Genomic DNA, 53,586 nt, shown 5'->3' on the forward strand with positions numbered 1-53,586 from the left:
CGCACACCAAGATCTTGTCAGAGTCGTGCCCGATGATTCGTCAGACACGCCCTAGCCCGTGTTCCGCATCCCCGCCGAGATCCCGTTGACCGTCAGCAGCAGGGCCCGCTGCAGGTCCGGGTCGGGCTCGTCGACCTTGCGTCGCTCCGCGAGCGTGTGCACCTGCAGGTGGTGCAGCGGCTCGAGGTACCCCTCGCGGATGTCCAGCGTGCGGCGCAGCAGCGGGTTGCCGCCCAGCAGCTCGTCACCGGGGGTGAGCTTGAGGACCTCGCGCTCGGTCGTCCGGTGCTCCTTCTTGATGATCTCGAAGACCTCCTGCAGCTCGGGGTCCACGAGTTCGGAGACGTAGAACCCGGCGATGCGCATGTCGGTCTTCGCCAGCGTCATCTCGACGTTGGAGATGAGGTTGGCGAAGAACGCCCAGTCGCGCATCTCGTCGATGACCTCGGAGTAGCCGGCGTCGTGCGCGGCCTTCAGCCCGCTGCCGAGCCCGAACCAGCCGGGGACGATCATCCGCGTCTGGGTCCAGCCGAACACCCACGGGATCGCGCGCAGGTCCTCCAGGGACGTCTGGCCCCCGGCGCCGGGGCGCTTGCCCGGCCGCGAGCCCACGTTGAGCATCGAGAGCTCGTCGACCGGCGTGGCCTGGGTGAAGAAGTCCGGCAGGCCCTCGTGCTCGATGAGCTTGGTGTAGGCGTCCTGGGCGGCGTCGGAGATGACGTCCATCGCCTCGTCCCAGCGCTTGAGCGTCGCCGCCTCCACCCGCGAGGTCTGGTGCAGCAGCGTCGCGTCCAGCACCGCCGAGAGCATGATCTCGAGGTTGTCCTTCGCCAGCGCGGGCAGCGAGTACTTGTCGGAGATGACCTCGCCCTGCTCGGTCACCTTCATCACCGCGTCGACGACGCCGTGCGGCTGGGCCGCGATCGCCTCGCCGGCCGGCCCGCCCCCGCGCCCAACCGAGCCCCCGCGGCCGTGGAAGAGGCGCAGCCGCACGCCGTGCTTGGCGGCGACGTCGCGCAGCTGGCGCTGAGCCTGGTGGATCGACCACTGCGACGTGGTCAGACCGGCGCCCTTGTTGGAGTCGGAGTAGCCCAGCATCATCTCCTGGACGTCGCCGCGGGCCGCCACGAGCGCCCGGTACGACGGGTCCGACAGCATCCCGTCGAGCAGGTCTCCGGAGATCTTCAGCTCGGTCGCCGTCTCGAACAGCGGGACGATGTCGATCGACGCGGCGGCCTCGACGGAATCGCCCGCCCCGCCGGTGATCTCGACGAGGCCCGCCTCCCGCGCGAGCACCGCGACGGCGAGGATGTCGTCGACGTTCTGCGCCATCGAGATGACGTAGGTGTGCAGGGCCTCCTCGCCGTAGGTCTCCTGCACCGTGCGGATGCAGTCGAAGACCTCGAGCGTCTCCTTGAAGCTGTCGTCCCCGATGCCCTCCCAGTTGCGCCGCGGGGTCAGCGCCCGGCGCCCGGCCAGCTCCTTCGACAGCACCTCGGTGCGTCCGGCGTGGTCGAGCTCGCCGTACGGGGTGTCCAGCTCGTCGAGGCGGTCGAACAGCGACTGCAGCGCCGTGTGGTGGAAGCTCGAGTGCTCGCGGACGTCGACGCTGGCCAGGTGCAGCCCGACGGCGTTCGCCGAGCGCATGACGTCGCGCAGGCCGCCGTCGGCGATCCGCTCGCCCTGGTGGGCGCGCAGCGAGCGGTCCATGACGACGAGGTCGCGCAGGTACTCGTCCGCCCCCAGGTAGTCGCGCCCCGGCTGGTGCGGGGTGCCCTCGACGTAGCGGCGCCGCGTGTTCTCCAGCCGCGCGTGGATGTAGGAGCACTTGAGCCGGTAGGGCTCCTCGGCGTTGAGCCGCACGAACCGGTCGTAGACCTCCGGCAGCGCGCGGCGGTCGCGGGCGAGGCTGCGCCGCAGGTCCTCGCTGACCCCGACCAGCCGCGTCGACACCGACAGCTCCTGGACGAGGTCCTCGAGCAGTTCGGACTGGATGCGCACGCCGCGCTCGCCGTAGATCCGCATGGTCTCGAGCGTCAGCTCGGCGGTGACGTTGGGGTTGCCGTCGCGGTCGCCACCGACCCAGCAGCCGAGGACGAGGGGCCGCGAGCCCTCCGGCAGGTGCAGGCCCACACGGGCGAGCTGCTCGTCGAGCTCCGCGAGCACCTCGGGCACCGAGCGGCGTCCGAGCTGGTCGAGGTAGTAGGACACCGAGCGGGCCTCGTCGAGCACCGTCGGGCGTTCGGGGCGGATCTCGTCGGTCTGCCAGATGAGGTCGACCAGACGGTGCAGCCGGACCTCGGCCTGCTCCTCGGGCAGGTCGCGGGCCAGGACGTCCGCGATCGCCCGGAGCTTGCCGAGCACCGACTGGCGCTGCGCCTCCGTCGGGTGCGCGGTGAACGTCGGCTTGAGCTCGAGGCGCGACAGCGCGGTGTCGAGCTCGTTCGGGTCGGCGTCGGCGACGAGCCGGTCCACGACCTCGTGCAGCGGACCGCGGCCCTCCGCGTGCACCGCCGCACGCTCCTCGGCGCGGTGCAGCTGCTCGGCCAGGTTGGCGAGGTGGAAGTACGTCGCGAACGCCCGCCCGAGGACCGCGGCCGTGCCCGGGTCGAGCTCGCCGAGCAGGTCGGGGATCTCGGTGTCGCCCCGCTCCGGGACCTCGCGCACCAGCCGGCGGACCTTCTCGACGAGCTCGAGCATGTCGTCGCCGTGCTGCGCGGCGAGCGTGCGCCCGAGCAGCGTCGAGAGCCGCCGGATGTCGGCTCGCAGCGCGGAGTGCTCGGTCTCGGAGGCGACGGTGCCCTCGGTGGAGACGCGGTCGGCTCGGGCGGAGCGCTGTCCGGTGTCGCTCATCGGTCGTCCTCCTGGTCGGCGTTCCCTCCTGGTGGGTCCGCGACGGTGGGGACGCCGACAGATTGTGCCCCCGATCGGCGGTCCCGACACCCCCGAGGGTCACCCCGCGCCTGCGACCTCCGGGAGGAGCCCGAGGCCGGTGAGGAGGCCGTGGTGGTCCCAGAGCGTCCGGTACTCGGTGATCCGCTCCTTGCGCACGGCGACCACCGAGATCGCGAGGACCTCGACGGACCGGCCGGTGGGGGCGACGCCGGGCAGCAGCCACGGCAGCTCGCGGTCGTGGGTGAACGCGACGCGCTCCTCGTCGACCACCCGGAACCGGTCGCCGGTGCGTGAGACGCGGGTGCTGGTGAGGTCGGCGGGGCGGTGGGGGAGGACGTCGTCGGCGAGGTGGCGGCGCAGGTCGTCCGCGCCGCGCGCCCCCGTGCCGGCCGGGAGCGTCGAGAACGCCACCTCCGGGGCGACCCGTGCCATCGCGGCCTCGAGGTCGCCGTCACCGAAGACCGCGGTGGCGAAGGCGTCGCGGGCCCGCTCGACCGCGACCATGAGGTCCTGAACGGCCTTGGTCACCTCCCGATCGTCGCACCTGCGCCGCCGGTTCGGCAGCGGATGCTCAGGCCAGGGCGTCGAGCCGCCGGGCGAGCAGGTCGCGCTCCACGTCGTTCGCCGTGAGCATCGCCGCCTCCTCGAGCGCGACCCGCGCCGCGTCGGGCCGCCCGGCACGGCGCAGCAGCTCCCCGCGGGCGGCGGCGAGGTAGCCGTAGCCGGCGAGCCGGGGCTCGTCGGCGAGGGCGTCCAGCGCGGCGAGGCCGGCGTCGGGACCGTCGGCGAACCCCAGGGCGACCGCCCGGTTGAGCGCCACGACGGGGGACGGCCAACGCGCGGCGAGCACGTCGTAGAGCCCGACGATCTCGACCCAGTCGGTGTCGTCGGCCTCCCGCGCGTCGGCGTGGACGGCGGCGATCGCGGCGAGCACCGCGTAGCGGCTCACGGGACGGGCCGGCAACGCCTCGAGGACCAGGGACCGGCCCTCGGCGATCATGGCGGCGTCCCAGCGGGACCGGTCCTGGTCGGCGAGCAGGACGAGCTCGCCGTCGGGGCCGGTGCGGGTTCCGCGACGCGCGTCGGTGAGCAGGACGAGCGCGAGCAGCCCGGCGACGTCGGGGTCGTCGGGGAACCGCGAGCGCAGCAGGCGCGCCAGGTCGTGGGCCCGGTCGAGCAGATCGTCGCGGACGAGCGTCGCCCCGGCCGGCGCCGTGTGACCGGTGGTGAGCACGAGGTGCACGACGCTGAGCACCCCGCCGAGACGGCGAGGCATCTCGTCCGCGCCCGGGACGCGGAACGGCACCCCGGCCGCGGCGATCTTCTTCTTCGCCCGGGTGAGCCGGGCGGCCATCGTCGGCTCGGTGACGAGGAACCCCCGCGCGATCTCGGGCGTCGAGAGCCCGCCGAGCAGGCGCAGGGTCAGCGCGACCCGGGCTTCCGCGGTGAGCGCGGGGTGGCAGCACGTGAACAGCAGCGCCAGCAGGTCGTCGGGTTCCCGCCCGCCCGGTGCTCCGAGGGGTTCCGGAGCCACCTCGTCGACCACCAGCAGCGGCAGCGCCCGTGCGGCCACGGCCGATCGGCGGTGGAGGTCGAGCGCGCGTCGGCGGGCCGCGGTGGTCAGCCAGGCACCCGGTCGCGCCGGGACACCGTCGCCCCACGCGACCAGCGCCTGGGCGTAGGCCTCCTGCACGCACTCCTCGGCGAGGTCGAGATCGCGCGTGACGCGCACCGTCGCGGCGAGCACGGAGGCCCACTCGCGACGGTGCGCGTCGGCGACGGCCCCGGCGGGGTCGGCGCTCATCGCGATCTCACATGTCCCGCAGCGGTCGCACCTCGACGCCGCCGAACGGCGCCGGCACCTCCCGCGCCAGCGCCAGCGCGGTGTCGAGGTCGGGCACCTCGACGAGGTAGAACCCGCCCAGCGCCTCCTTGGTCTCGACGAAGGGCCCGTCGGTGACCAGGGCGTCCTCGCCCGCGGCGAACCCGTCGCGGTCCTGGCTGCCGCCGCCGCCCGGGCTGCGCACCGTGGTGGCCGTCGCCGTCGGGTGGAGCCACCCGCCGCCGCGCAGCACGTCCCCGTGCACGGCGCCGAAGCGGCCGTGGGCGGCCAGGATCTCGCCGGCCTCGTGCTCACCGACCGCCGCCCAGGAGGCCTCGTCCTCGTACAGCAGGATCAGGTACTGGCCCATGTCGTCTCCTCGACTCCCGGGGCCCCGTGGCGGGGCCCTCATCATGACGTCGCGGAGCGGCCCCGGGAATCGACAGCTCGGATGTGTGCGGGTTGCCGGAGGCCGCGTGCGGGGCACCCGGCCCCCGATGAGCACCACCGTGGGCAACAGCCCGTACGCCGAGTCCAGCGGATCCTTCACGCGGCGCGGACCGCGGTTCACCGACCGGATCGTCGCCTCGCCGTCCTCGGAGCAGGAGTGGCAGGCCGAGCCCGGCCGGTACCGCCTGGTCGCGTCCCTGGCCTGCCCCTGGGCGCACCGCTCGGTCATCGTGCGGCGCCTGATGGGTCTCGAGGACGCGATCTCGCTGGCGATCGTCGACCCGTTGCAGGACGACCGGTCGTGGCGCTTCAGCCTCGACGAGGACGGCCGCGACCCGGTGCTCGGCTACCGGTACCTCTCGGAGGCCTACCTCGCGCGCGACCCGGAGAACGGCACCGAGAACGGGGTGTCCGTCCCGGCGATCGTGGAGGAGTCCACCGGGCGCCTCGTCACGAACGACTATCCGCAGATCACGGTCGACCTCGGGATCGAGTGGGCGAAGTACCAGCGCCCCGGCGCACCGATGCTGTACCCGGAGGAGCTGCGCGAGGAGATCGACGCGGTCAACGAGGGCGTCTTCCACGACGTCAACAACGGCGTCTACAAGGCGGGCTTCGCCACGAAGCAGGCGCGCTACGAGGAGGCGTACACGGCGCTGTTCGCCCGGCTCGACGAGCTCGACGAGCGCCTGGCCGACCGGCGCTACCTCGTCGGCGACCACATCACCGAGGCCGACATCCGGCTGTTCACCACGCTGGTGCGCTTCGACGCGGTGTATCACGGCCACTTCAAGTGCAACCGGCAGAAGCTCGCCGAGTTCGGGAACCTCTGGCCGTACGCCCGCGACCTGTACCAGACCCCCGGCTTCGGGGACACGGTCGACTTCGACCACGTCAAGCGGCACTACCACCAGGTGCACACGTCGATCAACCCGACGCAGATCGTGCCGCTGGGCCCGGAGCCCTCGGTGTGGCTCGAACCGCACCGGCGCGAGGGGCTCGGCGGGACCCCGTTCGGCCCGGACGGCACCCCGCCCGAGCCGCTCGACGCCCCGCTGCGCCCGCTGCCGCCCCTCGAGGGCTAGCGCCACGGGAGTGATCCGGGTCGTCGGGACGACCCGGATCACTCCCGTGGGCGTCAGCCCTTCGACGCCACCTCGTCGGCGTACTTCTTGGTCATGTGCTCGACGGCGGCCGTCTGCGAGGCCGAGTGACCCTCGCGTGCCGCGGCGGCGCGGGACTTCGCGGCGAGCGTCGACTCGGCGTGGGTGCGGCCGGAACCCTGGAAATGGGGGGCCACCTGCTCGGCGACGAGCTCCCAGGACCGCCTGGTCGCCTGCGGGTTGGCCCACTCGTGGCCCATGAGCAGCATGCAGCCGAAGCCGCCCGACTGGTCGGCGAGCCGCTGGACCTGCGCGCGGCCGTCCTCCGGCGTCCCGATCGCCCCGATCCCGGCCTCGTTGACGAAGTCGATCATCTCCTTGACGTCGCCGCCCTCGACGGCCATCTGCGGGAACGCCGCGGTCTTCTGGAAGTAGCGGAACCACTCCTCGATGCCGAACTCGACGTCGCGGTAGGCCTGCTCGCGGGTCTCGGCGATGTGCATGAGGCCGACGAGACGCCAGCCCGAACGGTCGGGGGTCGGCTGCCCGAAGTGCGCCGCGCGCTCCTCGACCACGCTCCAGTGGTGGGCGAGGGCGTCGAACCCGTCCTGGGTCAGCGTCGCGCCGATCGAGAGCAGCCCGGTGCCGTGACGGCCGGCGAGCCGCGGTCCGGTCGGCGAGGCCACGGCGGCGACGGCCATGTCGAAGCGCGGCTCGGTGTAGGGCCGCAGCTGCAGCTGGGCGTCGACGAGGTTGTGCGTCTTCGTCTGCTCGGTGACGCTCTCGCCGGCGAGCAGCCGCATGATGATGTCGAGGTTGACGTCGAGCAGTTCCCGTGTGTCGGTGGGGTTGAGGCCGATCATCGCGGAGTCCGACGGCAGCGAGCCGGGCCCGACCCCGAGCATCGTGCGGCCGCGGGTGAGGTGGTCGAGCAGCACCATCCGGTCGGCCACCCACAGCGGGTTGTGATAGCTGACCGACGTCACCCCGGTGCCGAGCTTGATGTTCTTCGTGCGCTCCGCCGCCGCCGCGATGAAGATCTCCGGCGAGGCGATGATCTCGGTGCCGGCCGAGTGGTGCTCGCCGATCCACGCCTCGTCGATCCCGAGCCGGTCGAGATGCTCGACCAGCTCCAGGTCGCGCTGCAGCGCGAGCGTGGGGTTGATGCCCGCGGGGTGGAACGGGGCCAGGAACGTGCCGAAGCGCAACCTGCTCACCGGTGCGTCTCCTCTGCGATCGGGATGTCGTGGGGGGCGACACCGTGACGCTACGCATGACTCGTGTCACACGTCGATGCCTGCGTCGCCCTCACATGGCGCCGTGCCCCACCGGGGAGCCTCGGGTGTGAGTGCACCCAGGAACGTCGCCCAGCACGTGCTCGACCGACTGGCGCAGTGGGGCGTCCATCGCTTCTACGGCTACCCCGGCGACGGCATCGGCGGGTTCTTCACCGCGCTGCCCGAGCGTGACGACGCGGAGTTCGTGCAGGTCCGGCACGAGGAGACCGCGGCGTTCGCCGCCTGCGCCGACGTGAAGTACGGGGGTTCGCCGATCGGCTGCTGCGCGGTCACCGGCGGGCCCGGCGCGATCCACGCGCTCAACGGCCTCTACGACGCGAAGCTCGACCACCAGCCCGTGGTGGCCCTGCTCGGGCACACCGCGCAGACCGCACAGGGTGGCGGTTACTACCAGGAGGTCGACCTCGGCGCGCTGTTCTCCGACGTCGCGGGCTACCTCGCCGAGGTGAAGGACCCGAGCCAGGTCCGGCACGTCGTCGACCGCGCGTGCCGCACCGCGCTCGCCGACCGGACGGTCTCGGTGATCATCCTGCCCTCCGACGTCCTCGAGCAGGCCGCCGTCCCCGATCCTCCGGACGCCCACGGCTACTACCACACCTCGGCGGTCCCCTCGTCCGCGATCACGACGCCGCCGGAGGCCGCGCTCGACGCCGCGGCGGACGTGCTGAACGCGGGGGAGAAGGTCGCGATCCTCGCCGGCGCCGGGGCCCTCGGCGCCTCCACCGAGCTCACCGAGATCGCCAACGCGCTCGGCGCCGGGATGGCCACGGCGCTGCTGGGCAAGGGCGTCGTCGACGAGCGCTCGCCCTGGAACACCGGCGCGATCGGGTTGCTCGGGACCACGGCGTCGTACCACCTGATGCGCGAGTGCGACACGCTGCTGATCGTCGGCTCGACGATGCCCTACACCGAGTACTACCCGGCGCCCGGCGAGGCGCGCGCGGTGCAGATCGACGTCGACGGCTCCCGCTGCGGCATCCGCTACGACACCGAGGTCAACCTCACCGGTGACGCCGCCCCGACGCTCGCCGCGCTGCTGCCGCGCCTCCGGGAGCGGACCGACCACACGTGGCGCGCCCGCGTCGAGCGCTGGACCGCCGCCTGGGACGGCTACTCGGTCCAGCGGGCCCACGCCCACACCAGCGCGCTCAACCCGGAGCTCGTCGTCCGCGAGCTCTCCGACCGCCTGCCCGACGACGCGCTGCTCGCCGTCGACTGCGGCACCGCGACCTCCTGGTACGCACGCGACGTCACGCTGCACGGGCGCCAGTACGGGTCGCTCTCGGGGACGTTGCTGTCCATGGGCGGCGGCATGCCGTACGCGATCGCCGCGAAGAACGCCCACCCCGACCGTCCCGTGGTCGCCATCATCGGCGACGGCGCGATGCAGATGAACGGGGTCAACGAGCTGATCACGGTGCAGCGCTACTGGGAGACCTGGGCCGACCCGCGGTTCGTCGTCCTCGTGCTGTCCAACGACGACCTGTCCTTCGTGTCCTGGGAGACCCGCGGGTTGCTCGGCGAGGCCCCCGACCCGCAGTCGCAGTCGCTGCCCGCCGTGCCCTACGCCGACTGGGCCCGCCTGCTGGGCCTCGCCGGCGAGACCCTCACCGACCGCGCCGCGATCGGCGCGACGTGGGACCGCGCGCTGGCCGCCGACCGGCCGTTCGTCGTCGACGCCAAGGTCGACAAGGACATCCCGCTGGTGCCGCCGCACGTGACGATCCAGCAGGCCCTCAACACGGCCCGCTCCCAGCTCCACGACGGCGACGCCCTCTCCATCATCGCGAACGGCGTGAAGGAGACGGTCGGTGCCAAGGCCCGCTCCGTGCTCGGTCTCGCGCCGAAGGAGTGATCTGGGCCCGGACCGGGCAAAGGAACCGGCATGGCTGCCAGGGGTAAGGCGTTCGTCGCATCCTTGTCGGGGACGTCGCTGGAGTACTACGACTTCGCGGTCTACGGCACCGCCTCGGCGCTCGTCTTCCCGCAGCTGTTCTTCCCCGGCTCGGATCCGCTGACCGGGACGCTGCTGGCCTTCACGACCTTCGCGGTCGGCTACATCTCGCGTCCGGTCGGCGGCTTCGTCTTCGGACGACTCGGCGACACGCTGGGCCGCAAGCGCGTGCTGGTCACCACGCTGCTGCTGATCGGGTTCGCGACGGTCCTCATCGGTCTCCTGCCGACCTACGAGACGATCGGGGTCACGGCGCCGATCGTGCTCGTGCTGCTCCGCTTCGCGCAGGGGGTCGGGGTCGGCGGCGAGTGGGGGAGCGCGGTCCTGCTCTCCGGGGAGTTCGGCGACCCCCGCCGGCGCGGCTTCTGGTCGTCGGCCGCCCAGATCGGCCCGCCCGCGGGCAACCTGCTGGCCAACGGCGTGTTCGCCGTCCTCGCCGCGACGCTCACGAGCGACCAGCTGCTCGACTGGGGCTGGCGGGTCGCGTTCCTGCTCTCGGCGCTGCTCGTCGCGTTCGGCCTCTGGATCCGCCTGACGCTCGAGGACACCCCGGTGTTCCGCGCGCTGCAGGCGTCGGGGGAGACCTCGGCGGCCCCGATCCGCGAGGTCGTCAGGACCCAGCCGCGCGGGCTGGTCGCGGCTATCCTCTCCCGCCTCGGGCCCGACGTCTCGTACTCGCTGCTGACCGTCTACGTGCTCACCTACGCGACCCGCACGGCAGGCTTCGAGCGTGCCCAGGTGCTCTCCGCGGTGCTCATGGGCTCGGCGCTCCAGCTCGGCCTCGTGCCGGCGTTCGGCGCGCTGTCCGACCGGATCAACCGGCGCCTGGTGTCGGCGTTCGCCGTCGTGGGCGCCGGGATCTGGGTGTTCGTGCTCTTCCCGGCGGTCGCCTCGGGGTCCTTCGGTCTGCTGGTGCTCGGCGTCGTCGTCGGCCTCGTCCTGCACGCGGCGGCGTACGGGCCACAGGCGGCGTTCATCACCGAGCAGTTCTCCCCGCGGCTGCGCTCCTCCGGCTCGTCGCTGGGCTACACCGTCGCCGGCGTCCTCGGCGGCGCCGTCGCCCCGCTGCTGCTCACCTCCCTGCAGGCGGATCTCGGCTGGGCCGCCGCCGCGGGCTACGTCGCGCTGGCGTGCGTGCTGTCGGTCGTCGGCCTCGCCCTCGGTCGCAACTACGACCCGCGTGAGGACGAGGAGCTGGCCGCGGCGGCCGCCCCTGCGGAAGCGGCGGCCGATCGCCCGTAGGGTCGCCACCATGGCGGTCACCGTGGACAACACCGACGACCTGACCCGCGCCCCCGGCGCGGCGGTCACCCCCGACACCCTGCCGAACGACCTCGACATCACCGATCTCGTCATCGGTGGCGGGGCCGAGGCCGGACCGCGCGACACCGTGCAGGTCCAGTACCAGGGCATCCGCGTCTCGGACTCCGGCGAGTTCGACTCCTCGTGGGGGCGCGGCGGGACGCCGGTCGAGTTCCCGCTGAACGGCGTGATCGACGGCTTCAAGCTCGGCATCTCCGGGATGCGCGAGGGCGGTCGGCGCGTGCTCGTCGTCCCGCCGCACCAGGGCTACGGCGCCCGTGGCGTGCCGCCGGTGATCCCGGCGAACGCGCACCTCGTCTTCGTCGTGGACCTCGTCAAGGTCAACTAGTCCCGAGGACGGACGCGAGGAGCGCCGCGGCGCGGGCGGCGCCGTCGCCCGCGATGGGTGCGGAGCGGACGGGCGTCGCGAGCGCCTCCGCGATCGCCGCGGCGATCGACTCCGGGGTCGCGGTGGCGTAGTCCATCCGCGTCCCCGCGCCGAGCCGGTCGAGCCGGTACGGCACGTGGATCTGCTGCTCGAAGTGGTGGGCCAGCGGGAAGTACAGGAACGGACGGCCCGCCTCGGCGAGCTCCATCGTCGTGGTGAGTCCGCCCTGGACGACGGCGACGTCGCAGGCCGCGAGCTCGCGCTCGAGGTCGGGGACGTGGCCGCGCACCTCGACGCCGTCGGGCACCGGCACGCTCGCCGGGTCGATGCGCGGCCCGGTCACGAGCACCATCCGCAGCCCGGGCACCCGGTCCCGGGCGTACGGATACGCGGCGGCGACGCGGCGCAGCAGGGCGCTCCCGACGCCCGAACCGCCCGCGGTCACCACGCACACCGGCTCGTCGCCCTCCCACCCGAGCTCGGCCCGCAGCCGCTCACGGTCCCGCGGTGGGCGGGCCGTCGACACCCACCCCGCGAACGCGAAGTGCTCGCACGTCCAGTCCCGCACCGTGGGCAGCCCGGGCCCGAGCGGACAGGTCACCAGGTCGTGGGGCTCGCCGACGAACACCGACAGGTCGCGCAGCCGCGGGTAGCGGGCGATGTGCTCGACCATCTCGGCGTTGTGGTCGGCGGTCAGTGCCGCCTCCGCAGGCCCGCCGTCGGGCATCGGGAGCCACCCGACGACGTCGGTCAGCCAGGCGTAGGGCGACCGCTTGAGCTCGGGGTTCTCGTGCAGGAAGTGGTCGATCTCCCAGCCCTCGTCGGCGATCACCAGGTCGTAGTGCTCGGCGTCGACGACGTCGTGGAAGACGTGGAAGTTCGCCAGCAGGACCTCGTCCATCCGCCGGATCGCCCGGAAGGCGTGCAGGTCGTGCTCGCCGGCCTCGGCCTCGATGTGGGCGCTCTCGGCGGCCAGCGACCCGCTCGCCGGGTGGAGCCGGTCACGGGGGCCCAGCACGGCGGTCACGGGGTGCTGGGCGAGCCAGTCGACGACGGTGTCCGGGCACCGTTCACGAAGGGCCTCCGCGACGGCGACGTCACGCCTCGCGTGCCCGAGGCCGATCGGCGAGCTGACCATCAGCACCCGGCGCGGCCGCGCGCGGGCCGGAACCCAGCTGACCCGCCCGGGACGGGGCCCGGCGAGGGACCGGACGAAGTCGCGGATCAGCAGGTTGACCCGCACCGGGTCGCGCACCGTCGGGGCGTGGCCGCCGCCGGGGATCGAGACGAGCGAGCCCCCGGTCCAGGAGGCGACGGCGACGCCGCCCTCGTAGGGGGCGACGGCGTCCGCGTCACCGTGGACGACGAGGACCGGACAGCGCACGCGACGGCAGAACGCCTCGGTGTCGGCGGCGGTCAGGTGTCCCACGTCGGTCACCGTGCGGATCAGCGTCTCCGGGTCCGTCTCGAGACCCCAGCCGACGAGGTCCTCCCACTGTTTCGTCGAGTGCGGTTCCGGCACGACCCGGCTCATGAAGAACTCGACCCAGCCTCGGAAGTCGGCCTTCCAGTAGTGCCGGTTGTACTTCTGCCAGCCCTCGTGGGAATCCCGCACCTCGTCGAAGTCGGAGGGACACGGCGACGGCAGTGCGGTACCGATCGCCACGACCCCCGCGACGCGGTCGGGATGCTCCGCGGCGAGCTGGAGCGCCCGCCGCGCGCCCCTCGACAGCCCGACCGCGACGGCCCGCTCGGTGCCGGAGGCGTCGAGGGCGGCCACGACGTCCCCGACGTACTCGCGGTCGCTGTAGGCGCCCGGGCCGCGCGGGCGGTCGGACGCCCCGTTGCCCCGGCCCTCCACGGTGATCACGCGGAACTCCCGGGCCAGGAACGGCACCTGCGCCTTCCACTGCCGCATGTGGACGATCGCCCACGAGGTCAGCAGCAACACCGTCGGGGCGTCGGCGGGCCCGTCGAACACCTCGTAGCCGACGCGCACGCCGTCGCGGACCACCTCGCCGACGTCGTCCGGTTCCCTCGCGCGCACGTCGTCCCCCGGTGCCTACGGGCGAATCTCGTAGACGTGGTTGAACGGGGTCTGCGCGGCGATGCGGAACCGCGTGAACCCCGCGTCGGTGACGACCTGGCGCAGCGCCGCCGGGCCCGCCTGGGCGCCCAGGCTGTAGCCGCCCGGCTGCGACCGGCCGGCGGCGACGCAGAGGAAGGTCGAGAACCCGTAGTAGACCCGGCCGACCGGGTTCAGGTTCTCGGCGAGGGTGTCGCCGGCGATCGGCTCGATCAACAGCCAGGTGCCGTCCGGGGCGAGGGTCTCCCGCACGTGGCGCGCGGCGGTCAGCGGGTCACCCATGTCGTGCAGGCAGTCGAAGAACGTCACGAGGTCGTAGCCGGAGCCCGAGAACGTCTGGGCCGGCGCGGTCTCGAAGGTCACGCGGTCGGCGACCCCGGCGTCGGCCGCGCGCTTGCGGGCTGTCTGGACCGAGGCGTCGTGGTAGTCCGAGCCGACGAACGTCGACGCCGGGTAGGCCTGCGCCATCAGCACCGTCGACGACCCGTGGCCGCAGCCGACGTCGGCGACGCGCGCCCCGGCCCGCAGCTTCGCCTCGACGCCGTCGAGAGCGGGGATCCACTCGCCGACGAGGTGGGCGTGGTAGCCGGGACGGAAGAACGTCTCGCAGCCGACGAACACGTCGTCGTCGTGCTCGTGCCACCCCATGCCCGCGCCGGAGCGGAAGATCTCGGTGATGCGCGGCTCGGCCCGCAGCGCGCCGAGGGCGAGGACGAACGCCCCGGGCAGGTAGACGGGCCCTTCCGGGTCGGTCAGGGCGAAGGCCTGCTCCTCGGTCATCGAGAAGGTCCCGGTCGTCGGCTCGTACTGGACGTAGCCACCCGCGGCCTGCCCGGCGAGCCACTCGCTGATGTAGCGGGGTGTCGTGCCGGTCCGTTCGGCGAGCTCCTCGGCCGTCGCCGGTCCCTCGGCGAGCGCGCGGTAGAGCCCGAGCCGGTGGCCCACGACGATCCCGCCCGCCGCCATCGTGGCGCCGAGGTCGCCGACCACCGTGCCGACGAACTCCATCGCCTTGTCCATGTCCACGACCATCGCTCGGCCCTCCCTCTCGCCCGGGGCCCCTCCCCGGATCGCAGCCACGATGACCGGGGCCGTTGCGTCGTCGTTGCGCCTACACCCGCGCCGGTGCCACGGTCCCGATCCGGTCCAGCCGCTCCGCCAGGTGGCGCCAGCCGTGCGCCCGCGCCGCGGCCAGCACGGGCGCGAGCGTGCGGAGCGCGCGAGCGGGCCGGTCCCGCGCGATCCAGGCCCGTGCGACCGACACGTAGGCGTCGGCGCCCAGCAGCCAGGCCGCGGCGGGGGGTGCCGTGACGCCCGCGAGCAGGCTGTCGGCCTCGACGAGGGCCGTGTCGTCGCCGTGCGCGGCCGCGATCTCGGCGAGCGGGGCGAGGCAGCGCACCCGGCAGGCCGCCGCGCCGTCGCGCCCGGCGAGCGCGAGGCCGCGTCCGGCCACGGTCCGGGCCTCGGCGACGTCCTCGGTGCTCCCGCGCTCCAGGAGCGTCGCGGCGAGCAGGGAGCAGGCGGTGGGCGTCCACCACCGGTGCCCGGCCTCGCCGCACCGGGCCACCGCGCGGCGCCCGATGTGCAGGGCCTCGTCGAGGTCGCCCTCCAGGCGCGCGACCCACCCGAGGTGGGCGTGGAACCAGACGTCGTGGCCGCCGTACCCCGAGTGCTCGGTCACCGCGACCGCCTCCGCGATGCGCGCACGGGCCTCGTCCCACCGCCCGGCGGCGACCGCCGGGAACGACCCCTCGAACACGACCCACTGCAGGAGCTCGCGGTCCTGGAGGCGTCGGGCGAGCGGCTCGAGCTCGTCGACCACCCCGGCGAGCTCGTCGACCATGCCCGTGTAGGCGTAGGCGGTCTTGAGGCCGTCGAGACCGACGAGCAGCGCCCGGTCGCCGCCGGTCTCGCGGGCGACGGCGACCGCTCGCCGCCCCTGGTCGAGGGCCTCGCCGAACCGCAGGTCGTTCGTCGCCAGCACCGCGAGGCGGCCGCGGAGGTCGGCCTCGGCCACGCGGTCCCCGAGCGTCGCGGCCCGCCGCAGGCCGCCGCGGAGGTACGTGACGCACTCGGCGGGCGGGATGCCCAGCGCGATCGGCACGTCGCCGCCGAGCTGGCGCAGCACCGCCATCTCGAGGCGCCGGTCGCCGGCCTCGCGGGCCGCCTGCGCCGCGCTGCGCAGGTCGGTCCACGCCGCCTCGTGGCGCTCGAGGCCCTCGCGGGCGCCGGCACGGGCCAGGAGCACCCGGCCGACGATCTCGAGGTCGGCGACCCGTTCGGCGGCGGCGAGGGCCCGGTCGTGCAGCGACTCGGCGTCGCCCATCGCGCCCCGGCGCGCGGCGGCCTCGCCCGCGAGGAGCAGGGCGCGCGCCGCCCGCGGCCAGTCCTGCGCCGCCGCGGCGTGGGCCCCGACGGCCTCCGGGGTCGCCGACAGCAGGTCGGCCGCGCGCCGGTGGTGCACCCGGCGCACCGGCGCGGGCGTGCTGGCGTGGAGCACCTCGTGCACCAGGTCGTTCGCGAACTCGTACGCCGCTGCGGTCGGGATCAGCAGGCGTGCGTGGGCGGCCCGCTCGCACCGGCGGGCGACCTCCGGCACCGGGAGCTCCAGCAGGCCCGCGGCCACCTCGGGGTCGAGCGTCGCCCCGAGGACGGCGCCGGCCCGCAGCAGCTCCTCCACCTCCGGCCCGAGGCGCCGGACGCGCGCGAGCACCGCGGCCTGCAGGGTCTCGGGCACGCCCACCTCGCCGGAGTCGAGCCCGCGCAGGGTCTCGACGACGAACAACGGGTGCCCGCGCGTGCGCCGGTGGATCGTCGGGGCCAGGTCGCGACGTCCGACCCGGTCGGCGAGCGCGGCGACCGCGGCGTGGTCGAGCGGGCCGAGGTCGAGGCGCTCGGCGACGTCGTCGAGGTGCGCCAGGGCGGTCGCACCCTCCTCGGCGCGGACCGTCGCGCACACGAGGAGCCGGGCGCCGCCCGGGCGCAGGGCGAGGAAGTGCAGCAGCTCGACGGTGGCCAGGCCGGCGTTGTGCAGGTCGTCGACCACGAGCAGCAGGGGCGCGGTCGCCGTGATGTCGACGAGCAGGGCGGCGAGCGCGGCGAACACCCGCCGCGGCTCGGGGCGCTCGACCGGAGACGACCCGTCGGGCACGAGGTCCGGGAACAGGGCCGCCAGCACCCGCGTGCGGGGGCCGTCCACCGTCCGCGGTCCCGGGAGCGCCGCGAGCACCGGGCCGAGCGCGTCGACCAGGGGCTGGAGGAACAGCGATCGCTCCGCGGCGTGGCAGCGCGCGGACGCGACCCGTCCGCCGGTGGCGGCGGCCAGCTCCGTCACCTCGGCGGCGAGCCGCGTCTTGCCGATCCCCGCCTCGCCGGCGAGCAGCACGAGCCCGGAACGCCCCCGGGTCGCGGCGTCCCAGCGCCGGGTCAGCCGGGCGATCTCGTCGGCACGGCCCACGCAGTGGCGCGCGCCCGGCGGACCGGCCCGGGGCTCGGGCCCGTCGCGATCGGGTCCCTGCTCCCGCAGGAGTGCGAGGTACTCCGTCCGCGTCCGCGGTGCGGGCTCGACGCCCAGCTCGTCGGCGAGCGCGGTCCGCAGCCGGTGGTAGTGCTCAACGGCGCGCGAGGGCTCGCCGGCGAGCTGGTGGGCGCGCATGAGCAGGCGGTGGGCCGTCTCGTCGAACCGGTCGGCGCCCACCGCCTCCGCGGCGGCCCGCCGAGCCCGGTCGGCGTCGCCCGTGCCCAGCGCGGCCCGGGCATCGGCGTGGCGGGCGCGCCGGACCAGCTCGCGCCACTGGGCGCGGGCCGCCACGACCCAGGGCTCGTCCGCCTCCTCGGGCAGGGGCTCCCCGGTGCCCAGGGACTCGAGGGCCCGGGCGGCGGCGCTCGCGGCGAGTCCGGTGGCGCCGGCGGCGAGCCGCCGGTCGGCCTCGTCGAGCAGCCGGGCCGCCTCGTCGAGGTCGACGGTGACGTCCGGGGCCGCGCCGAGGCGGTAGCCGGACCGGTCGCCCACCAGGATGTCGGGGTCCAGGCGGCTCCGGAGCCTGCTGACGAGGGTCGCCACGCCGGCGGCGGGGTGCCGCGGCGGCCGGCCGGCTCTGCCGTCCCAGAGCTCCTCGGCGAGCTGCTCCCCGGTGAGCACCGCCGGCCGCCGCGCGGCGAGCAGCGCGAGCAGCCGTCGCTCCTTCGGGCTCCCGATGCGCAGCGCCTCGGGCGGCGAGCCCCGCTCCACGCGCAACGGACCGGCGAGCCGGACCGTGACACCCATCACGACACTATGCGACCGTCAGCTCGCCGTAGCAACGGCTGCGTCGCCCGTTCAGCGCAGCACACGGGCGTCGTTCTGACGCGCAGTGACGGTCAGGCGCCGAACGTCGCGGGCTGGCCCGTCGCCTCGATCACCGACATCCACAGGTCGCCGTCCGGGTCGACCTGGTTGCGGTGCCCGGTGATCAGCGCCATCGGGATGTGCACGAACCGGCGGCGCCAGCGCACGACGACGGTCTCGGTGCGCCCGGCCATCCCGGCGTGCACGGCGGCGTGGGCGAGGCGGACGCAGTAGACGCTGTCGTAGGCGTTCGCGGCGACGCTGCGGATCGCGTAGCTCGGGTCGAGATAGCGCACCGTGGGCGGGAGGTCGACCTCGGTCAGGTGCTCGGTGATCTTCTCCTTGAGGTAGAGCCCGATGTCGCCGAGCTTCGTGTTGCCCGACGCGTCGGTGGTCTGTCCCTCCTGCTCGAGCAGCTCCTGCCCGGCGCCCTCCGCGACCACGAGGACGACCTGGCCGTGACGGCGGACGTGGTCCTCCACGCGGCGCAGCACCCCGTCCGGTCCGTCGAGCACGAAGGGCACCTCGGGGATGAGCACGAAGTCGGCGTCGTTGTTGGACAGCGCCGCGTAGCAGGCGATGAAGCCGGAGTGCCGGCCCATCAGCTTGACGATGCCGACGCCGTTCTCGGCGGCCTGCGACTCGACGAACACCGACGCGATGAACTCGGTGGCCTGGGCGAACGCCGTCTGGAACCCGAAGCTCTGGTCGGTGTAGGGCAGGTCGTTGTCGATGGTCTTGGGGATGCCGATGACCGCGATGTCGAGGCCGCGCTCGTCGATGACGCTCGTCAGCTTCATCGCGCCGCGCATGCTGCCGTCGCCGCCGATGACGAACAGGACGTCGATCCCGAGCTCGACGAGGGTGTCGACCATCTCCCCGGGGTCCTGGTCGCCGCGCGAGCTGCCCAGGATCGTGCCACCGTCGTTGTTGATGTCCCGGACGGCGTGCAGGTCGAGCTCGACGACGCGCTCCCGGTGCTTGCGCGTCAGGCCCGCGTAGCCGTTGCGGAAGCCGTAGATGTGCGCGACGTGGTAGTGCTCGGTGAGCTCCTGGACGATCCCGCGGATCACGTCGTTGAGCCCGGGACACAGGCCGCCGCAGGTCACGATGCCGACGCTGGTGGCGTCCGGGTCGAAGTAGACCTTCCGGCGCGGCCCGGCCGCCTCGAGGCTGGGCAGCTGGTCGATCGGCACCCCGCGCTCCAGCAGCACGGAGACGGTGTCGTCCACGAGCACGCGGTCGTCCTCGTGGACGTAGTGCGGCGACGTGCGCTTGGTGGCCAGCATCTCCGCGAACGGGGAGTCGTAGCGGCAGTCACCGAGGCTGCGGACGCGTAGGTCGTCGAGCTCGAGCGTCACGGCGGACCCCCCGGGGTCGTCGAGAAAGGCGGGACGGACTGCCCGCCACGCCGCGGGGCCGTCCTCACGCTAACTCAGGACCCGGAACGATTCCGGCGCTGGGGAACAACCTCACGAGATCGCTCCTCGACCGCATCCCGAGCTTGCGATAGACGCGGGTGAGGTGGTTCTCGACGGTCTTGCGGGAGACGAACAGGGCCGCCGCGGCCTCGTCGTTCGTCCGGCCCTCGGCGACGGCCCGCGCGACCTGGAACTCCTGGGGCGTCAGGGCCGACCAGACCGTCTCGCGCCCCGCCCGCCGCGGCGGGGGAGCCCCGGCGGCCGCGAGCTCGGCCTCGGCGCGGGCGGTCCAGGGTCGGGCTCCGAGGCCCACGAAGAGCGCGTGCGCCTCGCGGGCGGCGGCGCGGGCCACGGCGGGCCGTCGCAACCGTCGCAGCGACTCGGCCTCGGCGAGCAGGGTGCGGGCCCGTTCGAACGGCTGGTCGCTGCGGGCGTGCGCCGCGTGGGCGCCCGCGAAGGCGTCCACCGCGTCGTCGTCACAGGTCGCCAGGATCCCGCGGCAGCGCGCGGCGGTGGCGGCCGGGAAGGCCAGGCCGGTCCCGGCCTTGTCCTCCCACCACGCGAGCACCTCCCGGGCGCGACAGGGTGCGCCGCTGCGGACGAGCGCCTCCACGAGGTCCGGTCCGTAGGGCACGACGTTGCTCGCGCCGAGGCCGTCGGCCATCGCCCGTCGGTGGGCCCGCTCGAGGTGGCCGACAGCGTCCTCGGCCTCCCCGACCGCCAGCGCGGCGAGGCCCTCGACCGCGGGCACGGAGGTCAGGAGGCAGTCGACCCCGTGCGAGCCGATCTCGGCGAGGACCCGTCGGGTGCGGTCGCGACTGTGGTCGACGTCGCCGACCATCGCGTCGAGCCGGGCGAGGACCAGCAGCGCGAGCGCGGCGGTGCCTCGTTCCCCGCGCTCCTCGGCCCACTGCAGGGCCTCGACGGCGTCGGCGCGCGCGGCGGGCCAACGGCCCCGCCAGAGCTCGACGTCCGCGCGGACGACGTGGGCGAACGCGAGCATCGCGCCGGCGCCGTGGCGCCGGGCGGCGGCGAGGAGGGTGTCGATCCGCCGGTGGGCATCGGCGTAGCGCTCGACGTGGACCTCGATCCTGGCGCGCAGGGCCTCGTCCTGGAGATCCCACGGCAACGCGTCGGGGTCGTCGCCGAGGCCGTCGAGGATGTCCACGGCCGACGACGGATCCCCGCTCAGGACCAGGGCGTGCGCCTCGGGGGCCCGGCGGACCGGCGTCCCCGTCGGCGCGAGCGACGCGGCGGTGCGGACCAGTGCCAGGGTGTCGCGGACGCGGCCCGCCATGGCGGCGGGCGCCGCGGCCTCGGCGTAGAGGGCGGCGGCTGCGGCGGGGTCCTCGGACGCCACGCGCTCGGCGGTACGGACGAGGTCGTCGACGGCCCGCCCGGGGTCGCCGAGCCAGGTGGTCGCCCGGCTCCGCACGATCTCGGCGCGCGCGGCGAAGGCGTCGTCGTCGTCCAGGGCGACGGCTGCCTCCGCGTGACCGGCGGCGAGGTCGAGCGACCCCGCGAGCAGGAACTCCCGGGCGGCCGCGAGCAGCCGGTCGGCGCGGTCCCAGCGGTCGGTGCTCAGCTGCGCGGAGCGCGCCCACGCCTCGCCCGCGCTCCTGTGCCCGCCGCGCTCCGCCGCCGAGCGCGCCGCCGCCGCGAGCTGCTCGCCGACGACGTCGTCGGTGCCCTCGATGCGCGCCGCCTCGTGCCAGGCGCGCCGGATGCCGGTGGTGCGCGCGGCGAGGGCCTCGTGGGCGCGGCGCGTGAGGGCCGGGTCCGCGGCGAGGATGACCGGGCGGAGCAGGGGGTGGCGCAGGTCCGGGCCTCCCTCGTGCACCCGGAGCAGGCCGGCCTCCTCGCCGGGGTGCAGATCGTGGGCGGCGAGGCCGAGATCGGCGAGGGCGAGGTCGACCTCGTCGGCACCCGCCGAGCCGGCGGCGGCCAGCACCGTGACCGCGGTCCGCGAGGACTCCGGCAGCGCCTCGAGCGCGGTCCTCCAGAGCGCCTCGAGGGCCGGTCCGGCGCGTGGGGGGACCGCTGGGCCGAGGTGACGGGCGTTCTCCACCAGGGCGAGTGGATGGCCCGCGAGGCCGACGACGAGCCGGTCCACCGCCATCGGCGCCCGACCACCGGTGAGTCGGTGCAGGAGCTCGCGGCTCTCCGCGCCCGACAGGCGTCCGACGTCGACGACCAGCGCGCCCGGCACCACGCGGCGCTCGTCGCGGGTGGCGAACACCAGGGAGACCTGTGGCGATCGCAGCCGCCGCGCCACGAAGAGGAGGACCTCCGCCGACGGCGGGTCGACCCACTGCAGGTCGTCGACGACGACGAGCAGCCCCTCGCGCTCACCGCCGGCCTCGAGGAGACCGAGGACCGCCGCGCACACCGCCAAGGGCCCCGAGGGGCGTCCGGCGCGTCGCGCGACGCTCACCTCGAGGGCCTCGCGCTGGACCTCGGGCAACGCCGCCAGCCGGTCCTGCAGCGGATGGACGAGGTCGGCGAGGGTCGCGAACGGCAGGTGCGACTCCTCCTCGCTGCCGGCGACCCGCACCGTCCGGACCGCGGCCCGCGCGGCCACGCGCTCCAGCAGCTCGGTCTTCCCGATCCCCGGCTCGCCCCGCACGACCGCGACCCGTTCCGGCCCGCCCGCGACGAGCCCACCCGCGACGAGCCCACCCGCGACGAGCCCACACAGCGCGTCGAGCTCGGCGCTGCGCCCGACGAAGGGCGGTGCGTCGGTCGCTGTCATCGGTTCCCCTCGGTGGTGGTGACACCGGGGCGTGCGTGGTGGATGGGACACAGGATGACGGGCGCGGCGCGCGGAGCAGTGCCGCCTTTCGGGTCGAACCGGGGGTTTTCCCCTGTGTCGGGGAAAGGCTTTCTAGGCCGTTCGCAGGAATGCGCGAGGAACGGACGACCATGTGCGATCGATCGGTGACCCGGAGGTAGGAGTGGACGATCGGTCGGTGAGGGCGTGCAGCGCAGTGTGGTCGGCCCGGCACTCGTCGCAACCCCGTTCCCGCACCTCAGGGAGTTGTCCCCTCTGCCCCGAGGTGGCACGACGAGGAATCGTCGGGGTCACCGGAAAAGGGGGACCACCATGGCCATTCCCGGCAAGGGGACGCGCGTCCTGACCAACCTCAATCACGGCGGGCACGCCCTCTCGGAGGAACTGTTCCAGGCGACACCGAACGCGGAGGCCCGGGAGGACATCGGCCGATTGCGGGAGGTGACCCGCAATGCGGCGATCGACACCGCCTCCAAGGACGACACCACGCCCTTCCACTACCTGTTCGAGAACCTCGCCGACCGCTACCCGACGGCGCACCTGTCCACCACGACGCCGGAGGCGGTCGTCGTCGCCCTCAAGGCCCTCGGCTCGGCGATGATCGACCAGGACCCGGTGGACGGCCTCAATGTGAATGCGCCCATCCCGCCGGTGTTCACGTACTGGGGTCAGTTCATCGACCACGACCTGACGGCGAACACGGATCGGGACAAGGACCTGAGCATCGTCGATGCCGTGTTCGACCCCGAGCACCCCAACGACGTCATCGCCCAGCTGGGCAACCTGCGTCAGCCCGCTCTCAACCTCGACTCGCTGTACGGCGACGGGCCCGCCGCGAGCGGGCAGTCCGGTGCCGTGCCGTACGTGGACGGCAAGCGGTTCAAGCTCGGCACGCTGACGCCCACCACCCCGGGCGGTCCGGTGCGCACCGAGCCCGTCCCTCCGCTCCTCGGCACGCGGGACCTGCCCCGTGTCGAGGCCCCGGGAACCGCCGACCTGCCCACCGGGACCGCGCTGATCGGCGACGGGCGCAACGACGAGAACCTCGTCGTCGCCCAGCTGCACGTCGCGTTCCTGCACTTCCACAACAAGGTCGTCGACTGGGTCGAGGCCAACGACCCGCAGCCCGACGCGCCGGCGACCTTCGAGCGCGCCCGCCAGCTCGTCCGCTGGACCTACCAGTGGCTCGTCGTGAACCAGTTCCTGCCCCAGCTCGTCGTGCAGGAGGCGCTCGACGCGGTCGCCGCGAACCCGCTGTTCGCGGCGACGAGCACGGGAACGTACATGCCGCTCGAGTTCTCGGTGGCCGCGTTCCGGTTCGGGCACAGCATGGTCCGGGGCGCCTACGACTGGAACCGCAACTTCGGTCGGCTGGCCGGACAACCGGACACCCACGCGTCGTTCGACCTGCTCTTCGCGTTCACCGGGAAGGCGAGGCCGATCTTCCTCGGGACCGGCGACACCTTGCCCGACAACTGGCCGGTCGAATGGGACCGGCTCGTCGACGACCCGCCTCTCTTCCAGGACCGCCTGGCCCGGAAGATCGATACGCATCTCGCCTCCCCGTTGAACCGGATGGTGAACGAGGGGAACGATCCCCATCTCGCGGAGCGCGTACGGCGGCTGCTGAAGCGCCTGGCGGTCCGGAACCTCCTGCGGGGCTACAAGCTCGGCATCCCGACCGGCCAGGCCGTGGCCGCCGAGCTCGGGGTCCCTGCGCTCACGAGGGCCCAGCTCAACTCGGGCGCCGGGACGGTCCTCGGGGACGCCCTTGCCGACGGCGGCTTCCTCGACGCCACGCCCCTGTGGTTCTACATCCTCAAGGAGGCCGAGATCGGCGGCGGCGGCAAGCTCGGTGTGGTGGGCGGTCGCATCGTGGCCGAGACCCTCCGCGGTCAGATTCGCCTCGACCCGGACTCCTTCGAGACCGCCGGGAACGGCTGGACCCCGGATTCCGGGGTGAAGGACGCGAACGGGAACCCCGTCCGCACGATCGCTGATCTCCTCCGCTTCGCCGGGGTGCTCGTATGAGCAGCACCCTCCGGGAGCAGCAGGAGCTCGCCGCGTCCCGGTACAAGCGCCGGGCACCGAAGAGGGCGGAGACGGAACGCCAGCAGGAGGCGACGGGCACGCTCGTCGTCGACGATCCCGACCAGATCGAGGCCCGCGCGGAACGGCTCCTCGGCGACGCCGTCGGGTCGCGGGCGGTGCGGCAGGCCGCCCGGCACGAGGGCGTTCTCGAACGGATCATCGCCGAGAACGACCTGCAGCCGAGCCTCTTCCTCGGCCGCGGGACGGCGATCGCCGAGTCCGTCGGCCGGATATCGCTCGTGGACGGCGGCGCGGGGACCGGCTTCCTCGTCGGCCGGCGGCTCCTGCTGACGAACAACCACGTCCTGCCCGACGCCACGACCGCGGCCGGGGCGTTCGTGGAGTTCGACTTCGAGCTGGGGCCCGATGGCAGGCCGGAGGCGCCTGCCGCGTTCGACCTGGACCCCGACACGCTGTTCCTCACCGACGCCGGGATCGACGCGAGCCTCGTGGCGGTCGCACCGGCGGGCGGTGTGCTCGCCGGCGACAAGTACGGGTGGAACAAGCTGCTCAAGCAGCAAGGGAAGATCGTCATCGGCGAGGCCGCGAACGTCATCGGTCATCCCTCGGGGCGCCGGAAGGAGATCGCGGTCCGCCACAACCGGCTCCTCGACCAGCTCCCGGACTTCCTGCACTACGAGGCGGACACCGAGCCGGGCAACTCCGGGTCGCCGGTGTTCAACGACCAGTGGGAGGTCGTCGCGCTCCACCACTCCGGCGTCCCGCGGACGAACGACGCCGGCCAGTGGCTCACGACCGACGGCGCCGTGTGGGACCGCTCGATGGGCGACGCCGCGGTCGCCTGGGTGGCCAACGAGGGCGCGCGGATCTCGGTGGTGCTCACGCGGCTGCGGGCGCTGGCCCGCACGCCCGCGCAGACGGCGCTCGTCGACGAGCTCGGCGCCGAGGCGCTGGTCGGGGCGGGGCGGCCGACGGAGGGCGCGCTGCGCGTGACGAAGACGGCCCGCGAGACCACGGGCCGGGCGGGAGTCCGGGCTGTGCCGGAGACACCGCCGCACGTGGTGTTCGTGCACGGCCGGTCCCAGCAGGGCCGGGACCCGCTGGTGCTCCGGGCGGAGTGGGCGGGTGGCCTCGCCCGCGGGCTCGGTGCCGTCGGGCGCGCGCCGCTCGACCCGGCGCGCGTGTGGTTCCCCTTCTACGGCGACGTCCTCGCCGAGCTGGCCGGACCGTCCGCGGTCGAGCGCACGATCATCGAGGGGGACGGCGCGCCGGCGGCCGTGCGTGCGGCGCCGTCGGCCTCGTCGGCCCGCGCCACCTACGCCGCGCTGATCGAGGATGCCGCGAGCCTGGCCGGCTTCCGTCCCCCGTCCACGGACAGGGAGGGCTTCGGCGACCTGGTCGCCGGGCTGCAGCCGGCCCTCTCCTGGCTGGCCGACAAGAGTCGTCTCGACGACCTGTTCATCGCCGTGCGGTTCCGCGACGTGGCGCTCTATCTCGACGACGACGCGACGCGGAACCGCATCCTGAGCACGGTGCTCGAGACGATCCCGCCGTCGGGAGCGATGACGCTCGTGTCCCACAGCCTCGGCACGGTGGTGGCGATGGACCTGCTGACGCGCCTGCCGGCCGGTGTCGAGGTCCGGCTGCTCGTCACCGCGGGCAGCCCGCTGGGCATGGACTCGGTGAACAAGCGGCTCCTGCTCGGAGGACCGCGCCGTCCGGACGTCGGGCGCTGGATCAACGCCTGGTGCCCGGCGGACGCCGTCGCGATCGGCGCGCCCCTGGCCCCCGTCTGGGGCGGTGTCGAGGACGTCCAGACGGCGAAGACGGGCGAGAGTGCGCACTCGATCGTCGAGTACCTCGCCGACCTCCGCGTGGCGTCCGCGATCGGCGAGGAGGCGTAGGCCCGGGCAGAGGTCCCGGCGTCGAGCAGCGGGGCGATCGTCCGACTACGGTGCGATCGTCCCGCTGCCGCCGTATGGAGGAACCCATGGCCGACGACGTCGTCGTCACCCGCACCGTCGACGCACCGCCCGAGCGGGTGTGGGAGCTCGTCGGGGACCCGGCGCGGATCGGCGACATCTCGCCGGAGTGCCACCGTGTGGACTGGGTCGGCGGCGCCACCGGGCCGGAGGCGGGTGCGCGGTTCAAGGGGTACAACCGCAAGGGACTGCTCCGCTGGTCGACCGACGGCACCGTCGTCGAGTACGACCCGCAGCGGGCCATCAGCTGGGACGTCTCGCTGCTCGGCCAGCCGGTCGCGCGCTGGGGCTTCCGGCTCGTCCCGGAGGGCGGGCGGACGCGCATCGAGCAGTACTGGCAGGACCGGCGCAGCCCGATCGCCAACGTCGTGGGCCGCGCCCGGGCCTGGGACGTACCGGAGGCGAACCGCCGCGGCATGGAGCAGACGCTCGACACGGTCCGCCGCTCGGTCGAGAAGGGCGGCGTCGAGAAGGGCTGACGACGGCGGCTCAGCCGTCGAGCGCGGCCACGCCTTCGAAGCCCGAGAGCTGGAGCACCCGCCGGGTCAGGGAACCCGGCGGAGCCAGCACCGTCATCTCGATCTGCAGCACCTCGAGCCGGGCGCCCAGGGCGAACAGCACCCGCAGGCCCGCGCTGTCGAGGTAGGCGAGGTCGGCCAGGTCGAGCGTGACCGCCGAGGTCTCGTTCGTGATGGCCGCGGTCAGCTGCTCCTCGACCTCCAGGGCGTTCTCGAGGTCGATCTCGCCGCCCATGACGATGCGGACGGCCGAGCCCTCCGGGTGGACGACGACGGACGCGGCGGTCATCGGCTGCTCCCCGTGAGGTGACGTCGGAAGGTGACGGTGGTGCCCCCGGGCCCGGCGGTCACGTCCATGTCGTCGCTGCACTGGCGGATCAGCGCGGTGCCCCGCCCGCGTTCCTGCCCGCGGGCCGGACGCCATCGCCCGTTGTCGCGCACCGTCCCCACGACCGTCGCCCCCTCCAGCTCCATCTGCACGACCAGGGTCCCGCCGGCAGGCCCGTACGCGTGCTCCACGACGTTGGAGCACGCCTCGCCGGTGGCGACGAGGATGTCGGCCGCGTCCTCGGGCGACGCCCCGGCGGCCGCGAGCCACCGGCGGACCGAGGAGCGGACGTCGGACAGGGTGCGCGTCACCGCCGGCACGACGATGCTCAGCGGCACCACCGACGGCGTGCCCAGACGGTGGGCGACGAGCATCGCCACGTCGTCGTTGACCGGGGTGGCGCCGATCATGCGGTGCAGCACCCCGCCGCACACCGCCTCGGCGTCCTCGGCCCGCACGACCTCGCACAGCGCGTCCAGGCCCGTGTCCAGGGGGCTCCCGCGCCGTTCGACGAGACCGTCGGTGTAGAGGAAGAGCAGCCCGTGGTCCGGGAGATCGATCGTGGTGGTGCGGCGCGGGGGGCCGACGGACACCCCGACGGGCAGGTCGATCGGCAGGTTGAGCAGCGCCGAGCGCTCCCCGGGCTGCGCGATGATCGGCGGCAGGTGGCCTGCGCTCGACAGCGACACGCGCTCCAGTGATGGCTCGAAGATCGCGTAGAGGACCGTCGCCATGACGTTCTCCTCGAAGTGCTGCACGTTGCCGTCCAGGCGCTCGAGGACCTCCGCGGGGTCGTCCTCCTCCAGGGCGAACGCGCGCAGGGCGCTGCGCAGGCGGCCCATGATCACGGCGGCCTGGAGCCCGCGCCCGACCACGTCCCCGATGACGACGCCGAGGCGCCCGGACGGCAGGGAGAAGACGTCGTACCAGTCCCCGCCGAGGCCGCCCGCGTCGCCGGGGATGTACCGCGCCGCGAACTCGATCCCGGTGACCCGCGGCAGCGCACCGGGCATGAGGCTGCGCTGGAGGGCCGACGCCGCGGCGCGGTCGAGGTCCGACAGGCGCGTGCGCGTGACCAGGGCGATCCGGTCGGCGGCGGTCTGCAGCAGGTCCGCGTCATCCATCGTGAAGCGCCTCGGTGTGAGGGTGCCGACGTGCAGGACGCCCATGACCCCGCCCTCGGCGACCAGGGGCACACCGAGCAGCGAGCGGACGTCCTTCTCCCGCAGGATCGGGTTGAGGACGTTCGAGTGGTCGACCTCGTCGATGATCACCGGCCGGCGCTCGGCGGCGATGCGCCCGGCGAATCCCCTCCCGACGGGGATGCGGACGCCCTGGCGCACCTCCTCCTCGACGCCGCGCGCGGCGGTGGCGACCAGGTAGGTCGAGGAGGGATCCAGCAGGAGGACGGCCGCGGTGTCGGCGTCGAGCAGGGCACGCACCCGGTCCAGGAGCTCGTCGAGGAGGTCCGGGACGTCCAGGTGGGCGAGCGTGGTGTCGGTGATCTGGGCGATCCGCCGCAGCCGGTCCTCGTTCGTCACGGGGGTGGTTGCGGCCATGCGCAAACGCTAGTACCCCGTCCGAGCGCACGGAACGCGCACCGTGCGGGTTCCTCCGGCCGCCCGGGGGACGCCCGGCTAGCGTGGCGGGCGTGCGACTGGCCACCTGGAACGTGAACTCCGCCAAGGCCCGGGAGCCCCGGCTTCTGGGCTGGCTCGACGAGCGAGCGCCCGATGTGGTCTGTCTGCAGGAGACCAAGCTGTCGGACGAGGCGTTCGCCGAGAGCTTCGCCGCCCCGCTGGCCGAGCGCGGCTACGCCGTCGCGCACCACGGGGAGGGCCGCTGGAACGGCGTGGCGCTGCTGTCCCGCGTGGGTCTCGACGACGTCGAGGAGGGCCTGCCCGGCGCCCCCGGCTACCCCCACCAGGAGGCCCGCGCCGTCTCCGCCACCTGCGGCGGGCTGCGGGTCACCTCGGTCTACGTCCCCAACGGCCGTGACCCGGACGACCCGCACTACGCCTACAAGCTCGAGTGGCTCGCGGCCCTGCGCGACCTCGTCGAGGCCGGCGACCCGGACGCGACGGTGGTGGCGGGCGACTTCAACATCGCCCCCACGGACGAGGACGTCTACTCCGTCGAGGCGTTCGCCGAGTCCACCCACGTCACCCCGCCCGAGCGCGAGGCGCTGGCGACGCTGATGAAGGCCGGCCTGCACGACGTGATCCGGGAGCGCTGGCCCGACGACCGGGCGTTCAGCTACTGGGACTACCGCGGCGGCGCGTTCCACCAGGACCGCGGCATGCGCATCGACCTCGTGCTGGCGGGCGGCCCGGTCGCCGCGCGCCGGGCCGCCGCCTGGGTGGACCGGAAGGCCCGCAAGGGGACCGGTCCGTCCGACCACGCGCCGGTGATCGTCGACCTCGACGAGGCGCCGAACGGCGACCTCGGGCCGGTGGTCCCGCCGCCGTCGCTGGGGCGCACCCGCAAGAAGTAGCCCGCTCACGCCACCGGGACGGCGCTGCGGGCCCACTCCTCGATCGTCGTGGGGGTCGCCAGCACACCGACCCCGTGGCGCCGCACGACGCCGCGGTTGAAGGCCGCGTTCATCGCGAGGTGCTCCTCGATGAGGTCCGCAGGCAGTCCCGCCTCGACGAGCACCGCGCGCATGACGTCCTCGGGCGGGCGCTCGTAGCGCAGGCCGGGCCGGCCGATCGCCGCGCCGAGCCGCGCGACGGCGTCGGGCACGGTGAGCTCCTCGGGCCCGGGCAGCTCGCGCACGCCGGCGGAGTCCGGGTCGCGCAGCAGCGCCGCGGCGGCGTCGCCGATGTCCGCGGTGGCCACCATCGGCAGCGCGACGTCCGCGTCGATCGTGTCGTGGTGCACGCCCGTCGCGAGCATCGGCGCCAATGACGGCAGGAACGACTCGAAGAACAGGCCGGGGCGCAGGAGCACCACGGAGGCGTCGAGCGCGGCGAGCCGCTGCTCCTGCTCGTGGAGGGCCTCGAGGAGGCCGGTGCCGGTGGAGAGCTCGGCACCGAGCGAGCTCAGCGCCACCACGTGGGGGACGCGGGCGTCGGCCAGCGCGCCCACGATCGCGGTGCCCACCTGCTCCTGCTGGGCGCGGTAACCCGGCGCGGCGAGGTCGAGGGGCATGAGGACGTAGGCGGCGTCCGCGCCACGCAGGGCCCGTGTGAGCGCGGCCCGGTCGGTGATGTCGGCGACATGCGGCTCGGCGCCGTGCGCGGCCGCGTCAACGAGGCGGCCGGGGTCGCGCCCGACGGCCCGCACCGCCTCCCCGCTCTCGCGCAGGCGGCGCACGACGCGTCCGCCGGTGTTCCCGCTGGCCCCCAGGACAGTGATCATGATGGCGTCTCCTCCGCGCTCGGTGATCCGGTGCGTCCAACACTGGGCCGGTCCCGTGGGACGAACCATCGCCGTGGCGCCGGTTCTCCTGCTCGATCGTCCGATCTCGTGGACGATCGGCTCTCCGATGGCGGAGGCTGAGCGCCGTGACCGTCGCCGCTCATCCGCCCTGGACCCCGTCCGACGCCGTGGGCGCGGCCCTGCACGTCCTGCGGATGAGCGGGACCTTCTACTGCTCGTCCGACCTGCGCGGGCCCTGGGGGCTGCGGTTGCCCGAGACGCCGGGCTGCCTGTGGTTCCACGTCGTGACGTCGGGGACCGCGACGATCGTCGTCGGCGACGAGGTGGTGACGCTGTCCCCGTCCGACGTCGTGCTCCTGCCGCGCGGCGAGGGCCACGAGATGCGCTCGACCGACCCGCCGCCCCGGTCGCCCGCGTCGAACGTCCTCACGCTGCCGCACACCTGGTACGGCGAGCGCTACGCGACGATCACCTACGGCGGCGACGGCGCGCCGACCACCATGATCTGCGGCGCCGTCCGGCTCGAGCACCCGATGGCCGAGCGGCTCGTGGCGCTGATGCCGGACGTCGTCCACGTGCCGGTCTCGCCACTCACCGCGCGCCTGCACGACACGCTGCGGCTGATCGCGCTGGAGGTGGAGGAGACCCGGCCCGGCGGCGAGGCAGTGATCACCCGGCTCGCGGACGTCCTCGTGGTGCAGATGCTGCGGGCCTGGCTCTCGGACGACCCGTCCGCGCGCACGGGCTGGCTCGGTGCGCTCGCCGACCCCGACATCGGCCGTGCGCTCGCCCTCGTCCACGCCGACCCCGCGCACGAGTGGACCGTCGCCGGTCTCGCCCGCGAGCTCGCCCTGTCCCGGTCGACCTTCGCCGCCCGCTTCACCGCCCTGGTCGGCGAGCCGGTGATGGCGTACGTGACGCGCTGGCGCATGCTCGTCGCCCACGACCGCCTCCGGGCCGGCGACACCACCGTCGCCGCCGTCGCCGGTGCCATGGGCTACCGCTCCGAGGCCGCGTTCAGCCGCGCCTTCCGCCGCGTCGTCGGCACGTCGCCGGGCTCGGTGCGCCCACGCGCCCGCGACGAGGTGGAGCTCCTCGGGGCGTGAGCCTCGCTCGGAGACCGTGTCCTGAGGACACGGTTCGACATCGTCGGAACCGACCCCGCAGCGGCGGCCGGTCGGCGACGCTGGACGGCGTGGATCGAGCGGCCGAGGAGGAGGACGCGACGGACGAGCTCGTCACGCTGCTCCTCGACGACCTCGGGCCGGCCCTGCAGTGGTAGCGACTGGGCCTCACGCGCAGCGCGGTCGCCAGGATGCTGCGCCGGCTCGAGGAGGCCGGGCACGTCGCCCGGTTGTCCTCGCCGGACCACGAGCAGGAGATCGAGGTGGAGGTCCGGCCGCACGCCGCCCGTGACGCCCTCCTCGACGCGCACCGCCGGGCGTTGCGGCGCTCGCTGCGCGAGATGGTGGGGAACCAGGCGCTGCACGGTCGGAAGCACGCGGTCGCCCGCCCACGGCGGTCGCCGGGCTGGCGACCGTCGTCTTCGCCCGGGCCCGGGCGATGGCCGACGCGGCCATCGAGCGTCGACTGCTCGCCGGGCGTCGCCGGGCCGGGGAGGCGGGGCCGACGCCCTGGTGGGCCCGGTGACTACACCGTCGACATCGGCCCTGCGGCCGTGACGTGCACGACGGCCGCGCCGAGCTCGTCGGAGGCGTCGAGATCGACCTCGGCGGTGATGGCCCAGTCGTGGTCGCCCTCGGGGTCGTCGAGGACCTGGCGGACGTGCCAGGTCCGGCCCTGCACGGTGACGCGGTAGAACGCCGGGCCTCGCGCGTCGGGACCGGAGCCGAGGGTCGGGTACTCGGCGAAGTAGGCCTCCATCGCGTCGGCCCACCAGTCGAGGGATGGACCGTCGTCCTCGAGGGCGGCCAGGTCGGCGGGGGAGCGCCGGGCGAACAGCTCCACCCGGCGGAACATCTCGTTGCGCACCAGCACCCGGAACGCCCGCTCGTTGCGGGTGACCGGCGGCGGGCCCTGGTCGACGGGACGGGCGTCGTCCCCGGCGGCGTCGAGCTCGCTCGGGTTCGCGAGGTTCTCCCACTCGTCGAGCAGCGACGAGTCGGTCTGACGCACCAGCTCGCCGAGCCAGGCGACGAGGTCGTCGATGTCCTCGGTGCGCGCGGCTTCGGGGACCGTCTGGCGCAGCGCGCGGAAGGCGTCGGTGAGGTAGCGCAGGACGAGACCCTCGGACCGGGCGATCTTGTAGTACGAGACGTACTCGGTGAAGTTCATCGCGCGCTCGTAGAGGTCGCGCACCACCGACTTCGGCGACAGCTCGTGGTCGGCGACCCAGGGGTGACCCGTGCGGTAGGACTCGTAGGCGGCGCCGAGGAGCTCGGCCAGCGGCTTGGGCCAGCTGACGTCCTCGAGGAGCTCCATGCGTTCCTCGTACTCGATGCCCTCGGCCTTCATCGCCTGCACGGCCTCGCCCCGGGCGGAGTTCTCCTGGGCGCGGAGGATCTGCTTCGGGTCGTCGAGGGTCGACTCGACCACCGAGACCATGTCGAGCGCGTAGGTCGGCGACTCCCGGTCGAGCAGGTCGAACGCGGCGAGCGCGAACGGCGAGAGCGGCTGGTTGAGCGCGAAGTCGACCTGGAGGTCGTCGACGAGCCGCACGGTCCGCCCGGCGGCGTCGGGCTCGGGCAGGCGCTCCACGACGTCGGCCTCGAGCAGCCCACGGAACAGCGCGATCGCCCGCAGGATGAGGCGGCGCTGGGTGGGACGGTCGGCGTGGTTGTCCTCGAGCAGGTGGCGCATGGCGGCGAAGAAGTCCCCCGGGCGGGACGCGACCTGCAGGAGCATCGCCGTCGACACCCGGAACTGGCTGGTCAACGCCTCGGGCTGTGCCTCGATGAGCTTCTCGAGGGTCTTCTCCGACCACGAGACGAACCCCTCGGGCGGCTTGACCCGCACGACGCGCCGCTGCTTCTTGACGTCGTCGCCGGCCTTCGCGAGCCGCTTGGCGTTCTCCACCTCGTGCTCGGGGGCCTGGACCACGACGTAGCCGGCGACGTCGTGCCCCGCGCGGCCCGCGCGCCCGGCGACCTGGTGGAACTCGCGGGCCCGCAGGTGGCGCACCCGCTGGCCGTCGAACTTGGTCAGCGCGGTGAAGAGCACGGTGCGGATCGGGACGTTGATCCCGACGCCGAGGGTGTCGGTGCCGCAGATGAGCTTGAGCAGCCCGGCCTGGGCGAGCGTCTCCACGAGACGCCGGTACTTCGGCAGCATCCCGGCGTGGTGCACGCCGATGCCGTGGCGCACCAGCCGCGAGAGCGTCTTGCCGAACCCGGCGGTGAAGCGGAACGCGCCGATGAGCTCGGCGATCCGCTCCTTCTCGGCCTTCGAGGAGACGTTGAGGCTCATCAGGGCCTGCGCCTGCTCGATCGCCGCGGCCTGGGTGGTGTGCACGACGTAGACCGGCGCCTGCTGCCCGGCGAGGAGCTCGGTGATCGTCTCGTGCAGCGGCGTCCGCGCGTAGCGGAACGACAACGGGACGGGGCGCTCGGTGTGCGCCACGACCGCGGTCTCGCGCCCCGTGCGCCGCGTCAGGTCCTCGGCGAAGAACGAGACGTCGCCCAGCGTCGCCGACATCAGGAGGAACTGCGCCTGGGGCAGCTCGAGGATCGGCACCTGCCAGGCCCAGCCGCGCTCCGCGTCGGCGTAGTAGTGGAACTCGTCCATGACGACCTGGCCGACCTCGGCGCCGGGGCCCTCGCGCAGCGCCCAGTTCGCCAGCACCTCGGCGGTGCAGCAGATGACCGGCGCCTCCGGGTTCACCGCGGCGTCGCCGGTGAGCATCCCGACGTTGGCGTAGCCGAGCTGGGCACCGAGCGCGAAGAACTTCTCCGAGACCAGCGCCTTGATCGGCGCGGTGTAGACGCTGCGCTCGCCGCGGGACATCGCGGTGACGTGGGCGCCCAGCGCGACCAGCGACTTCCCCGACCCGGTGGGCGTGGAGAGGATGACGTTCGATCCCGAGACCAGCTCGATCAGCGCCTCGGACTGGGCCGGGTAGAGGTCGAGCCCGCGCTCGGAGGCCCAGTCCGCGAACCCCTCGTAGAGCTCGTCGGGATCCGCGCCGGGAGCGGGCAGGAGCGCCGTCGAGGTGGTCACCGGTCCATTGTCCGCGATCGCACCACCACCTGGCGGACGGCCGCCGGGTTACGATCCGTCACTGCGGGACGGCGACGACAGGGCCGGCCGTGGGGCGAGGAGGAACGCGGCAGGTGACCGAGGGTGGCGAGGTGGCGGCAGCGGCGCCCCTCGGGCGACGCGCAGCGACCAAGGCCCGGACCCGGGAGGCGCTCCTCGAGGCCGCGCGCCGGGTGTTCGCCGAACGCGGGTACGGCCCGGCGTCGGTCGAGGAGATCGCGAGGACGGCCGGCGTGTCGGTCGGGTCGGTGTATGTGCACTTCGCGAGCAAGGAAGCGCTGTTCACCGCGCTGGTCGAGGACCAGACCTCGGTGGCGGTCGACCTGAAGTCCACGATCGTCTCGGGCGACCCGGAGGAGACCTTCGCCGCGCTCGACCGCCTCGTCTCCGACGTCGCCGACTCGCGCGAGGAAGCGCTGCTCGACGCCGAGGTCTGGCTCTACGCCGTGCGGCACCCCGAGTTCGCCGACCGCCTCGCCGAGCACGAGGTGCGCCTGGCCCGGTTCGCCACCGACGTGCTCTCCCGCGATTGGGAGAACCTCGACCCGGCCGTGCGGGAGGCCGTCCGGGACGACGAGTTCGTCGTCGTCGCGGCCGCGCTCTACCACGGGCTCATCCGGCTGCGCCGCGTTCTCGGGGAGGACGCCGTGCAGGCCGACCTCTTCAGCCGCGCCCTGCGCCTGATGCTGCGCCTCCCGCCCGCCGAGGAGCCGCGGAGCTAGCCGGACGGACGTCGCAGACGGACTCCTCGGCGGATGCCGGTGATCGCCGGGGGGTACACGACGCCATGTCCTCCTCCCGCTCGCGACGTTCTCGCGACCTGACCTGGTTCCCCCGCCTGCTCGGCGTGGCCACCGCCGGCTACAGCGTGGCGATCATCGCCCGCCCCGAGCTGTTCACGAAGCCCACCGCCCTGCAGGCCGAGGGGGCACCGCTGCCGACGGCCACCGCGATCGGGGTGCGTGCCCTCGGCGGACGCGACCTCGCCTGCGGGCTGGCGATGGCCCTCGCGCCGGCGGGCAGGGCGCTGCGCACCGCCGTGGCCGTGCGGGTCGGGTCCGACGTCGTCGACCTGGTCCTGCTCGGGACGTCGCTCCCGGACAGCACGGCCCGGGCCAAGGCGGCCGGCGTCGCGGGGGCATGGGGCACGCTGTGCGCCCTGGGCTACCTCGCCGCCGGCGACTGATCGGCCGGCACCTCGCTGAGCCGCAGGCGGTAGACGCCGGCGGAAGGGGTGAGCGGGTGCAGGTCGTAGACATGGACGACCTTCGGGCCGTCGTGGAGGTGGGTGTGCGTCACCGTCGGCAGCGGGGTGCCGTGGCGTGCCTCGCGCACCTCCACGCGCCCGTCGAGCGGGCCCCCGACGTAGAGCAGCACGGCGTCCTCGTCGGCCGGCCCACCGGGCGGAACGGTCATGAGGACCTCCTCGGACGGCGCGTCGGTCGGCGGTGCGGCTGTGAAGCCTCGGGCTGGGACGCCTGGGTCGGCGTGGCGTTCAGGGTAGGGAAAGCACCGCCCCTTGCGCAGCGTCTGCGCGGCGTCACTTTCCGGAGCCGGCCATGACCGCCGGTGACGGCATCCGGGACTGGACGACGCCCGGCCGTCCTCCGCTCGTCCCCGAGGTCACCCTGCTGCTCGCCGAGGACATGCACCGCACGTGGTCGGCGATCGACGAGGACGCGCCGCCGTTCTGGGCGTTCGCCTGGGTCGGCGGCCAGGCCCTCGCGCGCCACGTCCTCGACCACCCCGACCTCGTCCGGGGCCGCCGGGTGCTCGACCTCGCCTCGGGGTCGGGGCTGGTCGCGATCGCCGCCCTGCGCGCGGGTGCCGCGGCCGCGATCGCCTCGGACACCGACGCGCGGGCCCGCGCCGCGATCGTGCTCAACGCGCAGGCCAACGACGTCGAGATCGACGTGGTCGGCGACGTGCTGGACGCCGACGAGCCCCTCGACGTCGACCTCGTGCTCGCCGGCGACGTCTTCTACGAGCAGCCCATGGCCCGGCTCGTCGAGCGCTTCTGCGACGAGGCGGTCGCGGTGGGCGTCGACGTCGTCGTCGGCGATCCCGGCCGCGAGTACCTGCCGCGGCGTCGCGTGACGGCGCTCGGGAGCTACGAGGTCGTCGGGACCCTCGACCTCGAGGGCGGTGAGACGACCCGCACCACGGTCTACCGGTTCACCTGACATCCCCGCCGCGCTCCTGTAGAACCGTCACGGCTGACGGTCCGGTCGGCCGGAACGGGAGGTCGCGGTGCGCGCGGTACAGGTCGTCCGGCTCGACGGGCCGGACGCGGTGGAGGTCGCCGAGGTCGAGGAGCCCACGGTCGGCGACGGCCAGGTGCTCATCGACGTGGAGGCGGCCGGCGTCGTCTTCCCCGACCTGCTGCTCACCCGCGGCGAGTACCAGATGAAGCCCGACCTGCCCTTCCTGCTCGGCAGCGAGGTCGCGGGCACGGTGCGCGAGGCCCCGGACGGCTCCGGCTTCGCCGCCGGCGACCGGGTGGCCGCGATGCCGGTGCTCGGCGGGTTCGCCACGGCCGTCGCCGTCTCGCCCGAGCTGGTCTTCCCGCTGCCCGACGCGGTGTCCTTCGACATCGGCGCCGGCCTGCCGATGAACTACCTCACCGCGCACTTCGTGCTCGAGACCCGCTGCCACCTCGCCGAGGGCGAGACCGTGCTCGTGCACGGCGCCGCCGGCGGCGTGGGCGTCGCCTGCATCCAGTTCGCCAAGGCGCGCGGGGCGACGGTGATCGCGGTGGTGTCCTCCGAGGGCAAGGCCGAGGTCGCCCGTGCCGCCGGGGCCGACCACGCGGTGCTGGTCGAGGGGTTCAAGGACGCCGCGAAGGAGATCACCGGGGGCGCGGGCGTCGACATCGTCGTCGACCCGGTCGGCGGCGACCGCTTCACCGACTCGCTGCGCTCCCTCGGGGACGACGGCCGTCTCGCGGTCGTCGGCTTCACCGCGGGCGACATCCCCACCGTCAAGGTCAACCGGCTGCTGCTCAACAACATCTCGGTCGTCGGGGCCGGCTGGGGTGCGTACGCCTCCAAGCGCTCGGGGTTCATGCGCCGTCAGTGGGACGCGATGCTCGACGACATCGCGAAGGGGCGCCTCGCCCCGCCGATCAGCGCGACCTACCCGCTGGGCGAGGCCGCATCGGCGATCAACGAGCTGGCCGAGCGGCGTGTCACCGGCAAGGTGATCGTCCACCCGCGGGAGCACTGAGCGCCGTGGAGCTCGCGCACACCCGCACCGGGACCGGGGAGCCCGTGCTGCTCCTGCACGGGATCACGCACCGGCGCCAGGGCTGGGACCACGTGGTGCCGCTGCTCGCGCCCGAGCGTGAGCTGTGGGCGATCGACCTGCCCTCCCACGGGGACTCGCCCGACCTGCCCGGCGACTACGGCGGCGACATCGCCCCGCTCGCCGACGCGGTCGAGGCGTTCTGCACCGCCCAGGGCCTCGACCGTCCGCATGCCGTCGGCAACTCGATGGGCGGCCTGGTCGCCCTCGAGCTCGCGGCCCGGGGCACCGTGCGGTCGGCGACCGCGCTCTCGCCCGCCGGGTTCTGGTCGCGGGCCGAGCGGGTGTACGCCCGCGCGATCCTCGGCGGGGCCCACGCCGCGCTGGCGGTGATCCCCTCGCAGCGCCTCGAGCGGATGCTCGCCACCCCGATCCTGCGCACCGCGCTGCTCGGTCTGCTGCTGGCCCACCCGTCGCGGATCGACCCGGTGGAGGTCGGCGCGGACCTCCAGGGCCTGAGCCGTCCGCGCTCGTCGTTCGCGACGATGCTCGCCCACTTCGACACCTGGAGCGCGCCGGCCCGCTCGGCGGTGCCGACGACGGTCGGCTGGGGCTCGCGGGACATGCTGCTGCCGCGCTGGCAGTCCGGGCGGCTGCGCCGCGCCCTGCCGGACGCCGCGGTCTACGTCCTGCCGGGCTGCGGGCACGTCCCGATGGGCGACGACCCCGCGCTCGTCGCGGACTTCATCCTCGCCGCGACGCGCCCGCGGGCGAGCCTCGCCGCCTGAGCGGCCTCACGGTGTGTCGACCCTCTACCTGACCCGCGGGCTCCCGGCGTCGGGCAAGACGACCTGGGCGCGGGCGCTGGTGGCCTCGCGGCGACCGGGGCGGATCGTGCGGGTCAACCGCGACGACCTGCGGCGCAGCATGGTCGACCCCGACTACGCGGCCCCGGTCGACGCGGTCGAGCGGGTGATCTCCGCGGCGGAGCGCCTGCTCGTGCAGGGCATGCTGCAGGACGGGGTCGACGTCGTCGTCGACGCCACGAATCTCCGTGCGACCGTGGCGCGGGGCTGGCTGGCGCTGGCCGAGGAGTGCGGGGCGCACTGGCACGTCGAGGACGTCGTCGCCGACCTCGAGGAGTGCGTGCGCCGCGACGCCGCCCGTCCGGAGCGCGAGCGCGTGGGGGAGGAGCGGCTGCGCGACCTGCACGCCCGGTTCGTGGATCCCGCGACGGGCCGCATGCCCCCGCTCGCCCCGCCGCGTCGTCCCCTCCCCGAGGCCGAACCGTGCCAGCATGGACCCGTGGCCCACGAGAACGAGTGGTACTTCTGCCTCAAGCACCATCAGGTGGAGCCGTGGGACGGCTGCCGCGCCGCCGACCGCCTCGGTCCCTATCCCGACAAGGAGACGGCCGCGCACGCGCTCGAGATCGCCGAGCAGCGCAACAAGGCGGCGGACGAGTACGACGAGAGCTGACCCTCGGGGCGCTGGGTACCGGCTACCCGTACCGGCTACCGGTACCAGTGCCGGTGGGCGACGCGGGCGACGTCGGTGACGTCCGCCGCGAGCCGGTCGAGCTCGCCGCGCAGGCGCGCGGCGGGCAGCGACACCGCGATCGCGGCGCTCACCCGGCCGCCGGGGTCGGCGATCGGGGCGCACACGCACGCGAAACCCGTCGCGTACTCCTCGCGGTCGACCGCGTAGCCCTCGCGCCGCACGCGCGCGAGCTCCGCGTCGTAGACGTCGGGCGAGGTGATCGTCGCCGGCGTGTAGGCCCGCCAGCGGCGCGGGTCCAGCCGGGCCCGGCGGCCCGGTCGGTGCGCCACGAGGACCTTGCTGACCGCCAGGGCGTGCGCCATCGACGGCGGGACCCGCGGCGGGAGTTCGGGGACGAGCCCGAGACCCTGGTGTCCGCGGATGTCGACGACGTCGATGTGGTCGTCGTCGGCCCATTCGACGAGATAGGTCCAGGCGCGGGTGCGCCGGTAGAGATCGCTGACGGCGTCCGAGAAGACCTCGGGCAGCTCCCGCCGCGGTGCGGTCGGGACGGGCCGCAGGCGGTAGCCGCCGGAGGACGTGCGCTCCACGTGGCCGGCCCGGAGCAGTCCCTGCACCACCGGGGTGCTCGATCGCCCGAGGTGGCCGTTCAGAACGGCGAGATCGACACCTTCGGGGTGGGCGGCCAGCATGCGCAGGACACGGAGCGTGCCGGGCTCGACGAGATTGGAGGTCACGGTGTCGGGCCGCTCAGTCTGTATGTCGCCCGACCGGGGGAGCGGCACATCGATCGTCACGTCGAGTGATCTTAGGGAGTCGGACATCGAGACGGAACCGAGCTTCCTGAGGAAAGGCTGGCACGTCCCGAGCTAGTCGACCTCGAGCTGGGCACCGCAGGACGGGCACCGCGTGGGTGGGTCCTCGTCGGCCAGCCGCCCGCACTCGCCGCAGACCCGGTGCATCCAGCAGGCCGGGTCGCCGCCCTGGTCGTCGGCGGGCACGTCGGTCACAGCGGCCTCCCCGGAATCGGTCCCGGACGTGCAGAAAGCCCTGGCCGTCGACCATTCTCAGGCCGCTGACCAGGGCTTCTGGGGTGGGCGATACTGGGATTGAACCAGTGACCCCTACCGTGTCAAGGTAGTGCTCTCCCACTGAGCTAATCGCCCGAGGCGCAGGCGGGAATCGAACCCGCGTACAGGGCTTTGCAGGCCCTTGCCTAAGCCACTCGGCCACTGCGCCAGGCATCCGGAGGTCGTCCGGCTCACCGTGGAGAAGTTGATGCCGAGGAGCCCTCCCGAGCGGACGACGGGACTCGAACCCGCGACCCTCACCTTGGCAAGGTGATGCGCTACCAGCTGCGCTACGTCCGCGTGTGGCCGGCGGGTTTCGGGGTTCCGACCCGCCGTTGCCGACGAAGAGAACACTACTGCACCGTGCGCCCCCCGCTTCCCGCGGGGGGGGGTCTGTCAGCTCGGATCGCTCGAGAGCAGCAGGCCCAGCGCGTGCTCCAGATCCAGCCAGTCGTCCTCGGCGCCGGGGGCGACGATCTCGTGGGTGCGGGCGAGGAACTCCGACACCTCACGGCTCGCGGCACGGAAGGTGGCGTGACCCGAGGGGGAGCTGAGCTCGATCTCGATCGACTCGGCGTCGCCGTCGGAGGGGCGGATGCGGACGTCGCCCGCGCCCGAGACGCCGAGCAGCCCCTCGGTGAGGAGGTCCCGCGAGAACACCCACTCCACCCATCCTGCGCGGCCGGTGCGGAACGCGGCCTGCACGGCGTACGGGTCGCGAGTGTCGTAACGCATCTCGACCTGGACGGGCACGGGCGGGTTCGGCGGACCGACGAGGTCGAAGACCGCCGTCGAGCGGATCGTCGTGTGGTCGTTGAGCATGTGGCTGCCTTTCGCACGCTGCTGTCGTTCGGGGAAACGACTGGCAAGCGACCCTGTGACGGCGGTTCACCCGGCTCACGCATGCATCACACCGGACGGGCAACCACAGGGCGACGTACCCGGTTCGGTTCCGTAACGAACCACCCACCCCGGCCGGGCGTCCGTGCTTGCCCCGAGAGCACTAGCCTGACGCCTGTCTGACCCGGACATACACACCCGAGGAGAGGGTCGACCAGTGACGGACGCGTCGCGAGGAGTCCCGGAGGCGGCTCCGGAGCGTGACGACGACGCTCTCGCTGGTGTGACCGATGCCACATTGCTCGAACAGATCGGTGAGCGCAGCGCGGAAGCCCTCGCGCAGCTCTACGACCGGTTCGGGCGCCCCGCGTACTCCCTGGCCCGCCGTATCTGCGTCGACGAGTCGCTGGCGGAGGACGTGGTGCAGGAAGCGTTCCTCGTGGTGTGGCGGGACCCCGGACGGTTCGACCCGGACCGTGGCGCGGTCTCGAGCTGGTTGCTGACCCTCGTCCACCACCGCGCCGTCGACGCGGTGCGGCGGGAGGCGACCCGTCGCAAGAGGACCGTGCCACCCAGCTCCGACGGCGAGGAGTGGAACGTCCCGCCCGGCCCGGGAGCCGACCAGGCGGCCCTCGGGGCGGTCGTCGCCGGGAAGGTGCGTGACGCGCTCGGTCAGCTGCCGGCCGACCAGCGCGAGGCGCTCGCCCTGGCGTACTTCGGCGGCTACACCCAGCGCGAGGTGGCGAGCCTCGTCGGGATACCGCTGGGCACGGTGAAGTCCCGGATGTTCGCCGGGACCCAGAAGCTGCGGGCCCTCCTGGGTCCGCACGTCGAGGTGGACGAGGAGGGACGATGAGCGACCAGGCCGTCCCCGACTCCCACACCGGCGCCCACGACGCCCTCGCGGTGGGCTGGGCGCTGCACACCCTCGATCACGAGGAGGAGGCGGACTTCGCCGCCCACCTCGAGACCTGCCCGACCTGCCGGCAGACGGTCGACGAGACGCTGGAGACGCTCGGCGAGCTCGCCGAGGCCGTCGTCCCGGCGAGCCCGCCGCGCCACCTGCGTCGCCGGCTGCTCGACGCCGCGGCGGCCGAGTCGGTGTCGGGTGAGGGCGTCGATCTGCCCGAGCTGGCCGGGGCCCCGGTGGCGGAACCGGCCGCTCCCGAGCCCGCGCCCCAGCCCACCGCCGAGGAGCGGGAGGCGACCGTCGTGCCGCTCTCGCCCCGGCGCCGGGCCTCCCGCTGGCTCGCGGTGGCCGCGGTGGCCCTGGTCGTCGCGGCGGTCGGGGGCCTCGCCGTCGCCAACCAGTCCCTGCGCACCGAGCGCGACAACGCCGCCGCCGCGGCGGCGGCCCAGGCCGAGCGCGACGCCGCCGTGGTCGACGTGCTCCGGGATGCGGGCACCCCCGGCGTCACGCACGCGACGCTGGCCAGCCCCGACGGCGCGCTCGTCGGGCTCGTCGTCGACGACGGCACCGGCCCCCGCGTCCTCACCAGCGGGCTCGGCGCCAACGGTGAGAACGAGATCTACGTGCTCTGGGGGCTCGCCGACGGCACACCGCGGCCGCTGGGGACCTTCGACGTCACCCAGCAGACCCCGACCGTGAGTTCCGTACCCTCGACGGCGGCGGCGGTCCCGTTCGCCGGTTTCGCGGTCTCGATCGAGCCGGGCCGGACGGCGCCCGCCTCGCCGACCCGAGTCGTCGCGAGTGGACAGGTGGGAACGTGAGCGAACCGGCCGAGCAGTCGACCGCCACCGCTGACAAGGCGCCCCCCGACGGCCCGACCACCGTCACCGCTCCGCCCCGGCACCGCACCCTCCGCACGCGGCTGCGACACTTCCGCGCCCGCGTGCGCGGCAACCCGCGCGCCAACCTGATCTGGCGCATCGTCGTCGGCGTCCTCGGCGGTCTGGTCCTCGTCGCCGGCATCGTCGCGATCCCGTACCCGGGCCCCGGCTGGCTGATCGTGTTCGCCGGCCTCGGCATCCTGGCCACCGAGTTCACCTGGGCCGGCCGACTCCTGCGCTTCGCCCGGCACCACTACGACCGCTGGATGGAGTGGGTCGGCCGGCAGAGCATCCTCGTCAAGTGCCTGCTCGGCCTGCTCACGTGCGCCATCGTCCTGGCGACCCTCTGGCTGCTCGGCGCGCCGTACCTCGTCGCCAAGCTGGTGGGCCTCGGGCACTGGACCTGGCTGCAGAGCCCTCTCTGATGATGGTCTAGGCTCGTCGAGGCCGCGGGCGATTAGCTCAGGGGTAGAGCGCTTCGTTCACACCGAAGAGGTCACTGGTTCGATCCCAGTATCGCCCACCAGCAAAGCCCCTGGTCACAGGCTCACGGAGAGCCACAGGCCAGGGGTTTTCTCGTGTCGGGGCCTCGATGACGAACATCTGACGAACATGGCTCACGGCGTCACCACTCCCGGGTCCTCCTCGTCGGGGTCGTCGTCGCTGTCCGAGCTCGTCGGCGCGGGGTCGTCGGCGGCGGGCGTGGGCTGGCCGCCGAGGGCGTCGAGGATGCGTTCGTGGTGCTCCGTGCGCCGCGTGTAGAGCTGCAGCGTCGTCGTCACGTTCTCGTGGCCCATGACCCGCTGCACCATGTTCGGCGGGACTCCGTCGTCGACCAGCCACGTCGCGTAGGAGTGGCGCAGGTCGTGGAAGCGCAGCCCGGCGCCTGCCTCCCGCGCCACGGCCTTGACGGCTTCCTCGTACGACCCGCAGATGGCCGAGTCCTCGTCTCCGTCCTCGTCGGCCCACCGGGCCTCGAACTTGTGGCCGTCGATCTCGGCGACCTCGCCGAGCAGCCCCGCCCGCACGAGCGCCGGCCGCCATACCCGGGAGCGGAAGAGGGTCCGGCGCAAGGGCTTGCCCACGGCGTTCGGGAAGACGAGTCCGTGGTCTCCCAGGCCGTACCGGTCGTTGTGCTCGCCGATCATCGTGACGAGCCACGGGGGCAGCGGCACGGTGCGGCGGCCGGCGACGGACTTCGGGAAGGGCTTGAACGCGGTGTTGCCGCTGACCTCCACGACCACGCGGATCACCCGGAGCCGGCCGGCCTCGAGGTCGAGCGCGTCGGCGCGTAGTCCGGCGACCTCACCCCACCGCAGACCGGCCCAGGCCGTGGTCGCGACGAAGGCGCGGTAGCGCTCGGGAAGGGCCGGGAGCAGCAGCCGGCTCAGGTCCTCCCGCGAGATGACACGGTCGTCGTGGTCGTGCTTGCGCCGCTTCGGGAGCCGGACGTCCTCGCAGGGGTTGAAGGCGATCAGCCGGTTGCGGACCGCCGAGCGCAGCACGGCCGAGGTGAGGCGGAACGCTTCGGCGGTCGTGGCGGGGGAGCGGCGAGTCCCGAGCTCGGTCACCCAGCCCTGCACCGACAGATGATCGATCTTGCCGAGCTGCCACGACCCCCACTGCGGGATCACGTGGTTGTGCATGATCGACGCGTCACGTGCCTTCGTGGTCGCCTCGTCGTTCCGGCTCGCGAGCCACGCCCGCGCGTGGGTCTCGAATCGCTGGCGGCCGGCGTGCGGGTCGACGTAGTTCCCGCGACGCAGCGTCGTCGCCATCTCGGCGAGGAAGTCCTTGGCCTCACGCTTGGTCGGGAAATTCTTGGACCGCTGGCGCCCCGAGGGGTCACGCCACTTTGCCTCCCACCGGCCCCGCGGTGTCTTGTGGATGCTCACGCCGAAGCCTCCAGATCGGTGAGCCACGTGTGGAACGCCTCGCGAGGGACGATCCACCGCCGCCCGATCTGCTTGGCCGGAATCTTCCCGGCGCGGATCAGCTCGTAGGCCGTCCCGCGGCCGACACCGAGCAGCCCGGCGACCTGGGCCACCGTGTAGACCTGCGGTGCGGGGATGTCGCGCAGCGAGGTCGGGTCGTCCCGATCGCGGAGTTTCGTCAACAGCTCATGCCCGTTCATCACTCAGTCCTCCCTGATCACTCGGCCGAGGTGACCGAGGTGGTTGTGGGCGGTGGCCAGATGGCGGCCCGCCGCGTCGAGAGCCGCCCGGGCGTCGCGGAGCTCGTCCTGGACCGCGAACAGGGCGCCGATCGGGTCGTGGCCGCGGTCGTCGCGGTAGTCGGCGGCGTCGGTCCGACGCAGCGCGCCGGCGAGGTGCTCCACGACTTGAGGGATGCGGTGCACGAGCTCGTCGAGGGTGCCGACGACGTCGTAGGCATGATCGGCGGTCGTGGTCTCGCCGAGGCGGACGTGGTTGGCCGCACGGACGGCCTCGGAGGCGTCGTCGAGGCGGCGGCGCATGGTCTCGGCACTCACGGCTGCTCGCCTTCCGTCTCCGCTGCGGCAGGGACGTCGGCGGCGCGATCGGTGGCGGCGCCGAGCTGGCGGGCGAACTCCCCGGCCGAGCTCGACACCGCCGGGCCGAGCGTGGGGAACGCGGCGAAGAGCAGGACGAGGGTCACGACGCCGGACACGAGCGCCGGCGCGGCCCGACGGCTCTTGATCAGTAGCGCGGTGACGAGCGCGGCGATGATGACGATGGCGAGGAGGTTCATCGGTGCGCCCGCCGTCCGAAGCGCTGCACGCGGTCGACGTACTCGCCGTAGTCGCCGAGGTAGGGCACGCGAATGCGCTCGCAGTCGCGCCCGAGCCCGGAGAGGTAGGCGATGCCGGGGGCGGCGTTGGCGTGCTCCTGGCCGAGGCGCCGGACGTCGTCGCCGTGCAGCATCACCAGCGAGTCCGCCGGGACCCGGAAAGAGAGCCGCAGAGCGAACTGATCACGGGCGTAGCCGCCGCCGACAGCCGTGGCCTCGAAGCGCTGGGCGAGCATCAGGACCCGGAACGCAGCCTTCCGGCCCTCACTCAGGAGCCGCAGGATCGCGGTGCGGATGCGTTCGCCGACCGGGATGCCGTCGCCACGCTTGGGCTTGGGGAGGCCGTCCGCAGCCCGGAGTAGGCCTGGCACCTCCTCGAGCACGACGAGGACGGTGGGCGTGCTCGGCGTCGGCTCGATCTTGTCCTGGCGCGGCGGGATGTGCTCGAGGCGGCGATCCATCTCTGCGACGAGGTCCTCGAGCAGGACAGCATGGGCCGCGACGTCGCTCGTGCCGACCACCTGGTGAGGACGATGCACCGTGTCGTCGAAGGCGCGTCCGAGCACGAGGCCGGTGATGTCGGAGCCGGCGATCAGAACATCGGGCGCGGCGACGAGCTGGGACAGCAGGCCGTAGCAGAACGCGGACTTGCCCGAGCCGTTCTGCCCCTGCACGGCGAGGTGGGCGGGATCGGCGATCGCGTGGCCGAGCGTGATTCCGCCCTCGGTCCGCCCGAGGACCACCGACTCCGCACCGGCGGCGACCGTGAGTGAGGGAAGACCGAATCCATCGGCCAGCGGGTCGTGAGCGAGGACCACGAGTCGCACCCACCGGCCGGCGATGCGCTCGACGCGCAGTCCGTGCCCGCCGAGGGAGTGCGCGAGGCGCGGGCCGTTTTCCCTGGCCGTGAAGTCGCTCGGCTCCTGGCCGGGCAGCAGCTCGACCGTGAACGACAGGGGCGGCCCAGGTCGGACCTCGCCAACGCGAGGTGTCCGGACGGTGAGTCCCGCAGCGACCGAGACGTAGTGGCATATGTGCAGTCCCTCGCACGCGGCGCGGAACTCGCCCTTCAACGCCGACGCGAACGTCAGGATCGAGGCCTCGTACTCGCGCTGCGCGCGTCGTGCGCGATGCCGACCGAGGAAGCCAGGGCCGCCGGCGGTGCGGTGGTCGGTTGGCCGGACGGGTCGGAGGTGATGGAGCTCGGACATGACTCAGGCCCCCTTCTCCTGGCGCTCGGCGCACGCCGGGCACAGCTGCCCATCGATGGCGGGCAGGGCGAACAGCAGCGAGCACCCCGGACACATCGGGTCGGCGTCCACCACGGGGTCCGGGACGCCGGCCGCGCGCTGGCGGCGGATCGCGCGCAGGTCGGCCGGTGTGTGCCCGGCCCAGATACCGTGCGCTTGGCCGGACTCCACGGCGTAGGTGAGGCACTCACGGCGGACTGGGCAGCGTCCGCAGACTGCGCCCGCCACGAGGAGCTGACGCACGGTCTCCGGCGCCGTGAAGTCGTCCGAGGCCGGGAAGAACAGGTCAGGGACGGTGTCTCTGCACGCCGCGTGCTGCTGCCAGCCCATCTCAGGCCGCCTCGGATTCGGCCTGGCGTCGTGTCGGGCGCGGGACCGAGCCAGTGGCCGGCGCGATGCCGTCGGCGGAGAACGAGACGTCGACGCCCTTGCCGCCGTTGCGGGCCTGGCGGACCTTGGCCCACAAGCCGGGCAGCTCCACGGGCGTGTACGGGGTGAGCTCGGGGGCCTCGTGCGAAGTGATGCGGACGCCGTGGAGCTCGTGACGGCCGTCGCGGCCGGTCGGGAGCATGACGTCGTAGATGCGCACCGGCGCGCCGGTGGCCTCGTCGATGAGCGGCTGGCCCGAGGAGCGCCGGCCCTGTGGCGTGTCCTCCCAGCGCTCCATGGTCTGTGCGTGGCCGGTGGCGATGGCCTGCAGCTGGTTGGTGTCGATGGGTGCGTTGAACTCGAACATGCCTCCAAGGGTTGGGCCGAATCGACGCAACCGCGTAGTCCGATACGCCAGTCCCGAACTAGTCCCGGAACTAGTCCCCATCCGCGGACCGCGTCGTTTAGAATAGTATCTCGCAACAGCGATCCGACGCGGCGGTGATGGCGGAATGTCTGTAACTAACGCTCAGTGCGTACTGAAGGACGCTCGTCGCCGTCGTCATTGGACTCAGCGCTTTGTTGCTGAACAGCTCCAGGTCTTGGCTCACCACAAGTACCGCGACAGGTCCGCGGCCGTGAACGCCGACATGGTGTCGAAGTGGGAACGTGGCGAGAAAGGCGTCAGCCCGTATTACCGTGACTTGTTGTGCGTGCTGTTCGAGACCCACGCCACGGCACTCGGCCTCTCCATCGCTGCGCCGGCTCCGGCGGCCTCCTCTATGGTCGCCTCCGACGAGCCCGACGCCGACCTCGCAGGAGTCATCAGTGAGACCGCTGCCCTCCTCGAGCAGCTCGGGCCAGCAGCAACGATCCTCGAGAGCCGCATGGCGAATGTGTGGAGGGACGAGCTGATGCGCCGGCGAACCCTGGTCAAGCTCCTGGGCCTGGCCCCTGTAGCGCCGGCCGTGTCGCGGCTGGCTGGGCCCCGTTCGTCGCCAGTCAGGGGCTCGGTCCGGGACCTGGACGACCTCGCGGACCGATACCAGACCCTCTACCACTCGGCCAGCCCGAGCGCCCTGATTCGGCCGGTGCTTGCGCACCTGGAGGCGGTCTCGGATGCCCTACGAGGGACGAAGGACCACCTCGCACGCACCAAGCTCCTGGCGAACCGTGCGCGGGTAGCACTTCTGGCCGGCCGACTGTCGTTCTTCGACTTCGACGACGCCATGTCCGCGCGCGGCTACTACAACCTGTCTGTTGAAGCCGCTTCCGAAGCTGGCGACAGGCACCAGGCCGCGGCCGCCCTGGGGCACATGGCGTTCATCCCCGCGGCCGAGCACAGCATGACATCTGCTCTGCAGTATCTCGAAGGTGCGCGACAGCAGATCGACCTCGATCCTCACGGACCGTTGAAGTCGTGGGCTTTCGCCATTGAATCAGAGTTCCACTCTCACGCCGGCGACCACTCATCGGCGCTTCGGGCGGTCGACGCGGCGAAAACGGCCTACTCGCGGTCGTCCATCAACGCCGACCTCCGGTGGTTCGACTATTACGACGTGAACCGCCTCGCTGGCTTCGCCGGCTACGCCAACCTGCAAGCCGGCCGCTACGACGCCGCGGCCTCCGAGCTCACCGAGGCGCTGGACCTTCCGCTGTCGGCCATCAAGCAGCGCTCCGTCTTCCTTGCCGACCTCGCGACGGTGCACTACCACGCGGGCGACCTCGAGCAGGCCTGCTCGGTCGCCGTGGACGCGGCGGACGAGCTCCGGCGCGCGGGCTACGCCACCGGAGTCGAACGTCTGCGGGAGTTCCACGACCTCGTCTCCCCGCACAGCACGACGCCGGCCGTGCGGGTGTTCTCCGAGCGACTCAGCGCACTGCAACTCGAGGAGGCTTAGTAGTGACCATCCGCGCCGTCTGGTTTGACGTCGGCGAAGCCCTCATCGACGAGACCCGCGAGTACGGGACGTGGGCGGACTGGCTCGGGGTCCCGCGGCACACCTTCTCCGCCGTCTTCGGCGCGGTCATCGCCCGGGGTGAGGACTACCGCGAGGTGTTCCAGCACTTCCGGCCCGGCTTCGACCTCGAGAAGGCGCGCCAGGAGCGGATCGACTCAGGGCTTGGCGAGTACCTCAACGCTCACGACCTTTACGACGACGTCCGACCATGCCTAGAGGAGCTGCGTGCCGCCGGCTACTTGGTAGGCATTGCAGGGAACCAGACCAGCCGTGCCGGCCGCTTCATCCGCGAGCTCAACCTGCCGGCCGACGTGATCGCGACCTCTGACGACTGGGGCGTATCTAAGCCGGATGTCGCGTTCTTCCTCAAGCTCATTGCCGTTTCTGGCCACGAGCCCAGCAATATACTGTACGTCGGTGACCGACTCGACAACGACATCATGCCGGCGATTCAAGCGGGGCTCCAGACGGCTCTGATTATGCGAGGTCCTTGGGGTCGTCTTCTCCAGGGCGAAGAGTTCGCTCGTCCGACCATCGCCGTTGATTCGTTGCTTGAGCTGCCAAAGCTGGTCCCATCTCTATGAACGTGCGTAGGCGCAGCTGAATCGGTATCGGAAACTCATTGCAGGTCTTCGCTATTAACCACGATTGGGCACATCATATCTAGCGATGACGAGAAGGTTATCGACACAGCGATGAAGAGTCCATCGACAAATCGCCGATGAGTAATGGAACAGAAGCAGCAGTCGAATTCGCACCACGGAACTCGGGGGCTTTCGTTCGTTGGCATCAATTAGAAACGTGACTTCGCCAGCTTGCGTACGCCGAACTAGGGCGAAGCACGGCAAGCGTGGGAGACCGAACCCGAGAAGCGGTCCATCCGTCTCATAGCGGAGGATGAAATGCAGACGCTTCGCCTTGAAAATGAGCTGCAAGGAAACGAGAACAGGGCCCGTTCGTCCGAACCCATTGTCCAGATGATTTTGGAGGCGGTGGAACAGGGACTGGCCAACTATCAAAGTGCCGCTGACTGGAGGCAACGTCCGTGGGAGCCCGCTCGTACAGCGGCGCTGCGCGCCCGCGGATTGGTAAGTAGGGGAGTCTCATCTGTTCATTAGGCAGCGCTAGCCGCTAAATGCGGAGGTGTCCGTAATGAATTCCCCGATGTTTACGTCGGCTCCAGTGAGGTCCGCGTCTACGTCGATTGCCGCTTGTCCTACCGCGCTCATGAATAGTATGTACTTCTGTAACCCCGTCAGGGCCTTGTACGCCACTAGAGTCAAATCTCCCGCGGCTTCAAGATCCACTGAGTAACCTTCCTCAAGGGTTGGCGATACCGGAACAATGAGATCGACCCAAGTATCGGCGTCCCGTCGGCGGTATTCGCACAACGTTGCAATTACGTCGTCATTTCCACGTAAGAACTCGCTGATTCTCTTGATTTCACCTTCCTTCAAGCCCGAGGGGACCCCCGAGAACTCGCACCTAGGGAGCAAGTCGGACGACAAGAACTCCCACCTCCGCAACGCGCTATGCCGCGCACCTTCGCAGACAGACCTGAGAGCCACGAGTCCGCCCAAGTAGTAGTCACCGGTCAATCGCAGAAGCCGGTGCAGTTCAGCTCGCAGTGTTTGAAGATCGCCGGAGTCTGAGGAATCGGCATCATAGCTCTTGATCTGTTTAAGAATCTCACCAAGGTGACTGATTGCGAGAAATGCATTACGGACATCTCCTGGTACAAGATTCCAAAGCATCGCAAAACTTGAACGCCCCACCTCCTCGACGTTCTTGCGTACTAGGAGTCGGAGAACTTCCACTTCTCTCTCATGCTCACGCTTCCGAACTATCCACTGAACCCCGAAGACCGCGAAGGGGATACCTACGCACGCAGCCGTAAGCCCTGACGCGAGATTCACGACAAATCCCTTTGGGTCCCACCATTCATGTGGTAGCGCGCCGAACACGCCTGTGCCCGTCAGGAAGAGCAGGGCACCGACGGCGGGCAGCAGGACGAGCATCCACGTAAGCAGACGAGACACGAGGGGTAACCGTAACGAGATGGCTGGCGCGACGGCGCACGGCGTTCGCCGCTGTCGTAACGCTTCGGTCGTTCTGTCCGATGCGGGCGAAGTTGCCACCCCACGGACCTGGGAGACGCCCTCGATGACGCAGGACCCGAACCAGCCGCCTCAGCCGCAAAGGGACGCTGAGCAGGGCCGGTGGGTGCTCCCCAGCCAGCCGCAGTCGCAGTACTTGGGGCCAGGGGCAACCGAACGGCCAGGATGCCCCCTGATCTGGCGGGCGTTCGAGCTCAAGCCGCACCGCGAGGACGGGTTCAAGCTCTCCAACGATCCGTTGTTCGTGGAGAAGGTCCACGACGTCGTCGGGCTCTACGTGCACCCGCCCGAGGCCGCAGTGGTGCTGTGTGTGGACGAGAAGTCGCAGGTCCAGGCGCTGTCCCGGTCCCAGCCGGCGTTCCCGATGATGCCCGGGATGCCCGAGCGCCGGACCCACGACTATGTCCGCCACGGCACCACCAGCCTGTTCGCGGCGCTGAACACCGCCGACGGCACGGTGATTCCCAGCCTGCACCGGCGGCACCGGGCGGTGGAGTTCCGCAAGTTCCTGGCCAAGATCGACGCGGCGGTGCCCGAGCATCTCGAGGTGCACCTGGTCTGCGACAACTAGGGCACCCACAAGAGCCCGACGGTGACCGCCTGGCTGCAGCGCCACCCGCGGTTCCACATGCACTTCACTCCGACCTACTCGTCGTGGATCAACCAGGTCGAGCGGTTCTTCGCCTACGTGACCACCGACCTGCTCCAGCGCAGCGACCACCGCAGCGTGCAGGCGCTCGAAGCCGACATCCGGCGCTGGATCAAGGTCTGGAACGACGACCCACAACCGTTCATCTGGACCAAGACCGCCGACCAGATCGATCCTCGAATCGCTCGCACGACTTCTACAACGAACTACTGGCGCAGGACACTAGTAAAGCGCAGCTACTCGCGGAGAGTGGCCGTTCTCTTGACAGGTAGTGCTGGAGTCATGTTCGAAGCGCCAGCCATAGGGCTGGATCACTGCGCCGGGCGCCCGAGCGACGGCGTGGCCTCCGTCCATCTCAGACCGTGTCGTTGTAGCCAGACGCGGGCGGCGTCGAGCCCGCCGACCTCGGCGACGGTCAGAAGCTCGGGTTCGCGGTGAGTGCGGCGCAGCCAGTCCCAGCCATCGGCGGTGAGGCCGAGACGAAGGTCGGCATTCTGGTCCTCTGCCGCGATCTCCTGGTCGGTGGCCTCGTGGCCGAGGCTCGCGAACGCGCGCAGGTCGCGGCGGCCTGTCGACCAGGTGAGTTGCCGTCGGCCCTCGGAGGCGCGCTCCCATTCCCACCAGCGGGCCACGGCGCTGGCCTCGTAGGTGTCGACGGCCTCGCCGAGGAGTTGCATCGGGGTCCGGCCTCCGCGAGAGCCCTTGGCCTCCTTGCGGTGCCCACTGGTGACCTCGTGGGCCATCTTGACGAAGTAGTCGGCGAGGTCGCCGTCGCCGAGCTGCGCGCGGCGCAGGTCCCACCCGTGCTCCTTGGAGGCTGAGTAGCCCTTGCGTTCGAGAGCGCGCCGCCACCGTCCAAACATCCGGGCTGCGACGGAGGCGGCGACGATGTCGGCGGAAACCTGCTCGGCGAAGCAGAGCAGGACGTGGATGTGTAGATGCCACCCGTTGCGGTCGCCCCAGGTGGCCTCGACCGCGCGGGCCCAGCCGAGCAGGCCGCCGAACAGCTCGGCGTCCTTGGTCCACACCGATCCGGAGGTAACCGAGGACCAGGCGTAGCCGAGCACGTCCCACACGCCCTCGCGGGAACGGATGTCGCCGAGCTCGATCTCTTCGGCTTCGGCGGCGTGTTCGTCGACGTCCCAGCCGTTGGCCTCGGCCACGTCGCGCATCGCGGCGCGGTCCTCGAGCTCGGCGCGTCGGGAGCGGTCCTGGCGGGAGAGCCCAAGGCGGTCGCCGCGGTCGTGGCGCATGGTCAGGGTGAGCATGAACGCTGACCCGCCGGCGTCGTCGACCGCGCGCATGACCGTGGCCAGGTCGTCCGCTCGGCGGGTGGCGATCTTCCCGGCGCATACCGGGCAGACCCACACCGATCCGCACGTGGTGAGACCGCCGTACGCGGCCGACCGCGAGCCGTCCGGGTTGGTGATCACACCGAGCGTCGGTCCCGACTCCGCTGCCGTGGTCGTGTGGCCGCAGTTCTGGCAGCGCTGGAGCTTTGTGACAGCACGGAGCTGCCGGCGCCGCGTCCACCGCTGCTTCCGACTGGACTGGGCCGCTGCGATCTTCTCGGGAGGCCGCTGGGGGGCGCCTTCCCGGCGCCGGCGGCCTGGGCGAAGACCTATTGCCCCTTTACCGAGAGCCGCCCCGCTCACCGGGCACCACCAGCGGTCAGGGCCGGCGCTGGCGCGCCGGCGGTGGCCGGCCCTTC

At 72.7% G+C, this 53,586-nt stretch carries 47 protein-coding genes, 4 tRNA genes and 1 pseudogene; 22 read left to right on the top strand and 30 right to left on the bottom strand.

Going from position 1 to position 53,586, the window contains the following annotated elements:
* Window positions 1–51: 51 nt before the first annotated feature.
* The 4 genes from ppc to PH189_RS27665 all read right to left on the bottom strand — a co-directional run bounded on the left by ppc (window position 52) and on the right by PH189_RS27665 (window position 5,087).
* On the bottom strand, window positions 52–2,853 hold the full coding sequence (gene ppc / locus PH189_RS27650; protein WP_274192083.1) for a phosphoenolpyruvate carboxylase: 2,802 nt from the start codon (window positions 2,851–2,853) through the stop codon (window positions 52–54).
* Window positions 2,854–2,952: 99 nt separating this feature from the next.
* The gene (locus PH189_RS27655; protein WP_274192084.1) at window positions 2,953–3,423 is read right to left on the bottom strand and encodes an ester cyclase; all 471 of its coding nucleotides are present in this window, start codon (window positions 3,421–3,423) and stop codon (window positions 2,953–2,955) included.
* A 43-nt stretch (window positions 3,424–3,466) separates the two neighbouring features.
* Window positions 3,467–4,699 (bottom strand): RNA polymerase sigma factor, encoded by a 1,233-nt coding sequence (locus PH189_RS27660; RefSeq protein WP_274192085.1) that lies wholly within the window; start codon window positions 4,697–4,699, stop codon window positions 3,467–3,469.
* 7 nt (window positions 4,700–4,706) lie between these two features.
* Entirely contained in the window at window positions 4,707–5,087 is a 381-nt protein-coding gene (locus PH189_RS27665) for a YciI family protein (RefSeq protein WP_274192086.1), read from the bottom strand.
* A gap of 127 nt (window positions 5,088–5,214) precedes the next feature.
* Between PH189_RS27665 and PH189_RS27670 the strand changes: the two genes are divergently transcribed.
* The gene (locus tag PH189_RS27670; protein ID WP_274192087.1) at window positions 5,215–6,252 is read left to right on the top strand and encodes a glutathione S-transferase family protein; all 1,038 of its coding nucleotides are present in this window, start codon (window positions 5,215–5,217) and stop codon (window positions 6,250–6,252) included.
* Window positions 6,253–6,305: 53 nt separating this feature from the next.
* Here the strand turns inward: PH189_RS27670 and PH189_RS27675 are convergent, their stop codons facing one another.
* On the bottom strand, window positions 6,306–7,487 hold the full coding sequence (locus tag PH189_RS27675; protein WP_274192088.1) for an LLM class flavin-dependent oxidoreductase: 1,182 nt from the start codon (window positions 7,485–7,487) through the stop codon (window positions 6,306–6,308).
* A gap of 127 nt (window positions 7,488–7,614) precedes the next feature.
* On the opposite strand from PH189_RS27675, the gene PH189_RS27680 reads away from it, so the two are divergent.
* The 3 genes from PH189_RS27680 to PH189_RS27690 are packed head-to-tail and all read left to right on the top strand — an operon-like array spanning window position 7,615 to window position 11,173.
* A complete protein-coding gene (locus PH189_RS27680) occupies window positions 7,615–9,423 on the top strand; it encodes a thiamine pyrophosphate-requiring protein (protein WP_274192089.1) in 1,809 nt (602 codons plus the stop codon).
* Window positions 9,424–9,453: 30 nt separating this feature from the next.
* Window positions 9,454–10,764 carry an MFS transporter gene (locus PH189_RS27685; protein ID WP_274192090.1) on the top strand — a complete coding sequence of 437 codons (1,311 nt, stop codon included), beginning with the start codon at window positions 9,454–9,456 and terminating at the stop codon, window positions 10,762–10,764.
* Window positions 10,765–10,774: 10 nt separating this feature from the next.
* Window positions 10,775–11,173, top strand: a complete 399-nt coding sequence (locus tag PH189_RS27690; RefSeq protein ID WP_274192091.1) for an FKBP-type peptidyl-prolyl cis-trans isomerase — start codon at window positions 10,775–10,777, stop codon at window positions 11,171–11,173.
* On the opposite strand, the gene PH189_RS27695 is transcribed toward PH189_RS27690, so the two are convergent.
* The 5 genes from PH189_RS27695 to PH189_RS27715 form a co-directional block, all read right to left on the bottom strand.
* A complete protein-coding gene (locus tag PH189_RS27695; RefSeq protein ID WP_274192092.1) occupies window positions 11,166–13,259 on the bottom strand; it encodes an alpha/beta hydrolase in 2,094 nt (697 codons plus the stop codon). The two genes, PH189_RS27690 and PH189_RS27695, sit on opposite strands and share 8 nt — an antisense overlap.
* Window positions 13,260–13,274: 15 nt before the next feature.
* Window positions 13,275–14,330 carry a methyltransferase domain-containing protein gene (locus PH189_RS27700; RefSeq protein ID WP_274192093.1) on the bottom strand — a complete coding sequence of 352 codons (1,056 nt, stop codon included), beginning with the start codon at window positions 14,328–14,330 and terminating at the stop codon, window positions 13,275–13,277.
* Between the two features lie 79 nt (window positions 14,331–14,409).
* The gene (locus tag PH189_RS27705; protein ID WP_274192094.1) at window positions 14,410–17,565 is read right to left on the bottom strand and encodes an ATP-binding protein; all 3,156 of its coding nucleotides are present in this window, start codon (window positions 17,563–17,565) and stop codon (window positions 14,410–14,412) included.
* Between the two features lie 92 nt (window positions 17,566–17,657).
* Window positions 17,658–18,986, bottom strand: coding sequence for an ATP-dependent 6-phosphofructokinase (locus PH189_RS27710; protein WP_274192095.1), 1,329 nt, complete (start codon window positions 18,984–18,986; stop codon window positions 17,658–17,660).
* A gap of 64 nt (window positions 18,987–19,050) precedes the next feature.
* A complete protein-coding gene (locus PH189_RS27715; RefSeq protein WP_274192096.1) occupies window positions 19,051–21,798 on the bottom strand; it encodes a helix-turn-helix transcriptional regulator in 2,748 nt (915 codons plus the stop codon).
* 351 nt (window positions 21,799–22,149) lie between these two features.
* Between PH189_RS27715 and PH189_RS27720 the strand changes: the two genes are divergently transcribed.
* The 3 genes from PH189_RS27720 (at window position 22,150) to PH189_RS27730 (ending at window position 26,350) form a co-directional block, all read left to right on the top strand.
* Window positions 22,150–23,868, top strand: coding sequence for a peroxidase family protein (locus PH189_RS27720; RefSeq protein ID WP_274192097.1), 1,719 nt, complete (start codon window positions 22,150–22,152; stop codon window positions 23,866–23,868).
* Window positions 23,865–25,793, top strand: a complete 1,929-nt coding sequence (locus PH189_RS27725) for a trypsin-like serine peptidase (RefSeq protein WP_274192098.1) — start codon at window positions 23,865–23,867, stop codon at window positions 25,791–25,793. Before PH189_RS27720 ends, PH189_RS27725 begins: the two co-directional genes overlap by 4 nt.
* An 86-nt stretch (window positions 25,794–25,879) precedes the next feature.
* Entirely contained in the window at window positions 25,880–26,350 is a 471-nt protein-coding gene (locus PH189_RS27730; RefSeq protein ID WP_274192099.1) for an SRPBCC family protein, read from the top strand.
* A gap of 10 nt (window positions 26,351–26,360) precedes the next feature.
* Here the strand turns inward: PH189_RS27730 and PH189_RS27735 are convergent, their stop codons facing one another.
* Both PH189_RS27735 and PH189_RS27740 read right to left on the bottom strand, forming a co-directional pair.
* Window positions 26,361–26,678 carry an STAS domain-containing protein gene (locus PH189_RS27735; protein ID WP_274192100.1) on the bottom strand — a complete coding sequence of 106 codons (318 nt, stop codon included), beginning with the start codon at window positions 26,676–26,678 and terminating at the stop codon, window positions 26,361–26,363.
* Window positions 26,675–28,276 carry an ATP-binding SpoIIE family protein phosphatase gene (locus tag PH189_RS27740; protein ID WP_274192101.1) on the bottom strand — a complete coding sequence of 534 codons (1,602 nt, stop codon included), beginning with the start codon at window positions 28,274–28,276 and terminating at the stop codon, window positions 26,675–26,677. Before PH189_RS27740 ends, PH189_RS27735 begins: the two co-directional genes overlap by 4 nt.
* A gap of 92 nt (window positions 28,277–28,368) precedes the next feature.
* Here PH189_RS27740 and PH189_RS27745 point away from each other — a divergent pair, with 92 nt between their 5' ends.
* On the top strand, window positions 28,369–29,211 hold the full coding sequence (locus tag PH189_RS27745; RefSeq protein ID WP_425550185.1) for an exodeoxyribonuclease III: 843 nt from the start codon (window positions 28,369–28,371) through the stop codon (window positions 29,209–29,211).
* A gap of 5 nt (window positions 29,212–29,216) precedes the next feature.
* On the opposite strand, the gene PH189_RS27750 is transcribed toward PH189_RS27745, so the two are convergent.
* Entirely contained in the window at window positions 29,217–30,080 is an 864-nt protein-coding gene (locus PH189_RS27750; RefSeq protein WP_274192103.1) for an NmrA family NAD(P)-binding protein, read from the bottom strand.
* Between the two features lie 146 nt (window positions 30,081–30,226).
* Here PH189_RS27750 and PH189_RS27755 point away from each other — a divergent pair, with 146 nt between their 5' ends.
* Complete coding sequence (locus tag PH189_RS27755) at window positions 30,227–31,207, top strand: AraC family transcriptional regulator (protein WP_274192104.1); 981 nt, start codon at window positions 30,227–30,229, stop codon at window positions 31,205–31,207.
* Window positions 31,208–31,751: 544 nt separating this feature from the next.
* On the opposite strand, the gene PH189_RS27760 is transcribed toward PH189_RS27755, so the two are convergent.
* On the bottom strand, window positions 31,752–34,277 hold the full coding sequence (locus PH189_RS27760) for a DEAD/DEAH box helicase (RefSeq protein WP_274192105.1): 2,526 nt from the start codon (window positions 34,275–34,277) through the stop codon (window positions 31,752–31,754).
* A 113-nt stretch (window positions 34,278–34,390) separates the two neighbouring features.
* On the opposite strand from PH189_RS27760, the gene PH189_RS27765 reads away from it, so the two are divergent.
* Together PH189_RS27765 and PH189_RS27770 are read left to right on the top strand one after the other, a co-directional pair.
* On the top strand, window positions 34,391–35,038 hold the full coding sequence (locus PH189_RS27765) for a TetR/AcrR family transcriptional regulator (protein WP_274192106.1): 648 nt from the start codon (window positions 34,391–34,393) through the stop codon (window positions 35,036–35,038).
* A gap of 65 nt (window positions 35,039–35,103) precedes the next feature.
* Complete coding sequence (locus PH189_RS27770; protein WP_274192107.1) at window positions 35,104–35,502, top strand: hypothetical protein; 399 nt, start codon at window positions 35,104–35,106, stop codon at window positions 35,500–35,502.
* Here PH189_RS27770 and PH189_RS27775 read toward each other — a convergent pair.
* On the bottom strand, window positions 35,481–35,732 hold the full coding sequence (locus tag PH189_RS27775; protein WP_274192108.1) for a hypothetical protein: 252 nt from the start codon (window positions 35,730–35,732) through the stop codon (window positions 35,481–35,483). The two genes, PH189_RS27770 and PH189_RS27775, sit on opposite strands and share 22 nt — an antisense overlap.
* 143 nt (window positions 35,733–35,875) lie before the next feature.
* Between PH189_RS27775 and PH189_RS27780 the strand changes: the two genes are divergently transcribed.
* The 4 genes from PH189_RS27780 (at window position 35,876) to PH189_RS30375 (ending at window position 39,038) form a co-directional block, all read left to right on the top strand.
* Entirely contained in the window at window positions 35,876–36,499 is a 624-nt protein-coding gene (locus PH189_RS27780; RefSeq protein ID WP_274192109.1) for a class I SAM-dependent methyltransferase, read from the top strand.
* 67 nt (window positions 36,500–36,566) lie between these two features.
* On the top strand, window positions 36,567–37,541 hold the full coding sequence (locus tag PH189_RS27785) for an NADPH:quinone oxidoreductase family protein (protein WP_274192110.1): 975 nt from the start codon (window positions 36,567–36,569) through the stop codon (window positions 37,539–37,541).
* Between the two features lie 5 nt (window positions 37,542–37,546).
* Window positions 37,547–38,347, top strand: coding sequence for an alpha/beta fold hydrolase (locus PH189_RS27790; RefSeq protein WP_274192111.1), 801 nt, complete (start codon window positions 37,547–37,549; stop codon window positions 38,345–38,347).
* A 13-nt stretch (window positions 38,348–38,360) separates the two neighbouring features.
* A complete protein-coding gene (locus PH189_RS30375) occupies window positions 38,361–39,038 on the top strand; it encodes an AAA family ATPase (protein WP_337994199.1) in 678 nt (225 codons plus the stop codon).
* A gap of 35 nt (window positions 39,039–39,073) precedes the next feature.
* Here the strand turns inward: PH189_RS30375 and PH189_RS27800 are convergent, their stop codons facing one another.
* The 6 genes from PH189_RS27800 to PH189_RS27825 all read right to left on the bottom strand — a co-directional run bounded on the left by PH189_RS27800 (window position 39,074) and on the right by PH189_RS27825 (window position 40,951).
* Window positions 39,074–39,796 (bottom strand): IclR family transcriptional regulator, encoded by a 723-nt coding sequence (locus PH189_RS27800; RefSeq protein WP_274192112.1) that lies wholly within the window; start codon window positions 39,794–39,796, stop codon window positions 39,074–39,076.
* Between the two features lie 132 nt (window positions 39,797–39,928).
* Window positions 39,929–40,069 carry a hypothetical protein gene (locus PH189_RS27805; RefSeq protein WP_274192113.1) on the bottom strand — a complete coding sequence of 47 codons (141 nt, stop codon included), beginning with the start codon at window positions 40,067–40,069 and terminating at the stop codon, window positions 39,929–39,931.
* Between the two features lie 84 nt (window positions 40,070–40,153).
* Window positions 40,154–40,225: transfer RNA gene (locus PH189_RS27810), tRNA-Val, on the bottom strand.
* Window position 40,226: 1 nt separating this feature from the next.
* A tRNA-Cys gene (locus tag PH189_RS27815) sits at window positions 40,227–40,298 on the bottom strand.
* 58 nt (window positions 40,299–40,356) lie between these two features.
* Window positions 40,357–40,429 (bottom strand) — tRNA-Gly (locus PH189_RS27820).
* 96 nt (window positions 40,430–40,525) lie between these two features.
* Window positions 40,526–40,951, bottom strand: coding sequence for an SsgA family sporulation/cell division regulator (locus PH189_RS27825; protein ID WP_274192114.1), 426 nt, complete (start codon window positions 40,949–40,951; stop codon window positions 40,526–40,528).
* Between the two features lie 301 nt (window positions 40,952–41,252).
* Between PH189_RS27825 and PH189_RS27830 the strand changes: the two genes are divergently transcribed.
* The 4 genes from PH189_RS27830 to PH189_RS27845 all read left to right on the top strand — a co-directional run bounded on the left by PH189_RS27830 (window position 41,253) and on the right by PH189_RS27845 (window position 43,286).
* Window positions 41,253–41,825, top strand: a complete 573-nt coding sequence (locus PH189_RS27830) for an RNA polymerase sigma factor (RefSeq protein WP_274192115.1) — start codon at window positions 41,253–41,255, stop codon at window positions 41,823–41,825.
* Window positions 41,822–42,700, top strand: coding sequence for a zf-HC2 domain-containing protein (locus PH189_RS27835; protein ID WP_274192116.1), 879 nt, complete (start codon window positions 41,822–41,824; stop codon window positions 42,698–42,700). Before PH189_RS27830 ends, PH189_RS27835 begins: the two co-directional genes overlap by 4 nt.
* A complete protein-coding gene (locus PH189_RS27840; protein ID WP_274192117.1) occupies window positions 42,697–43,185 on the top strand; it encodes a TIGR02611 family protein in 489 nt (162 codons plus the stop codon). The genes PH189_RS27835 and PH189_RS27840 overlap by 4 nt, the downstream gene beginning before the upstream one ends.
* A gap of 26 nt (window positions 43,186–43,211) precedes the next feature.
* Window positions 43,212–43,286, top strand: a tRNA-Val gene (locus PH189_RS27845).
* Window positions 43,287–43,377: 91 nt separating this feature from the next.
* Here PH189_RS27845 and PH189_RS27850 read toward each other — a convergent pair.
* From PH189_RS27850 to PH189_RS27880, 7 genes are read right to left on the bottom strand one after another with little or no spacing between them, the layout of a single operon-like run.
* Window positions 43,378–44,655 carry a tyrosine-type recombinase/integrase gene (locus PH189_RS27850; protein WP_274192118.1) on the bottom strand — a complete coding sequence of 426 codons (1,278 nt, stop codon included), beginning with the start codon at window positions 44,653–44,655 and terminating at the stop codon, window positions 43,378–43,380.
* Complete coding sequence (locus PH189_RS27855; RefSeq protein WP_274192119.1) at window positions 44,652–44,894, bottom strand: helix-turn-helix domain-containing protein; 243 nt, start codon at window positions 44,892–44,894, stop codon at window positions 44,652–44,654. Before PH189_RS27855 ends, PH189_RS27850 begins: the two co-directional genes overlap by 4 nt.
* A gap of 3 nt (window positions 44,895–44,897) precedes the next feature.
* Window positions 44,898–45,251 carry a hypothetical protein gene (locus tag PH189_RS27860; protein WP_274192120.1) on the bottom strand — a complete coding sequence of 118 codons (354 nt, stop codon included), beginning with the start codon at window positions 45,249–45,251 and terminating at the stop codon, window positions 44,898–44,900.
* The gene (locus PH189_RS27865; protein WP_274192121.1) at window positions 45,248–45,490 is read right to left on the bottom strand and encodes a hypothetical protein; all 243 of its coding nucleotides are present in this window, start codon (window positions 45,488–45,490) and stop codon (window positions 45,248–45,250) included. Before PH189_RS27865 ends, PH189_RS27860 begins: the two co-directional genes overlap by 4 nt.
* Window positions 45,487–46,740 carry a hypothetical protein gene (locus tag PH189_RS27870; protein ID WP_274192122.1) on the bottom strand — a complete coding sequence of 418 codons (1,254 nt, stop codon included), beginning with the start codon at window positions 46,738–46,740 and terminating at the stop codon, window positions 45,487–45,489. The genes PH189_RS27865 and PH189_RS27870 overlap by 4 nt, the downstream gene beginning before the upstream one ends.
* Before the next feature lie 3 nt (window positions 46,741–46,743).
* Window positions 46,744–47,109, bottom strand: coding sequence for a WhiB family transcriptional regulator (locus PH189_RS27875; protein ID WP_274192123.1), 366 nt, complete (start codon window positions 47,107–47,109; stop codon window positions 46,744–46,746).
* Between the two features lies 1 nt (window position 47,110).
* Window positions 47,111–47,515, bottom strand: coding sequence for a hypothetical protein (locus tag PH189_RS27880; RefSeq protein WP_274192124.1), 405 nt, complete (start codon window positions 47,513–47,515; stop codon window positions 47,111–47,113).
* Between the two features lie 271 nt (window positions 47,516–47,786).
* On the opposite strand from PH189_RS27880, the gene PH189_RS27885 reads away from it, so the two are divergent.
* Together PH189_RS27885 and PH189_RS27890 are read left to right on the top strand one after the other, a co-directional pair.
* Complete coding sequence (locus PH189_RS27885) at window positions 47,787–49,049, top strand: NsdA family TPR-like regulatory protein (protein ID WP_274192125.1); 1,263 nt, start codon at window positions 47,787–47,789, stop codon at window positions 49,047–49,049.
* Between the two features lie 2 nt (window positions 49,050–49,051).
* Entirely contained in the window at window positions 49,052–49,693 is a 642-nt protein-coding gene (locus tag PH189_RS27890; RefSeq protein WP_274192126.1) for an HAD family hydrolase, read from the top strand.
* Window positions 49,694–50,233: 540 nt separating this feature from the next.
* Here PH189_RS27890 and PH189_RS27895 read toward each other — a convergent pair.
* Window positions 50,234–51,127 (bottom strand): hypothetical protein, encoded by an 894-nt coding sequence (locus PH189_RS27895; protein ID WP_274192127.1) that lies wholly within the window; start codon window positions 51,125–51,127, stop codon window positions 50,234–50,236.
* 274 nt (window positions 51,128–51,401) lie between these two features.
* On the opposite strand from PH189_RS27895, the pseudogene PH189_RS27900 reads away from it, so the two are divergent.
* Window positions 51,402–52,064 (top strand): annotated as a pseudogene (locus PH189_RS27900) (IS630 family transposase); the annotation flags it as partial.
* A 122-nt stretch (window positions 52,065–52,186) separates the two neighbouring features.
* On the opposite strand, the gene PH189_RS27905 reads toward PH189_RS27900, so the two are convergent.
* Window positions 52,187–53,308 carry a rep family protein gene (locus tag PH189_RS27905; RefSeq protein ID WP_274192128.1) on the bottom strand — a complete coding sequence of 374 codons (1,122 nt, stop codon included), beginning with the start codon at window positions 53,306–53,308 and terminating at the stop codon, window positions 52,187–52,189.
* Between the last annotated feature and the right edge of the window lie 278 nt (window positions 53,309–53,586).

Origin of the sequence: Actinomycetospora chibensis, from assembly GCF_028737215.1 — a bacterium.
GTDB lineage: Bacteria > Actinomycetota > Actinomycetes > Mycobacteriales > Pseudonocardiaceae > Actinomycetospora > Actinomycetospora chibensis.

Excerpts from the sequence above, each read along its gene's own strand:
- PH189_RS27740 (WP_274192101.1), bottom strand. The coding sequence starts at position 28,276 with ATGGCCGCAACCACCCCCGTGACGAACGAGGACCGGCTGCGGCGGATC.
- ppc (WP_274192083.1), bottom strand. The coding sequence starts at position 2,853 with ATGAGCGACACCGGACAGCGCTCCGCCCGAGCCGACCGCGTCTCCACC.
- PH189_RS27770 (WP_274192107.1), top strand. The coding sequence starts at position 35,104 with ATGTCCTCCTCCCGCTCGCGACGTTCTCGCGACCTGACCTGGTTCCCC.
- PH189_RS27735 (WP_274192100.1), bottom strand. The coding sequence starts at position 26,678 with ATGACCGCCGCGTCCGTCGTCGTCCACCCGGAGGGCTCGGCCGTCCGC.
- PH189_RS27780 (WP_274192109.1), top strand. The coding sequence starts at position 35,876 with ATGACCGCCGGTGACGGCATCCGGGACTGGACGACGCCCGGCCGTCCT.
- PH189_RS27750 (WP_274192103.1), bottom strand. The coding sequence starts at position 30,080 with ATGATCACTGTCCTGGGGGCCAGCGGGAACACCGGCGGACGCGTCGTG.
- PH189_RS27895 (WP_274192127.1), bottom strand. The coding sequence starts at position 51,127 with ATGCTCGTCCTGCTGCCCGCCGTCGGTGCCCTGCTCTTCCTGACGGGC.
- PH189_RS27705 (WP_274192094.1), bottom strand. The coding sequence starts at position 17,565 with ATGGGTGTCACGGTCCGGCTCGCCGGTCCGTTGCGCGTGGAGCGGGGC.
- PH189_RS27720 (WP_274192097.1), top strand. The coding sequence starts at position 22,150 with ATGGCCATTCCCGGCAAGGGGACGCGCGTCCTGACCAACCTCAATCAC.
- PH189_RS27835 (WP_274192116.1), top strand. The coding sequence starts at position 41,822 with ATGAGCGACCAGGCCGTCCCCGACTCCCACACCGGCGCCCACGACGCC.
- PH189_RS27725 (WP_274192098.1), top strand. The coding sequence starts at position 23,865 with ATGAGCAGCACCCTCCGGGAGCAGCAGGAGCTCGCCGCGTCCCGGTAC.
- PH189_RS27670 (WP_274192087.1), top strand. The coding sequence starts at position 5,215 with ATGAGCACCACCGTGGGCAACAGCCCGTACGCCGAGTCCAGCGGATCC.
- PH189_RS27665 (WP_274192086.1), bottom strand. The coding sequence starts at position 5,087 with ATGGGCCAGTACCTGATCCTGCTGTACGAGGACGAGGCCTCCTGGGCG.
- PH189_RS27825 (WP_274192114.1), bottom strand. The coding sequence starts at position 40,951 with ATGCTCAACGACCACACGACGATCCGCTCGACGGCGGTCTTCGACCTC.
- PH189_RS27700 (WP_274192093.1), bottom strand. The coding sequence starts at position 14,330 with ATGGTCGTGGACATGGACAAGGCGATGGAGTTCGTCGGCACGGTGGTC.
- PH189_RS27855 (WP_274192119.1), bottom strand. The coding sequence starts at position 44,894 with ATGAACGGGCATGAGCTGTTGACGAAACTCCGCGATCGGGACGACCCG.
- PH189_RS27685 (WP_274192090.1), top strand. The coding sequence starts at position 9,454 with ATGGCTGCCAGGGGTAAGGCGTTCGTCGCATCCTTGTCGGGGACGTCG.
- PH189_RS27865 (WP_274192121.1), bottom strand. The coding sequence starts at position 45,490 with ATGAACCTCCTCGCCATCGTCATCATCGCCGCGCTCGTCACCGCGCTA.
- PH189_RS27870 (WP_274192122.1), bottom strand. The coding sequence starts at position 46,740 with ATGTCCGAGCTCCATCACCTCCGACCCGTCCGGCCAACCGACCACCGC.
- PH189_RS27690 (WP_274192091.1), top strand. The coding sequence starts at position 10,775 with ATGGCGGTCACCGTGGACAACACCGACGACCTGACCCGCGCCCCCGGC.
- PH189_RS27730 (WP_274192099.1), top strand. The coding sequence starts at position 25,880 with ATGGCCGACGACGTCGTCGTCACCCGCACCGTCGACGCACCGCCCGAG.
- PH189_RS27660 (WP_274192085.1), bottom strand. The coding sequence starts at position 4,699 with ATGAGCGCCGACCCCGCCGGGGCCGTCGCCGACGCGCACCGTCGCGAG.
- PH189_RS27775 (WP_274192108.1), bottom strand. The coding sequence starts at position 35,732 with ATGACCGTTCCGCCCGGTGGGCCGGCCGACGAGGACGCCGTGCTGCTC.
- PH189_RS27715 (WP_274192096.1), bottom strand. The coding sequence starts at position 21,798 with ATGACAGCGACCGACGCACCGCCCTTCGTCGGGCGCAGCGCCGAGCTC.
- PH189_RS27880 (WP_274192124.1), bottom strand. The coding sequence starts at position 47,515 with ATGTTCGAGTTCAACGCACCCATCGACACCAACCAGCTGCAGGCCATC.
- PH189_RS27875 (WP_274192123.1), bottom strand. The coding sequence starts at position 47,109 with ATGGGCTGGCAGCAGCACGCGGCGTGCAGAGACACCGTCCCTGACCTG.